Annotated in this window: 51 protein-coding genes (1 of these 51 running past the window's edge); 25 read left to right on the top strand and 26 right to left on the bottom strand. The window is 58.6% G+C overall.

Features of this window, described 5'->3' with window-relative positions; translation table 11 throughout:
- A protein-coding gene (locus QPL96_RS16640) for an efflux RND transporter permease subunit (protein WP_303288435.1) crosses the window boundary here: on the top strand, positions 1-2,351 show its 3' portion. 880 nt of this gene lie to the left of the window's left edge; only the last 2,351 of its 3,231 coding nucleotides appear in the window; its start codon lies off the left edge, out of view; the stop codon is at positions 2,349-2,351.
- Here the strand turns inward: QPL96_RS16640 and QPL96_RS16635 are convergent.
- Positions 2,348-2,797, bottom strand: a complete 450-nt coding sequence (locus QPL96_RS16635) for a potassium channel family protein (RefSeq protein WP_303288434.1) — start codon at positions 2,795-2,797, stop codon at positions 2,348-2,350. The two genes, QPL96_RS16640 and QPL96_RS16635, sit on opposite strands and share 4 nt — an antisense overlap.
- A gap of 153 nt (positions 2,798-2,950) precedes the next feature.
- On the opposite strand from QPL96_RS16635, the gene QPL96_RS16630 reads away from it, so the two are divergent.
- The 5 genes from QPL96_RS16630 (at position 2,951) to QPL96_RS16610 (ending at position 11,474) form a co-directional block, all read left to right on the top strand.
- Positions 2,951-4,189 carry an efflux RND transporter periplasmic adaptor subunit gene (locus QPL96_RS16630; protein WP_303288433.1) on the top strand — a complete coding sequence of 413 codons (1,239 nt, stop codon included), beginning with the start codon at positions 2,951-2,953 and terminating at the stop codon, positions 4,187-4,189.
- On the top strand, positions 4,186-7,353 hold the full coding sequence (locus QPL96_RS16625) for an efflux RND transporter permease subunit (RefSeq protein ID WP_303288432.1): 3,168 nt from the start codon (positions 4,186-4,188) through the stop codon (positions 7,351-7,353). The genes QPL96_RS16630 and QPL96_RS16625 overlap by 4 nt, the downstream gene beginning before the upstream one ends.
- Before the next feature lie 83 nt (positions 7,354-7,436).
- Positions 7,437-8,120, top strand: coding sequence for an ABC transporter ATP-binding protein (locus QPL96_RS16620; protein ID WP_303288431.1), 684 nt, complete (start codon positions 7,437-7,439; stop codon positions 8,118-8,120).
- Between the two features lie 7 nt (positions 8,121-8,127).
- A complete protein-coding gene (locus tag QPL96_RS16615; protein ID WP_303288430.1) occupies positions 8,128-10,398 on the top strand; it encodes an FtsX-like permease family protein in 2,271 nt (756 codons plus the stop codon).
- A complete protein-coding gene (locus QPL96_RS16610) occupies positions 10,395-11,474 on the top strand; it encodes a lipocalin-like domain-containing protein (protein ID WP_303288429.1) in 1,080 nt (359 codons plus the stop codon). The genes QPL96_RS16615 and QPL96_RS16610 overlap by 4 nt, the downstream gene beginning before the upstream one ends.
- On the opposite strand, the gene QPL96_RS16605 is transcribed toward QPL96_RS16610, so the two are convergent.
- From QPL96_RS16605 to QPL96_RS16540, 14 genes are all read right to left on the bottom strand, one after another.
- Positions 11,471-12,202, bottom strand: coding sequence for a proteasome-type protease (locus QPL96_RS16605; protein WP_303288428.1), 732 nt, complete (start codon positions 12,200-12,202; stop codon positions 11,471-11,473). The genes QPL96_RS16610 and QPL96_RS16605 overlap by 4 nt on opposite strands.
- A 95-nt stretch (positions 12,203-12,297) precedes the next feature.
- The gene (locus QPL96_RS16600) at positions 12,298-13,083 is read right to left on the bottom strand and encodes a transglutaminase family protein (RefSeq protein WP_303288427.1); all 786 of its coding nucleotides are present in this window, start codon (positions 13,081-13,083) and stop codon (positions 12,298-12,300) included.
- Positions 13,080-14,018, bottom strand: coding sequence for an alpha-E domain-containing protein (locus QPL96_RS16595; RefSeq protein WP_303288426.1), 939 nt, complete (start codon positions 14,016-14,018; stop codon positions 13,080-13,082). Before QPL96_RS16595 ends, QPL96_RS16600 begins: the two co-directional genes overlap by 4 nt.
- Positions 14,012-15,445 carry a circularly permuted type 2 ATP-grasp protein gene (locus tag QPL96_RS16590; protein WP_303288425.1) on the bottom strand — a complete coding sequence of 478 codons (1,434 nt, stop codon included), beginning with the start codon at positions 15,443-15,445 and terminating at the stop codon, positions 14,012-14,014. The genes QPL96_RS16595 and QPL96_RS16590 overlap by 7 nt, the downstream gene beginning before the upstream one ends.
- A gap of 84 nt (positions 15,446-15,529) precedes the next feature.
- On the bottom strand, positions 15,530-16,738 hold the full coding sequence (locus tag QPL96_RS16585) for an ammonium transporter (RefSeq protein ID WP_303288424.1): 1,209 nt from the start codon (positions 16,736-16,738) through the stop codon (positions 15,530-15,532).
- A gap of 235 nt (positions 16,739-16,973) precedes the next feature.
- Positions 16,974-17,891 carry a flagellar motor protein MotB gene (locus QPL96_RS16580; RefSeq protein ID WP_303288423.1) on the bottom strand — a complete coding sequence of 306 codons (918 nt, stop codon included), beginning with the start codon at positions 17,889-17,891 and terminating at the stop codon, positions 16,974-16,976.
- Between the two features lie 2 nt (positions 17,892-17,893).
- Positions 17,894-18,664 carry a flagellar motor protein PomA gene (gene pomA, locus QPL96_RS16575; protein ID WP_303288422.1) on the bottom strand — a complete coding sequence of 257 codons (771 nt, stop codon included), beginning with the start codon at positions 18,662-18,664 and terminating at the stop codon, positions 17,894-17,896.
- 70 nt (positions 18,665-18,734) lie between these two features.
- Positions 18,735-19,154, bottom strand: coding sequence for a YkvA family protein (locus QPL96_RS16570; RefSeq protein WP_303288421.1), 420 nt, complete (start codon positions 19,152-19,154; stop codon positions 18,735-18,737).
- Positions 19,155-19,227: 73 nt separating this feature from the next.
- A complete protein-coding gene (locus QPL96_RS16565; protein ID WP_303288420.1) occupies positions 19,228-20,874 on the bottom strand; it encodes an NAD(P)/FAD-dependent oxidoreductase in 1,647 nt (548 codons plus the stop codon).
- Positions 20,865-21,362 (bottom strand): DUF6231 family protein, encoded by a 498-nt coding sequence (locus tag QPL96_RS16560; RefSeq protein ID WP_303288419.1) that lies wholly within the window; start codon positions 21,360-21,362, stop codon positions 20,865-20,867. Before QPL96_RS16560 ends, QPL96_RS16565 begins: the two co-directional genes overlap by 10 nt.
- Positions 21,363-21,376: 14 nt before the next feature.
- Complete coding sequence (locus QPL96_RS16555; RefSeq protein WP_303288437.1) at positions 21,377-21,634, bottom strand: FAD-binding domain-containing protein; 258 nt, start codon at positions 21,632-21,634, stop codon at positions 21,377-21,379.
- 138 nt (positions 21,635-21,772) lie between these two features.
- On the bottom strand, positions 21,773-22,522 hold the full coding sequence (locus tag QPL96_RS16550; RefSeq protein WP_303288418.1) for an SDR family oxidoreductase: 750 nt from the start codon (positions 22,520-22,522) through the stop codon (positions 21,773-21,775).
- A 31-nt stretch (positions 22,523-22,553) separates the two neighbouring features.
- A complete protein-coding gene (locus QPL96_RS16545) occupies positions 22,554-23,675 on the bottom strand; it encodes an alkene reductase (RefSeq protein WP_303288417.1) in 1,122 nt (373 codons plus the stop codon).
- An 85-nt stretch (positions 23,676-23,760) separates the two neighbouring features.
- A complete protein-coding gene (locus QPL96_RS16540) occupies positions 23,761-24,348 on the bottom strand; it encodes a TetR/AcrR family transcriptional regulator (protein ID WP_303288416.1) in 588 nt (195 codons plus the stop codon).
- Between the two features lie 91 nt (positions 24,349-24,439).
- Between QPL96_RS16540 and QPL96_RS16535 the strand changes: the two genes are divergently transcribed.
- Positions 24,440-25,552 (top strand): S-(hydroxymethyl)glutathione dehydrogenase/class III alcohol dehydrogenase, encoded by a 1,113-nt coding sequence (locus QPL96_RS16535; RefSeq protein WP_303288415.1) that lies wholly within the window; start codon positions 24,440-24,442, stop codon positions 25,550-25,552.
- A gap of 235 nt (positions 25,553-25,787) precedes the next feature.
- Here the strand turns inward: QPL96_RS16535 and QPL96_RS16530 are convergent, their stop codons facing one another.
- From QPL96_RS16530 to QPL96_RS16505, 6 genes are all read right to left on the bottom strand, one after another.
- The gene (locus QPL96_RS16530) at positions 25,788-27,188 is read right to left on the bottom strand and encodes a methyl-accepting chemotaxis protein (protein WP_303288414.1); all 1,401 of its coding nucleotides are present in this window, start codon (positions 27,186-27,188) and stop codon (positions 25,788-25,790) included.
- A 74-nt stretch (positions 27,189-27,262) separates the two neighbouring features.
- On the bottom strand, positions 27,263-28,591 hold the full coding sequence (locus QPL96_RS16525; protein ID WP_303288413.1) for a DUF1329 domain-containing protein: 1,329 nt from the start codon (positions 28,589-28,591) through the stop codon (positions 27,263-27,265).
- Between the two features lie 15 nt (positions 28,592-28,606).
- The gene (locus QPL96_RS16520) at positions 28,607-30,520 is read right to left on the bottom strand and encodes a DUF1302 family protein (RefSeq protein ID WP_303288412.1); all 1,914 of its coding nucleotides are present in this window, start codon (positions 30,518-30,520) and stop codon (positions 28,607-28,609) included.
- A 43-nt stretch (positions 30,521-30,563) separates the two neighbouring features.
- Positions 30,564-33,029 (bottom strand): RND family transporter, encoded by a 2,466-nt coding sequence (locus tag QPL96_RS16515; protein WP_303288411.1) that lies wholly within the window; start codon positions 33,027-33,029, stop codon positions 30,564-30,566.
- A gap of 11 nt (positions 33,030-33,040) precedes the next feature.
- The gene (locus QPL96_RS16510) at positions 33,041-34,033 is read right to left on the bottom strand and encodes a glycosyl hydrolase (RefSeq protein ID WP_303288410.1); all 993 of its coding nucleotides are present in this window, start codon (positions 34,031-34,033) and stop codon (positions 33,041-33,043) included.
- A gap of 258 nt (positions 34,034-34,291) precedes the next feature.
- Complete coding sequence (locus QPL96_RS16505; protein ID WP_303288409.1) at positions 34,292-35,998, bottom strand: sigma-54-dependent Fis family transcriptional regulator; 1,707 nt, start codon at positions 35,996-35,998, stop codon at positions 34,292-34,294.
- 382 nt (positions 35,999-36,380) lie between these two features.
- Here QPL96_RS16505 and QPL96_RS16500 point away from each other — a divergent pair, with 382 nt between their 5' ends.
- The 17 genes from QPL96_RS16500 (at position 36,381) to QPL96_RS16420 (ending at position 49,669) form a co-directional block, all read left to right on the top strand.
- Positions 36,381-36,641 carry a phenol hydroxylase subunit gene (locus QPL96_RS16500; protein ID WP_303288408.1) on the top strand — a complete coding sequence of 87 codons (261 nt, stop codon included), beginning with the start codon at positions 36,381-36,383 and terminating at the stop codon, positions 36,639-36,641.
- Positions 36,642-36,691: 50 nt separating this feature from the next.
- The gene (locus tag QPL96_RS16495; protein ID WP_303288407.1) at positions 36,692-37,693 is read left to right on the top strand and encodes an aromatic/alkene monooxygenase hydroxylase subunit beta; all 1,002 of its coding nucleotides are present in this window, start codon (positions 36,692-36,694) and stop codon (positions 37,691-37,693) included.
- Entirely contained in the window at positions 37,690-37,959 is a 270-nt protein-coding gene (locus tag QPL96_RS16490; protein ID WP_014579141.1) for an MmoB/DmpM family protein, read from the top strand. The genes QPL96_RS16495 and QPL96_RS16490 overlap by 4 nt, the downstream gene beginning before the upstream one ends.
- Before the next feature lie 14 nt (positions 37,960-37,973).
- A complete protein-coding gene (locus tag QPL96_RS16485) occupies positions 37,974-39,521 on the top strand; it encodes an aromatic/alkene/methane monooxygenase hydroxylase/oxygenase subunit alpha (RefSeq protein WP_303288406.1) in 1,548 nt (515 codons plus the stop codon).
- 65 nt (positions 39,522-39,586) lie between these two features.
- Complete coding sequence (locus QPL96_RS16480) at positions 39,587-39,946, top strand: phenol hydroxylase subunit P4 (protein WP_303288405.1); 360 nt, start codon at positions 39,587-39,589, stop codon at positions 39,944-39,946.
- A 10-nt stretch (positions 39,947-39,956) separates the two neighbouring features.
- Complete coding sequence (locus tag QPL96_RS16475) at positions 39,957-41,018, top strand: NADH:ubiquinone reductase (Na(+)-transporting) subunit F (protein WP_303288404.1); 1,062 nt, start codon at positions 39,957-39,959, stop codon at positions 41,016-41,018.
- Between the two features lie 13 nt (positions 41,019-41,031).
- Positions 41,032-41,367: a 2Fe-2S iron-sulfur cluster binding domain-containing protein gene (locus tag QPL96_RS16470; RefSeq protein ID WP_303288403.1), complete on the top strand. Its 336-nt coding sequence runs from the start codon at positions 41,032-41,034 to the stop codon at positions 41,365-41,367.
- Positions 41,368-41,372: 5 nt separating this feature from the next.
- A complete protein-coding gene (locus QPL96_RS16465; protein WP_303288402.1) occupies positions 41,373-42,296 on the top strand; it encodes a catechol 2,3-dioxygenase in 924 nt (307 codons plus the stop codon).
- A gap of 30 nt (positions 42,297-42,326) precedes the next feature.
- A complete protein-coding gene (locus QPL96_RS16460; RefSeq protein ID WP_303288401.1) occupies positions 42,327-43,787 on the top strand; it encodes a 2-hydroxymuconic semialdehyde dehydrogenase in 1,461 nt (486 codons plus the stop codon).
- Positions 43,788-43,794: 7 nt separating this feature from the next.
- Positions 43,795-44,652, top strand: a complete 858-nt coding sequence (locus tag QPL96_RS16455; RefSeq protein ID WP_303288400.1) for an alpha/beta fold hydrolase — start codon at positions 43,795-43,797, stop codon at positions 44,650-44,652.
- Positions 44,652-45,437 (top strand): 2-oxopent-4-enoate hydratase, encoded by a 786-nt coding sequence (gene dmpE, locus QPL96_RS16450; protein ID WP_303288399.1) that lies wholly within the window; start codon positions 44,652-44,654, stop codon positions 45,435-45,437. The genes QPL96_RS16455 and dmpE overlap by 1 nt, the downstream gene beginning before the upstream one ends.
- A 26-nt stretch (positions 45,438-45,463) precedes the next feature.
- Positions 45,464-46,399, top strand: coding sequence for an acetaldehyde dehydrogenase (acetylating) (locus QPL96_RS16445; protein WP_303288398.1), 936 nt, complete (start codon positions 45,464-45,466; stop codon positions 46,397-46,399).
- 13 nt (positions 46,400-46,412) lie between these two features.
- Positions 46,413-47,450 carry a 4-hydroxy-2-oxovalerate aldolase gene (gene dmpG, locus QPL96_RS16440; RefSeq protein WP_303288397.1) on the top strand — a complete coding sequence of 346 codons (1,038 nt, stop codon included), beginning with the start codon at positions 46,413-46,415 and terminating at the stop codon, positions 47,448-47,450.
- Positions 47,447-48,241: a 2-oxo-3-hexenedioate decarboxylase gene (gene dmpH, locus QPL96_RS16435; protein ID WP_303288396.1), complete on the top strand. Its 795-nt coding sequence runs from the start codon at positions 47,447-47,449 to the stop codon at positions 48,239-48,241. The genes dmpG and dmpH overlap by 4 nt, the downstream gene beginning before the upstream one ends.
- A gap of 9 nt (positions 48,242-48,250) precedes the next feature.
- Positions 48,251-48,442, top strand: coding sequence for a 2-hydroxymuconate tautomerase (locus tag QPL96_RS16430; RefSeq protein ID WP_303288395.1), 192 nt, complete (start codon positions 48,251-48,253; stop codon positions 48,440-48,442).
- 56 nt (positions 48,443-48,498) lie between these two features.
- Positions 48,499-48,681 carry a hypothetical protein gene (locus tag QPL96_RS16425; protein WP_303288394.1) on the top strand — a complete coding sequence of 61 codons (183 nt, stop codon included), beginning with the start codon at positions 48,499-48,501 and terminating at the stop codon, positions 48,679-48,681.
- A gap of 28 nt (positions 48,682-48,709) precedes the next feature.
- Positions 48,710-49,669 carry a ketopantoate reductase family protein gene (locus QPL96_RS16420; RefSeq protein ID WP_303288393.1) on the top strand — a complete coding sequence of 320 codons (960 nt, stop codon included), beginning with the start codon at positions 48,710-48,712 and terminating at the stop codon, positions 49,667-49,669.
- Here the strand turns inward: QPL96_RS16420 and QPL96_RS16415 are convergent.
- Together QPL96_RS16415 and QPL96_RS16410 are read right to left on the bottom strand one after the other, a co-directional pair.
- Entirely contained in the window at positions 49,650-50,696 is a 1,047-nt protein-coding gene (locus QPL96_RS16415; protein ID WP_303288392.1) for a peptidoglycan -binding protein, read from the bottom strand. The two genes, QPL96_RS16420 and QPL96_RS16415, sit on opposite strands and share 20 nt — an antisense overlap.
- Positions 50,693-51,421, bottom strand: a complete 729-nt coding sequence (locus QPL96_RS16410) for a MotA/TolQ/ExbB proton channel family protein (RefSeq protein ID WP_303288391.1) — start codon at positions 51,419-51,421, stop codon at positions 50,693-50,695. Before QPL96_RS16410 ends, QPL96_RS16415 begins: the two co-directional genes overlap by 4 nt.
- Before the next feature lie 94 nt (positions 51,422-51,515).
- Here QPL96_RS16410 and QPL96_RS16405 point away from each other — a divergent pair, with 94 nt between their 5' ends.
- Positions 51,516-51,968 (top strand): thioesterase family protein, encoded by a 453-nt coding sequence (locus QPL96_RS16405; protein ID WP_303288390.1) that lies wholly within the window; start codon positions 51,516-51,518, stop codon positions 51,966-51,968.
- Positions 51,969-52,047: 79 nt separating this feature from the next.
- Here the strand turns inward: QPL96_RS16405 and QPL96_RS16400 are convergent, their stop codons facing one another.
- The 3 genes from QPL96_RS16400 to QPL96_RS16390 all read right to left on the bottom strand — a co-directional run.
- Positions 52,048-53,067, bottom strand: a complete 1,020-nt coding sequence (locus tag QPL96_RS16400) for a hypothetical protein (protein ID WP_303288389.1) — start codon at positions 53,065-53,067, stop codon at positions 52,048-52,050.
- 62 nt (positions 53,068-53,129) lie between these two features.
- Positions 53,130-56,507 carry a hypothetical protein gene (locus tag QPL96_RS16395; protein WP_303288388.1) on the bottom strand — a complete coding sequence of 1,126 codons (3,378 nt, stop codon included), beginning with the start codon at positions 56,505-56,507 and terminating at the stop codon, positions 53,130-53,132.
- Positions 56,504-57,671, bottom strand: a 1,168-nt coding sequence (locus QPL96_RS16390; protein ID WP_303288387.1) for a type VI secretion system Vgr family protein, incomplete at its 5' end; no start/stop codon positions are given. The genes QPL96_RS16390 and QPL96_RS16395, both read right to left, overlap by 4 nt.

The following is a 57,671-nucleotide window of genomic DNA, read 5'->3' as shown; positions in this document are numbered from 1 at the left end:
AGAACGGAATTGACAGCCGGCCCGGCGGAGTGTACCCCGCGGTAACCCTGGCGATCGCCAAGAAACCGGGTGAAAACGCCGTCAATATCACCACGGCCATTGAGCAGCGTCTGCAGCAGTTGCGAAACCGGGCATTACCCGAGGGCGTGGAAGTGCTGGTTACCCGGGATTACGGCGTGACGGCCTCCCGGAAGGCCCGCAAGCTGATCACCGATCTGATCTCCGCCACCCTGAGCGTGGTGCTGCTGGTGCTGGCGGCCATGGGCTGGCGCCAGGCCCTGATCGTTGGCGTTGCGGTCCTGATTACCCTGTTACTGACCCTGGTGTTTTCCTGGGCCTGGGGCTTTACCCTCAACCGGGTATCGCTGTTTGCGTTGATTTTCTCCATCGGCATACTGGTGGACGACGGTATCGTGATCACCGAGAATATCAACCGCCGGATCCGGAACTCCCGCCAGGCGGTGAAGGACATCATTCCCGTCGCTGTCGACGAGGTGGGAACGCCCACCATTATGGCCAGCCTGACCGTCATGGCGGCGCTGATCCCGATGGCTTTTGTCAGCGGCCTCATGGGGCCGTACATGAGCCCCATTCCGATCAATGCCTCGGCGGGTATGGTGCTGTCCCAGATCGTAGCCTTTGTTGTCGCGCCCTGGCTGGCCTTTCGGTTGCTGAAACACAAGAAAGGAGAAATGGCTGCCGAAGCGGATGAGGCTTCCAGTTCCGCTGACGGCGTCAGTCCCTTGTCCCTGCGCATCTTCCGGACGGTGCTGGGCCCGTTTCTCGGTAACCATTCCTGGCGTCGTCGCCTGCTTGGGCTGGGCGTGGTTGGGCTGACCATCGCGGCTGCGTCGTTGCCAGTCTTTATGGCGGTTATCCTGAAAATGCTGCCCTTCGACAACAAGTCCGAGCTGCAGGTGGTGGTCGATATGCCTGAATACACCCCGATGGAGCAGACCCAGCGGGTACTGATGGAAATGGGCGGGTACCTTGAATCGGTAGACGAAGTCGCCACCTGGCAGACCTACGCCGGCACGGCATCCCCTATCAACTTTAATGGCCTCGTACGCCAGTATTACCTGCGCAACGATCCCTATCAGGGCGATATCCAGATCAACCTGAGCGACAAGGAAAACCGGGATCGGCAGTCCCACGACATTGCCCAGTCCTTACGGGCGCCACTGAAGGCGGTTGCCGACAAATACGGTGCCAGCGTGAAGGTCGTGGAGGTGCCCCCGGGACCCCCGGTTCTGTCTCCGGTGGTGGCCGAAATCTACGCGATGGGTGAATCCCGTCGGGCGGAACTGGCCCGCGGCGTGGCAGAGGGGATGCCCGAAGTCGATGGGCTGGTGGATATCGACACCACCCTCGAAGCCCCGACCCGGCAGTGGAAGGTTGTGGTGGACCGGGACCGTGCGGCGCGGCTTGGCGTCTCCCAGGCCCAGGTCGTCGGTGCCCTGCAGACCGCGCTTGGTGGGACCAGCGTCAGCTTCCTGCATGACGATTACGCCAAGTACCCCGTTCCGATCCGGGTGATTCTTGGCGAAGGCGACAAGGCTCAGCCGTCGATACTGCTATCTCTGAAGGTCCGCAGCCGCAGCGGCAATCTGGTCCCGCTGGCGAGCGTTGCCGACATTCGTGAGGCGGACTGGGTGGGTGCGATCTACCACAAGGACCTGCTGCCGGTAACCTATGTGACGGCGGACATGGCTGGCGAGACTGAGTCACCGCTGTATGGCATGTTTGCCATGGTGAAGCGCCTGAACCAGCAGGAGGGCGCCCCGGAACAATACTTTGTTGACCAACCGACGCTCCCGGAAAACGGTGCTCTCAAATGGGACGGTGAATGGCAGATTACCTATGAAACCTTCCGGGATATGGGGGCCGCTTACAGCGTGGGTGTACTCCTGATCTTTGTCCTGCTGGTGGCGCAGTTCCGGTCGTATATCCTGCCACTGGTCATCATGGCCCCCATCCCACTGACGCTGATAGGGATCATGCCCGGGCATGCCCTGTTGGGTCGGGAATTCACCGCCACCAGCATGATTGGCATGATTGCCCTGGCGGGCATTATCGTGCGTAATTCGATCCTGCTGGTGGTGTTTATCCGGCAACTGATCGAAGAAGGGGTGGACCTGGATGAGGCGGTGGTCCTGGCAGGGGCGGTGCGGATCAAGCCCATCGCTCTGACGGCGATTTCAGCGATGGTGGGTGCTTACTTCATTCTGAATGATCCGATCTTCAACGGCCTGGCAATTTCGCTGATCTTTGGCCTGGCCATGTCGACACTGCTGACGGTTCTGGTGGTTCCCCTGCTGTATTACACTCTGGCTCGTTGCAAGTGGGTTTAGCGGGTAGGCCAGTAGCGCTGCATTTCCACGAACAGGAACGAGGCGCTCCAGGTGATCAGAACCAGTCCGGCGAGGGCCTCGATGCCGGTGAGAAAACGCAGGACGCCAAAGGGCTCAACATCCCCGTAGCCAACGGTGGTAAAGGTGGTAAAAGAAAAGTAGACGCAATCCAGAATGCTGCCGCTGAAATTGCCGGCAAGTTCACCCCAACCCTCGGCGTGGTGCATGAAGAAAAACGCGGCGGCAAAAATCCAGACCTGCAAGGTGTGGGCGGCAAGAATGCCAAAGACCGCGGCGATCAGGCGGAACCGATGGCTCTGGTGCATCTTCGCCAGGAGCCCGCTCAAGTGAACCAGCGCCTCGTGATGAATAAGTACAACGACGGCAACAATCAGGCCGTTGATGAGCGTTGCGCTCAGGAGATTGACATGTTGTTCTACCGCCAAAGGTAATGATCTCCGTTGCCATGAAAGGGGCGATTGCCGCGAAAAATAGACGCAGGGCTCGGGTTTGCCCAATCCGAAAACGAGCCCTGATTGTATAGTAATCTGAACCCGACAGCCCGAAGGGCTTTATTTACCATAGCTGGCCAGCACGTAATGTCCAAACGACTCATTCCTGTATTGATTCTTGCCATCGGCATCGCCGGTTTCCTGTTTCTCAAGATGACTCGCCCGGAGCCCGCCGAAGTGAACGCCACGGAGCGCAGTTGGCGTGTTCAGGTGCAGCGGATTGAACCGGGTACCCATACGCCTGTGTTGCCGCTGTATGGGGAAGTCACGGCTCCGGAGCAGTTGACGGTTATCGCGACACTCGCCGGACGTATCGGGGAGCGCCCCGTGACCGAGGGGCGGAGGGTGAAGGAGGGCGACCTTCTGGTGGCGCTCGACGATGCCGACATCGAGCCGGCGCTTGCCCAGGCCGAAGCCCAGGTGGCGGACCTGGAAGCACAGATCCGATTAGAGCAGGTGCGTTACCGGAACGATCAGGTGGCGCTGGCCAGTGAGCAGGCCATTCTCGACAACGCCCGTCGTCAGCTTGAGCGTACACGATCACTGGTTAACCGCAACCTGGCGTCCCGGGAGGGGCTGGAAGCGGCCACTGACGCCGCCGCCCGGGCAGAACTGACCGTGACTACCCGGCAGCGGGCGATTGAGGAACATCCGGCCCGCCTGCAGAGCCTTGAGGCGAAGCTGGCCCAGGCCGAAGCGAACCTGAGCAGCACCCGGCGGGATGCTGAACGGGCCAGGATGATGGCGCCCTTCGACGGTATTGTCACCGACATTCAGGTCGCCAGGGGCGACCAGGTCAGCCGCGGCGAACCCTTGCTGTCGTTGTATCCTACTGACGGCCTCGAACTCAGGGCACGAGTACCGGAAATGTTCCGTGGCGAACTGCTGGCTGCCCTGGAGCGGGGAGAAACCCTGACGGCGACCAGCGTCGACAATCAGCACCGGTTCCGGCTGGCCCGCTTCGCCGGCACGAGTGATCCGTCCGGAACCGAAGCTATCCTGGAACTGACAGAACAACCCGGAGGAATCCGCCCTGGCGAACTGATGCCGGTGACCCTGGAACGGGCCGCTCTCAGTAATACCGTTTCCATTCCGTTCAGTGCACTCTACGGCGCCGACAGCGTTTACCTGCTGTCATCGGATGGCCGTATGGAGCGCGCCAGAATAGAACGTAGTGGCGAAGCCCGGGGGAGCAACGGAGAACGTCGCCTGCTGGTGTCCGGCGAAGCGCTGGTTTCCGGCGCGCAACTCATTACCACGCACCTGCCTAATGCGGTCACCGGCCTCAAGGTGGATGTGGCGGATTCCGGAGCAGCGGAGCAATGAGGCGCAGAAAGGGCGTAATCGGTTTTTTTGTCCATCACCGGGTTGCTGCCAACCTGGTGATGTTGGTGATGCTGCTGGGCGGGGTCTTGGCCCTGACCCGGATGAACGTCCAGTTCTTCCCGACGTTTGCCCTTGATTTCGTCAGTGTTCGCGTGGTCTGGAGCGGTGCGTCCGCCGAAGACGTGGAGCAGGGCATTACCAACCCGCTGGAGCAGCGCCTGCGCAGTGTCGACGGCCTGAAAAAAATGACCTCCACATCGGCCCAGGGCGTGTCTTCCATCACCCTGGAATTCGAGGAGGGCACCGATCCGATTCTGGCCCTGGACGATGTTCGTCAACAGGTGGACGAATTCACCAACTTCCCTGCAGAGGCGGAGGAGCCCCAGGTAACCCGGATAGAACGGTATGAGCCCGTCGCCCGGCTGTTGGTCATTGGTGATGTGGACCGCAGCGAGTTGCGTCAGTTGGCTTATCGGTTTGAGGACGAATTGCTGCAGCGGGGCATTGACCGGGTGTCCATCCGGGGCTTGCCGGAGCAGCAAATCAGTATCGATGTGCCGGTGGAACGGCTGGAGACGCTGGGGCTGTCGCTGGAGCAGGTCGCCGAGCGCGTTGCCGCCGTTTCACGGGATCTGCCGGCGGGCATGATGGCGCAACAGGATGCGACCCGGGAACTTCGGGCCGTGGAGCAGCGCCGTAGCCCCCAGGAATTCGAAAATATCCCGTTGCTCAGTGGTGCGCGCATACAACTGAACCTCGGAGATGTTGCCAGCATCCGGCAGGAAGCCCGGGAAAGCCAGATAACCCTGGAGAAAGACGGCAAGCCGGCGGTTGAGCTCCAGTTGCAGCGGTCAGAAAACGGGAATTCACTGGCGGCCGCCAGGGTGCTGGAAACCTGGCTGGCGGACACCCGGCCGGCGCTGCCGCCGACGGTGGCACTGGAAGTCTACGATGAAACCTGGCAGTTGCTGGATGACCGCATTTCCCTGTTGGTGAAAAACGGCCTGGGCGGTCTGGTGCTGGTGGTCGGCCTGTTATACCTGTTCCTGCCCGGGCGTGTGGCCCTGTGGGTGGCTATTGGCATCCCGACGGCGTTCCTGGCGGCGATGGCGGTACTCTGGCTGATCGGTGGCTCCATCAACATGATTTCCCTGTTTGCCCTGATCATGGCCCTGGGGGTCATTGTGGATGATGCCATTGTGGTTGGTGAAGACGCCGATGCCCACGCCCGAATGGGGGAGGAATCCATTTATGCGTCCGAGGGGGCCGCCAAACGAATGGTCTGGCCGGTGCTGGCGTCTTCCCTGACTACCGTCGCAGCTTTCATGCCCCTGCTGGTGGTTGGCGGTGTCATCGGCAATATCCTGGGTGATATTCCGCTGGTGATGATCTGTGTGTTGGTCGCCTCTCTTGTGGAGTGCTTTATCGTTCTTCCGGCGCACCTGCGCCACGCCTTTGTGCCCCGTCGAAAGCAAACAGCAGGATCCGAGGCATCCGAATCAAGAAAGTCGGGCCTGATCGAGCGGTTTCGGCGTGGCTTTGAACAACGTTTTGACCAGTTTAGGGAGGGCCGGTTCCGCCGGTTTTCCCGCTACAGCCTGGAGCACCGGGGCGCGACCGTCGCCGGTGCGGTTGCCCTGGCCATTGTGACCGTCGGTCTGCTGGCTGGCGGCCGGCTCGGGTTCAACTTTTTCCCGACGCCGGAGCCGTCGGTGTTCTACGCCAATGCCAGTTTCGTGGCCGGAACTTCCCGGGGAACGGTGGATAGCTTCCTTGAGCGGATGCAACGAACCCTCAACGATACGGAGGAGGCCCTGGGCGGCGATTTCATCCTCCATGCGGTCACTACCCGGGGCGCGACCCAGGGCTCTGAAGGCAGCTCACGAAGTGGCGATGAGTTGGGCTCGATGATGATCGAGCTGGTGCCCTCGGACCAGCGCTCAGTCCGCAACCCCGAATTCATCACCGAGTGGCGCAGCCGGCTGGAGACGCCGGCCGGGCTGGATAGCCTGACCATATCCGAACGGCAGGCGGGTCCGCCGGGCCGGGATGTGAACGTGCGCCTGACCGGCGACAATGCCGAGCGCCTGAAACAGGCGGCGGACGAGTTGATTCAGGCGCTTTCTACCCTGCCCGGGGTACTGGACGTGGAAGAGGATATGCCCTGGGGGCGGGAACAGCTGATCTATCAGGCCAGCGCCTACGGCGAGGCCCTGGGGCTGAGCACTTCCGATCTTGGTCGGCAGCTCAGGGCGGCCTTTGATGGCCGGATTGCCCAGATCTACCAGGATGGCCGGGACGAAGTGGAGGTTCGCGTGCAGCTGCCCCGGGACCAGCGTGAGCGTCTGTCCACCCTGTCCCGGATGACGGTCCGGGTTCCGGACGGGCGTTTTGTGCCGTTGACTCAGGTGATGAACCTGGACCACCGCCAGGGATTCCAGGCTCTGCGCCATGCCGAGGGCAGGCTGGCTGTTGAGGTAACCTCTGGCCTGAATACCCGGGTCAGCACCACAGACCAGATTCTGGAAAGCCTTCAGGCCGGGGTGCTGCCAGAAATTGCCAGCCGCTATAACGTGCGTTACAGCTTTGAGGGACGGGCTGCGGATCAGCGGGAAACCATGTCCGATATGCAGACTGGGTTGGTGATCGGCCTGGCGCTGATGTATGTGGTTCTGGCCTGGGTGTTTGCCTCCTGGAGTCTGCCGCTGATCGTCATGGCTATTATTCCATTTGCCCTGGTGGGGGCGTTGCTCGGCCACTGGCTGATGGGGCTGCAACTGACCATATTGTCGCTGTTTGGTTTGTTCGGCCTGTCCGGTATTGTGGTCAATAACGCCATTATCCTCGTAGCTTTCTACAATCAGCAGCGGAAAAAAGGGCTGGATATTACCGATGCACTCAATGAGGCCGCCGTGCAGCGGGTGCGGGCGGTGATGCTGACATCATTGACAACCATCGGTGGTCTTCTGCCCCTGTTGTTCGAGACGTCCCTGCAGGCCCAGTTCCTGATTCCCATGGCCACCTCCATTGCCTTTGGCCTTGGGTTATCAACCTTGCTGGTGTTGCTGGTGATTCCGGCGTTGCTGTCCTGGCTGGAGCAGTTCCGCGAGTGGCGCGCACGCAGGCATGGCTCATTTGCCGAGCCTCTGGGAGCCCCTGACTGAGAAGAGGGTTCCGACTGTGTGAGTAAAGCGGTTGCCCCAATCCATCGGGCAGGCAATCAGACAGGCAATCAGGCAGGAAAGACATGGTGGATTCTTTGCTTTGGGCCCGAGGCCTGGACAAGCAGTTTCGCAGCGGCACGGAACCGGTACCGGTGCTCACGGATCTTTCCCTGCATCTGGAGCGGGGCGAATCACTGGCCCTGACCGGTCGTTCCGGTTCCGGCAAGAGCACCCTGCTCAACATCCTCTGTGGCCTGGAAATGCCGGATGCCGGTGTGGTCCAGGTGCTTGGCGAGACCTTCGACAGCGGGAAGCCCGACGCAATGAACAAGGCTGAAGCACGTTGGGGCAACCTGCGCCGGCATCAGATCGGCGTGGTGTTCCAGGAAGCCAACCTGATGCCTGCTCTGTCCCTGCTGGATAACGTCCGCTTGCGGGCCCGGCTTGCGGGCCACAATGAAAATGACTGTCAGGACTGGCTTGAAAGGCTGGGTATCGGCGAGCTTTCGGACCGTTACCCGGATCAGGTATCCGGCGGTCAGCGCCAGCGGGCCGCACTGGCCATGGTGTTTGCCATGAAACCCACCCTGATTCTTGCCGATGAACCTACAGGCAGTCTCGACCACCACACCGCCGAGGCGGTTATCGGGCAACTGTTTGAGTTGCAGGCCCGCCATGGCTGCGGGCTGGTCCTGGCCACCCACGACCCGGAGCTGGCCATCCGCTGCAGCCAGCACATGGATCTCGGGCATCAGCCCGGAACCTGAGCCTGTCATGACTCTCCCAGCCGCCCTGTTCAGCCACTATCGCCGCCACCCTCTGCAACTGCTGGCGCTGGGCGCCATGATTGTGCTGGCCACCATGCTCTGGACCGGCGTTCACCACCTGACCAGCCAGGCCCGGGCCAGTCTTGAGCAGAGCGAATCGGCAGTGGCCGGGCGCCAGCAGGTAAAACGCAAAGACGGCGAACGGGTTACAGTGGAAGACTTTGTCAAGCTGCGGCGCCGCGGGCTTTGCGTGATGCCCTGGCTGGAAGTGACTTCGCCGGAAACGGGTCGTGTTGTTGGTGTTGATCCCCTGGCGGCCGGCTGCTTCGGGAATCCTGACCGGGAAGAATCACCCTGGCGTGGTGAGCTGGACGGCCGGCCCTTTGTGGATATCAGTGACGCGGCCGAACTGGCCCGGCGGCAGCGAAGTGAGCTGTCGTTATTGGTGTCGGACGCCCAGGATGCCGGCGACCTCCCTTCCGGTTACCAACTGGCGCCTTTCAGGGTTGGGCCCGATACCGGGGAGCTGGGTGACAGTTTCCTGCTGAATCTGGATGCGCTGGGTGTGCTGGTTCTGCTGATCACGGCCCTGCTGGTACGCAGTGTTTACCTGCTCGGGTTGGCCCAGCGTCGCGACAGTTTTGCCCTGCTGCATAGGTTTGGCGTTCCCCGGCGGCGCATCAACCGCCTGCTGGCCATTGAGATCATGGTGCTGGCCCTGGTGTGTATTATGCCCGGAATCTGGCTTGGCCGCTGGCTGGCTACCGGTCTTGGCAGTGGTTTCGGGCGGGCGCTGGAAGGGCTGTTCGATCAGCCCTTGTACGCGGGGCGGGACGGCGGCTGGCTGATGCCTCTTGCTACCATGTTGGCGGTGGTTCTGGTGGCTTGCCTGGCGGATTTGCTCCGGCCACTGGCGCAGCGGTTGTCCGGGGATGCCCGCTGGGTTGGCGGGTTCCTGGTTCTGGTGCTGATGGCCGGTATTGCCGTGTCGATTTGGGCCTCTGCCCTGGTCTGGCTTTTCGTTGCCTTGGCCATGGTGTTCGTGTCGGCAGGTACTCTGGCGCCGATGCTGATTTCCCGGCTTGCAGACGGGTGGGCAGGGAGAGACACAGACCCGCTGTCACGCTGGCGCCACCGGGAGCTTTCGGTGCTGGCCCGGCGCCTGGCCCTGCCACTGGTGGCACTGCAGTTTGCCATGGCCATGGTGCTGGCGGTGCAGGCCCTGGTCACCACCTTCGAAAGCACCTTTGACCGGTGGCTGGCCCAAAGGCTGGAGGCGGAGTATTACATTGAAGTGCCCGAGGCCGTGGATACAGGCCTGGCTCTGGACTGGCTGTCGGAACAGCCGGAACTCGCATCCTCCGGGTTGTGGCATCGGGTGGTTCGGGGTGAGGCGACGCTCATGGGCGCCGCCGGCGAGCCGGGCCCGGTGGTGGACGTGTTTGCCCTCGGGCCCGTTGGCCCACTGGTGACCGGATGGCAGCTGTTTGAATCAACGGCCCAGCCATGGCGGGCGCTGCAACAGGGCCAGGGCTTGATGGTGAATGAACAGCTTGCCCGCCGGCAGGGTGTGACCGCCGGCCAGCTTCTGAAGGTGAAACTCGGTAGCCAGGTGCTCAATTTCCCGGTGCTTGCGATCTACCCGGATTACGGCCGCCCTGCGGGTGAAATTCTGGTGAACGCTGCTGTGTTGCCCCCGGATTTTATTCCGGGTTTCCAGAGCCTGTCGGTATCGCCCGGGACGCTCGATATTGAGGCCATTAGCCAACAGTTGAAGCAGATCTGGCGGGTTGAGGAACTCACCGTCCGGGACAATCGGGCCATTGCAGAGCTGGCTTCTGCGATCTTTGACCAGACCTTTGTGTTCACCCGGGCCATGACCGCCCTGACCCTGATCCTGGCCGCCATTGCCCTGTTGATGATGGGCTGGGTGTTTTTCTCCACCCGGGCCTGGTACTTCCGGTTGCTGGTGGTGTGGGGGCTGTCACGCCGACAGGCCTCGGCCCAACTGACCCGGCTGGCGGTGTCCCTGACCAGTGCTATCGCGTTGCTGGCCCTGCCCCTGGGCGTCTGGCTGACCTGGGCTCTGGTGCATCGCATCAACCCTCTGGCCTTTGGCTGGTCCCTGCCCATGGTGGTCTATCCGCGGTTCTGGCTGGAACTTGGCGTGCTGAGTCTGCTGGTCGGGCTCAGTATTGCCCTGCTGATGCGTCGGCAGCTCAAAACCCCGGCCCTGGCCCCGGAGAGCACCAGTGCCCTGGCAGGAGGTGAACGATGAGACGGAGTTTCTGGTTGCTGTTTCTGCTTGTCTTTGCCGGTTGTTCGGAACAGCAGCAACAGTCCGGGTTTGCCGGCCTGGCGGGCGTTGCTGAGCCGGAGTCCGAGGTGCCGTTTTTGCAGCCCGGCCTAGGCGACCGTTTGAGTTTCCCCGAAGACTTCGGCCCCCACCCGCAACACCGCATCGAGTGGTGGTACCTGACCGCCAACCTGGAAACCGCCGGCGGAGACTCCCTGGGCCTGCAATGGACCCAGTTCCGTCAGGCCATCAAGCCCAGGCCGGTGGATGCCGAACCGCCTCCCGCCAGCGAATGGCCTCTGGAAGCCGCCTGGATGGCCCATGGCGCGGTGAGTTTCAAGGGTCGACACTATTTTGCGGAGAAACTGGCCCGCGGCGATGTTGGCCATGCCGGTGCGATTGCGGAGCCACTGACGGTGTGGCTGGATAACTGGCAACTCAGCGACCCGTCTGGTGACGGCCCCTGGCAGTTGCGGGTGTCAGCGGATAGCTGGTCCTACGATCTGTTTATGAGCATCAACCGCGGACCCGTCGCCCACGGCAACCAGGGCTTCAGCACCAAATCCGCCAGTGGCGAGGGGTCTATGTACTTCAGCCTGGTGGACTTGCAGATTGAAGGCACGGTTACCCTGGGCGATGAGACACTGGACGTCTCGGGCCAGGGCTGGTTCGACCGGGAGTGGAGTAGCCAGTTTCTCAAGGCCGGGCAACAGGGCTGGGACTGGTTTGCCCTGCACCTGGATTCGGGCGACAAGCTGATGGCCTTTCAGTTGCGGGAAGACGGCGGTGCCTTCCGGTCCGGCACCTGGATTCCGGAAAAGGGAGAGCCGGTGGCCCTTACGCCGGACCAGCTCCGAATGGCACCTGTTTCCGGGCAGAGCGGCTACCCACGCCAATGGCAGTTGGAAGTGGCGGGCTACGGGGTCAGCCTCGAGGTGTCTGCGCCGGTGGGGGACTACCGAAACACCGGGCTTTACCCTTACTGGGAAAGCCCGGTTACCGTCTCCGGCAGTCATTCCGGTGTGGGCTACATGGAGCTGACCGGCTATGGCCATTAGCGGGTGGCAAGCACCGGCGGTTCAAGCTGATTGAACAGTCCCTGAATACCTTGATGCCATTGCTGTCGCAGTTCATGGAAGTAGTTGCTGTTCTCTTCGACCCGCTCGGTAAAGCAGGGTTTGAGGGCATCCCGCGGGTAGATGGCGACATCGATGGGCATGCCCACCGAGAGATTGCTCTTCATAGTGGAATCGAACGAGATCAGGGCACACTGATAGGCACGGTTCAGCGGCGTCTTGTAGCTGATGACCCGGTCCAGAATCGGCTTGCCGTACTTGGACTCGCCGATCTGGAAGAACGGCGTTTCTTCTGTGGCTTCAATGAAATTCCCTTCCGGGTAGATATTGAACAGCCTGGGTTCTTCACCCCGAATCTGGCCCCCGAGGATCAGCGAGCAACTGAAATCCACATGGCCGAGTCTGCCGTCGGGGTTGTCGCGGCGGATCACCTCCCGCATGGTCTGGCCAACGGTTTCCGCCGTCTCGAACATCGAGCCGGTATTCAGGACGTTGTGCACGTCGGTTCCGGCCCGTCGCTCCAGGAGGCTGATCACGCTCTGGCTGGTGGCCAGGTTGCCTGCGGACAGCAGGATCAGCTCGCGTTCGCCCGGTTTTTCAAAAACGTGCATCTTGCGAAAGGTGGAGATCTGGTCAAAGCCGGCATTGGTCCGGGAGTCCGATGCGAACACCAGGCCATCGGCCAGCCGCATCGCTACGCAATAGGTCATGAAGCCCTCCTGAAAGGCTTGCTCTGTTGCGCGTAGTCTAATCAACTCCTCCGGTCAGGTGTGAGCGCTTTATTGCGGCGTTTGCCGGCTTTTTGTTACTGACTGTCTGCCGGGTTGGTCACCCAGGCCCGGGTCTCCATGTGCTCCATCCCCCCGCCAGCCCGAACGCCGCGCACCGGTGCCGCATCGCGATAATCCAGACCGACTGCCAGCTTGATGTGGCTTTCGGCCACATTCAGGGTGTTTACCACATCGAAGGTTTGCCAGTTCCGGCCAATCCAGGCTTCGGCCCAGGCGTGGGTGGCAACGTGGGCGTCGTTCAATGAGTGTATGTAGCCACTGACATATCGGGCGGGAACGCCGATATGCCGACAGCAGGCCAGGAACATGTGGGTGTGGTCCTGGCAGACACCGGCCTTCTGTTTGAAGGCTTCGCTGGCCGTGTGGGTCACGGTGGTGGCGCCCGGCATGAACGTCACGTGCTCCCGCAGGTGTTTCATCAGCCTTACCAGGCCCCGTTTATTGGGGGGATGCTGAACAGCCAGGGTTTTCAGCGCTTCGTCCGCTTCGGTGAGCGGGGTCTGGCGCAGGAAGACCTCCGGCGGGAAGGGGGAATCATCCCGGGTCAGTGGTTTTCCCGTCAGGTCGACAATACCTTCGGCGGTCAGCACGATCTCGTTCACCGCTTTATCGAGGGTCATTACCGTCACCAGGTTGCCGAAACCATCCACCATCTGACTGGTTTCACCGGGTGCCTCCAGGTGCCAGTCGTGGATGCGTTGCTGCGGGGTATTGCGGGGCGTCAGCCGGATGTACTGGATGCTGTCACTCACCGGTGCTTCGTAGGTGTAGCGCGTTTCGTGCCGGATATGAAGTCTCATCCCTGCCACCCCATGTAGTCTCTCTGGATCTGAGCGGCGATGCCCTGAATCCGGTCGAGGAAATCCACCAGGTATTCGTGCAGGCCCCGTTCGGCTATGTAATCCCGGTCACCGTAGCGGATATTGGCGTAAAGGCTGGATGCCAGGCGCCGGGAGCCTCTGGCATCCCCGCTTTCCACCTGCTCGAGAAGACTGGCGATTTCCTGCAGGCAACCATGCAGTGAACGAGGCACGTCCGGCTCCAGGATCAGGAGCTCGGCAACGCTCGTGGCATCAAGGTTATGGCCGTAGGTATTCTGGTAGGCCTCGAAGGCTGCCAGGGAATGCAGCACGGCTGTCCACTCGAAAAAGGCCTGGGTGGTGTGGTCTTCCATGGCTTTCATGGCCATGACGTGGCGAATATCGAGCACCCGGGCGGTGGTGTCGGCCCGTTCAACGAAAGTGCCCAGCCTCAGGAAATGGAAGGCATCATTTCTCAGCAGGGTGCCATAGGCTGCGCCCCGGAACATGTGGGAGCGTTCCCGGACCCAGTCGAACACAGTGCTGGCGTTGGATTCGGTAACGCCCTTGCGTTGTAATCCCTGCATCTCCAGCCAGGCCTGGTTAATGCTTTCCCAGACATCCGAGGACAGGTTGCCCCGCACATGAAGGGCGTTATCCCGGGCACTTCGTATAATGCTGAACACGCTGGCGGGGTGCCGGTTGTCGAGCAACAGAAAATCGATCAGATTCTGGGGCGTGATTTCCTCATGGTAGTCGAGGAAAACCTCGCGGGTTCCTGACACCAGCAAGGGCACGGATAACTGTTCGGTGCGGTCTTCCGGCACATCAATCAGGGCCATGGTCAGGCTGACATTGAGAAGCCGGGCCTGGCTTTCGGCCCGCTCCAGGTAACGGGCCATCCAGAACAGGCTTGAGGCGGCGCGGCTCAGCATGGGTCGCCCTCCAGTACCCAGGTGTCTTTGGTGCCACCACCCTGGGAAGAGTTAACGACCAGTGACCCTGCTTTCAGGGCCACCCGTGTCAGCCCGCCCGGTACCATCTGGATCTTCTTTCCGGATAATACGAAGGGGCGCAGATCAAGGTGTCTCGGAGCGACACCCTCATCGACAAAGGTCGGACAGGTGGAGAGGCTCAGCGTTGGCTGGGCGATGTAGTCCTGGGGTCTGGCCCTGAGCAGGCTGCGGAAGGTGGCCAGTTCTTTGCTGCTCGCTTTCGGGCCGATCAGCATGCCATAGCCCCCGGCACCCTGGGCTTCCTTGACCACCAGCTCCGGCAGGTGGTCCAGCACATACTGAAGGTCTGTCGGTTTGCGGCACTGCCAGGTTGGGACGTTTTTCAGGATGGGTTCCTCGTCCAGATAGAAGCGGACCATGTCCGGTACATAGGGGTAGATGGATTTGTCATCGGCAACCCCGGTCCCCATGGCGTTGGTGATAACCACGTTGCCGGTGCGGTAGGCGGCGTAGAGACCCGCCACGCCGAGCATGGAATCCGGATTCCCGGCCAGAGGGTCCAGGAAGTCGTCGTCGATGCGCCGGTAGATGACGTCTACCTGCTGCGGGCCGATGGTGGTCTTCATGTACACCTTGTTGTGGGCCACGAACAGGTCTGCGCCCTCCACCAGTTCGATACCCATCTGCCTGGCCAGGAAAGCATGTTCGAAATAGGCACTGTTGAACCGGCCCGGGGTGAGCACGACCACTGTCGGGTCGGCCTTGAGGGATGCCGCCCGCAGGGTCTCGCCCAACAGGTTGGGGTAATGTTCCACCGGTGCCACCGCGGAGTGAGTGAATAGTTCCGGGAACAGCCGCATCATCATCCGCCGGTTTTCCAGCATATAGGACACCCCACTGGGGCAGCGGAGGTTGTCTTCCAGCACGTAGAAATCGCCGTCGTTATGACGAATCAGGTCGATGCCGGCGATGTGGGAATACAGGTTGCGGGGCAGCTTCAGGTTCTGCATCCCCGGCTGGTACTGGGAGTTTGAAAACACTTGCTCGGCACTGATCACGCCGGCCTTGACGATGTCGTAGTCGTGGTAGATGTCGTAGAGAAACCGGTTCAGGGCCTGGACCCGCTGCCGCAGTCCGCTTTGCAGTTTCTGCCAGTCACTGGCGGAAATTACGCGGGGGATCAGGTCGAAGGGGATAAGCCGGTCCGCTCCCTGGTCCTCACCATAGACATTGAAAGTGATGCCGAGTCGCTGGAACAGTACATCGGCTTCCCGGCGCTTTTCGGCGATCAACTCCTCGTTGGAGTTGATCAGCCAATGCTCCAGCATCCGGCACTGGGGGCGTACCCGGTTGTTTTCATCGAACAGTTCGTCGTACAGGCCTTCGGCCGGCGTCTGGATCAGCATGGTTCGGTCCGCCTCTGTCAATCGTGCCGTACATAACGGCGCGGAATGGAAAAACCGGCTGCAAAAGACGGGCCACCGACAAGATTATTCGATAGCCGTTGCGCCAATGTGGTGAATGCTCACGTCTGCACCGTTGAACTCTTCCTCTTCCGTCAGCCGCAGGCCGGAGATCGCATTAATAACGCTATAGACGATCAGACCGCCGACAAAGCCGACACTGACACCGGCCACCGAGCCGATGATCTGGGACATCAGGCTGATGCCACCGAGGCCACCCAGAGCCTCCTGGCCGAAGATGCCGCAGGCGATGGCGCCCCAGACACCGCAGACACCGTGCAGGGGCCAGACGCCCAGCACATCGTCCAGGCGTACAATCCTGGCCTGGGCCCATTCAAACAGGTACACAAAGATGGCGCCGGCCACACCCCCGGTAATCAGTGCCCCGACAGGGTGCATCAGGTCTGAACCGGCACACACGGCCACCAGTCCGGCCAGCGGGCCGTTGTGAATAAAGCCCGGGTCTTTGCGGCCCAGCAGCATCGACGTCAGGATACCGCCGACCATGGCCATCAGGCTGTTTACCGCCACCAGGCCGCTGATGCCATCCAGGGTCTGGGCGGACATGACGTTAAAGCCAAACCAGCCGATCGTGAGTATCCAGGCGCCGAGGGCCAGGAATGGAATATTGGAAGGCGCAAACGCCACTACCTTGCCGTGGCGATACCGGCCTTTACGGGCGCCCAGTACCAGCACCGCCGCCAGCGCAATCCAGCCGCCGACCGCATGCACTACAACAGAGCCGGCGAAATCGTGGAAGGATGCACCAAACTGGTTCTCAAGCCAGCTCTGGAAGCCGTAGTTGCCGTTCCAGACCAACCCTTCGAAGAAGGGGTAGACAAAAGCCACGATCAGACCCGAAGCAATCAGCAAGGGGTAGAATTTTGCCCGCTCGGCAATGCCGCCGGATACGATGGCGGGAATCGCCGCGGCGAAGGTCATCAGGAAGAAAAACTTCACCAGCTCATAGCCGTTGGCGGCGGTGAGCTCGGCGGCGCCGTTCATGAAGTGAGTGCCGTAGGCGATGTAATAGCCGATAAAGAAGTAGGCCACGGCGGAGATGCCGAAGTCGGTCATGATCTTGACCAGCGCGTTTACCTGGTTCTTGTGGCGGACAGTACCGACTTCCAGAAAGGCAAAGCCGGCGTGCATGGCCAGCACCATAACGGCACCGATCAGGATGAACAGTGTGTTGGCGCTTTCGGTCAGGGTGTTTACTGCACTCGTGATGTCCACGGGTTTTGGCTCCTGATGTTGGGTATCCGGCCTCTTTCGGGCCATTGTGCATGGGAAGGGTATTGGGTTGTGCATTGATGAGGGGCAGCTTTAGCAAGAGCTGTTCCAAAACAATGCATTTCCAGGGTGGAGTGAGGGTTGCGGCAATATTGAACGCGGCTGGCGGGGTATGGCTGGCGTTTATCGCACTATCATTGTGCGTTTTAAGGGTCGACGCACCAATATGGCCTGTTTTTTACCAGCTGATTTCGCCGGAGGAGGGGGTGCCAGACTCAACCCCAATGATCGCTTCCTGACCCACGGATTCGGACTCAATGAGTTCCCGCAGGCGAATTTCCTGTTCCTGCATGGGCTCGGAAAGATCAATGATGATCTCCACCCGGCGGTTTTTTGCGCGGTTCCCGGGGGACGTGTTCGACACTCTCGGCTCGGTATCCGCCCGCCCGGTTACCGCCAGCCTGGTGGGCTGCACGTAATCCCGGGCCAGCAATACATTGGCCACGGCCGCCGCCCGGGCCGCGGACAGGTCCCAGTTGCTGTAGAAGCGTTCTGTGCGGATGGGCACGTTGTCAGTGTGGCCTTCAATGGTCAGATTGCCGGGAATCGTGGCCAGAACTTTCGCCATTTCCAGCAGAAGGCCTTCGAATTCCCAGGTCAGTTGTGCGGAGCCTGATGGAAACGAGCCTTTTTCCTCGACGCGGATCACGATGCGCCGCTGGTCCTGGCTGACGTTGATGCGCCCGTCGGCGATGGCCGGCTCCAGTACCTGCGCAAGATCGTTCATGGTTTCCTTTATCTGCTCCTGAATTGCGGCCTCCACGGCCATGTCGGTGGGGCTTTTCAGGGTCTGCAGCTCCGGCTGTTCATCCGTGGTGGTTTGCCTTACTTCATTTACCACCGTGGGCTCAGGCGGGGCGGGCGAGAAGGTGTCAAAAATGGGGCTGGTGCCCTTGGGTATTTCCAGTACCGGTACGTCGCGCTGGACCCCGAAGGCCTTGGAAAGTTCGCCGGCAATCTGCTTGAACTTCTGGGCGTCGATTTCCGAGAATGAAAGCAGCAGAACAAAGAAACACATCAGCAGGGACATCAGGTCTGCAAAGGTGACTACCCAGGCGGGGATGCCCGGTTTTTCCTCTTCCGGCAGCTCATCCATGCCTATGTGCCCTCGGCTTCGACCAGTTTCCCGCGCTCCTTCGGTGGCAGGTAGCTTGAGAGCATCTGTTCGATAATCCGCGGATTGGTGCCTTCCTGAATGGCCACAAGAGCATCGGTGTAAAGAGACTGCATCCGGGCTTCTTCTGTCATTCGGAGAGACAGCTTGTCTGCGATGGGCGTAGCGATCATGGTGGCGATCATGGCGCCATAGAGCGTGGTCAGAAGCGCAACGGCCATGGCAGGGCCGATGGATTTCGGGTCTTCCATATTGGAAAGCATCTGAACCAGACCGATGAGGGTGCCGATCATGCCCATGGCCGGAGCGACGTCCGCCATGGCCGTAAAAACCTTGGCGCCGCAGCGATTGTGCTCCAGTGTCATCAGGCGTTCCTTGTTCAGAAGCTGCTTGATGGTATTGCCGTCCTGTCCGTCAACCAGCATCTGGATGCCCTGCCCGAGAAAGGGGCTGCTTACTTCCCGGTCCTCGAGGCCGAGCACGCCCTCTTTTCTGGCGACATTGGCGATATCCACCAGTTCTTCAATGCTGGCCTGGGTTTCCGGTAACTTGAACTTGAACGCCCTGGCAGCGGCCTTGAAGGCGCCGAAAAACTGGGCAATGCTGAACTTGGCGAGTACCACCAGCAAGGTGCCGCCAACAACGATCAAGAGTGACGCAGGATTGAGGAAAACCACCGGCGAGGTGCCGAGAATTACTGCGGAGCCGATAAGTAATATGGCGCCAGCAAGACCGATAAGAGTGGCGAAATCCACGGGAACTCCAGATTTGATTGACGTACCGACAGAGCAAGGGGTGTGAGGGTACCTTCGGTTCAGAATTTAATCAATTCGTTTGAGGTGCACTTTTCACCTCTTCCTGCTGTTCTTTCCAGGCTGCGTAACGGTGCAGGTCGGATTCCACCAGCTTCAGGCACAGGGCGACCACGCCGGCATCGTCGAGAAAACCGAAACCCAGGATCAGGTCCGGGATAACATCCAGCGGGTTCATCACATACAGAAGCGCGCCCGCCACTGCTGCGATGGTTTTCCAGGGGACGCTGCGGTAATTGCCGTACCAGTAGTCCCGGATCATCGAGAACATCAGTTGGATATCCGCACTGAAACGCTTCAGTTTGCCGCTGCCTTTCACTTTTTCCTCGATGGCGTGTTGCCGGTCCAGCAGTGTTTCAAGGTCTTCCCGATGGACCTTGCTGGCTTCCGCGTTTAACTGTTTCTCGGCGTTTTTCTGGCTGAACAGGGCCATGAACAGGTTCCCTTTATTACCTGAGATGTTGGGCAGCCATGATCGCGCAACCCCGGCGGCATTTCCAATGGCATTAACCCACGAAGATTCGCTTCGCCAGTCCGGCGCCTCGCCAGCCCTGAATGGCCAGGGTGGTGACCAGGCCACCGATCATGGCGCCCACCACCCCGCAGGTGAGGATGTCCTGGCCGGTAAGGTAAAGGCCCGGAATGTCGGTCTTGGGTTTCAGCCAGGCCTGTTCAAACCGTTCCGGGTTGTGATCCAGGCCATAGAGTTCGCCCCGGCCATACCGGCAGAACCAGGCGGTGGAAAGCGGAGTGGAGGTTTCCACGTAATCCACTTTGCCCCGCAGTTGTGGCAGCTTTTCGTACAACACCTCCAGTAACTGGTCGGTGATCTTCTGCTTCAGGGCCTCATAGTCCTCGCCACGTTTGCCCCAGAGGGTGCCCTGCCAGGGCTCGAACAGCTCCCAGGTGGTGGGTGCGACTATCTCGATGGTGGAGGTGCCCGGCCAGCGGTTCTGGTAATCCGGGTCCTTGGCAGCCGGGAAGGAGATGTACACCACCGGGAAATCCGCCTGCTCCGGGTCATCAAGGAACCGCTGCACGTTGCCATCGTGATCGGCACCTGGGTAAATCCAGAAATTGGTGCGGGGCAGCCCGAGTTGTTCCGGCGTGCCTTTCAGGCCAATGTACAGGCCAATGTGGGGCATTGATGGGGTGATGCGCTGGCGTTTGCCCTGATACCCGGTTTTCTCGGCTGCATCCTCAGGCAGCAGCTTCTCGAAGGTGTTGATAACGCCGGCATTACTGATCACCAGAGGTGCGCGGATCTCCTCGCCATCGGCCATACGTACACCCGTCGCCTTGCCTTTTTCGATGAGGATGTTGGTGACATCGGCATAGGTGAACACCTCTCCGCCGGGCTTCTGTATGACCGGAATAATCGTCTTGGCGATTTCCGACGCCCCGCCGACGGGGTAGAAACCGCCATGCAGGTAGTGTTTGGCGATCAGCGCGTGGACCATGAAGCTGGACTGTTTCGGCGTGACCCCGCAATCGCCCCACTGGCCGGCAATGGCGCCGATCAGTTCCTGGTTGTCGGTCAGCCCGCCCAGTACGTCCCAGGTGGTTTTGTTAAAGCACGCCGGAAGGGCCACATCCAGGCCCTTGTGGACCAGTGGCCTGAGAATGCCGGGGGTCAGCTTGGAGAGAGTGTACCACTGCATGCCGTCGGCGACCTTGCCCAGCAGCTTCAGGTACTGGTCGATGGCGTTCTGTTCATCGGGGAAAGCGCTGAGCAGCGAGTGCCGCAAGCCTTCCTTGCCGGCGCGCAGGTTGACCACCTTGTCGCCCAGAAAGAACCGGTCGTAGTTTTCGTCCATGGGGGCCCATTCCAGCTTGCCGTTGGTGATGTAGTCGAACAGCCGGCGGCCGAGGGTATGGGGCGAGCCCATGTCACCGATATAGTGCACACCCACATCCCACTCGTAACCGTGGCGGGCATAGCTGTGGGTATAGCCACCGGCGGTGTAATGCTGTTCCAGCACCAGAACCTTCTTGCCGGCCTTCGCCAGACAGGCTGCTGTGGTCAGGCCGCCAATGCCGGAGCCGATCACGATGGCATCGTAGGGGCCTTTCAGACGGTTGGCCCGGTACCGGGTGCCGATTCGGATGGTGCTGGGTTTGAGTTTTCCTGAAGACAGGCTGTTCACCACCATGCTTTTCCCCACATTTCCGGATTGGCCCAGTGCTCTGGATTGTTCCAGGCCCGTTTATGGTTGTAAGTGTCCAGATTGTAGGTGTACAGCGTGAGTGCACCGTTCTCACTTTCCAGCTCGGCATGGCGCCGGAAGCCCAGGCCAATGAAATCGGTAAAGGCCCAGTCTGGCGCTTCGCCCACCAGCACGGCTATCTGATGGGTGCCGTAGTTCCTGAGCTGGCCCAGCAGCAGTGCCCCTTCGCCGTGGGGCAGATGTTCCAGGGTGTCGCTGATCAGGGCGAGATCGGCAACGCGGTCCATTGGCAGGCTGGCGTTTGGGTCGCTGGTGTCCAGGGTGTGCAGGTGAGTGTCATTCCGATGCTGTTGCCAGAACCGGGATACCTCTGTGGCCAGAGCTCCGCAGCTTAGCAGTGTGCCCGGCGCAGTGGTGTCGATAATGCGGGCCAGGGTGTCCCGCGCTGTGCTGGTCTTTCCGGAATTTGTCATATCTGCCACGCTTGTCACAACAGAAGCCAGTCTGCTGCATCCACTGTGTGTAATCCCACGGGCAGTTCCGCATGTCCGCCCCAGCGATCCGCAAAGGTGACCGTGGGACCGTGCTGTCGCGTCTGCCTCTTGAGGTTGAACTGTCTCAGGCCTCTGGGGTTGGCTCCTACGTTGGCGAGGTATAGCCCGTTGCCGTAGTTGCTTCCAACATCATAGTCGATCAACTGCTCCTTAAGCCATGCCGCGCCAACGCCAGGCCGGGCCCGGTTCACCACCGGGACTCGGTGTCGCGGCGACTGCCCGGGTTTTAATGGCACGTTGGGTGGCGGAGGGGAACTTTGAAGATGGGTCGCAACGCCGCCAGACGGAATGCGGCGGCGCTGCTAAGGATTTGAAGGACCGGGTTGGGGTTACAACTCCTGGGCGGTGGGCCGCAGTATGATTTCGTTGATATCGACGTCTGCGGGCTGTTCGATGGCATAAACAATGGCCCGGGCCACGGCGTCGGAATCAATCGCCACCTTGTAGAGCTCGTCCGCCGCCTGTTTGGCGTCCGGATCGGTGATGGTGCTGGTGAGCTCGGTCGCCACGGCCCCCGGCGAGATGTTGGTGCTGCGGATCTCGTCACCCGCCTCCATGCGCAGCCCTTCAGACAGGGCCCGGACAGCGTATTTGGTGGCGCAGTAGACAGCGGCCCCCGGAAACAGTTTGTGACCGGCGACGGACGACAGGTTGATGACGTGCCCGCTGTGTTGCTCTCTCATGGTTGGCAATACCGCCGCGATTCCATACATCACGCCTTTGATGTTGACGTCCACCATCTGTTCCCATTCGTCTACCTTCAGGGCGTCCAGCGGCGCCAGAGGCATCAGGCCGGCGTTATTGACCAGTACATCGATCCGGCCGAAGGCCTCTTTAGCCGCCGCGGCCAGCGATTCCACCTGGGTGCGGTCGGTCACGTCGGTAACCTGCCAGATTGCCTCGGCGCCCCTGGATTTCAGGTCCTCCGCCAGGGCTTTCAGGCGATCTTCACGGCGGGCGGCGAGCACCAGCCTGGCGCCCCTGTCAGCCAGGCGGCGGGCGGTGGCTTCACCGAGACCACTGCTGGCACCGGTGATAATGACGACTTTGCGGTTGATTGGGTCGTTGGTATTGCTCATGGTGTGTCTCCTTTGGGAATGAAAGCTCTATTCAGGCGCTCTTTTCGAGTTCCTGTAGCGTTGGGTAATCGGTGTATCCGCGCTCGTCGCCGCCGTAAAAGGTACGGTCGTCCCACTCGTTCAGCGGCGCATTCTGGCGGAAGCGTTCCGGCAGATCCGGGTTGGCGATAAACGGGCGACCGAAGCTGACCAGGTCGCAGCGACCTTCGTTGATACGCTTGCGGGCCTCATCAGCAGTGTAGGCACCGTTGGCGATGTAGGTGCCTTTGAAGCTGGCACGGATGGCATTGATCACCTCTTCCGGGCGTCCGTTGGTATGATTGCCCTGGAAGGAGTCCTCCACCACTTCGATGTAGGCGATGCCCAGGTCGTTCAGGTGCCGGGCGAAGGTGCCGAAGGTCTCAACCGGGCTGTCGTCGTGCATGGCGTTGAAGCTGCCGGTGGGACTGACACGAACCCCGACCTTGTCCTTGCCCCAGACGTCGATAACGGCCTCGACCACCATCAGCGGCAGGCGCAGGCGGTTTTCCACCGGGCCACCATACTCGTCGGTGCGCTGGTTGCTGCCGCTCCTGATGAACTGGTCCAGCAGATAGCCGTTGGCGGCATGGACTTCAATACCATCAAAGCCAGCTTCCCTTGCGTTCAGTGCGCCCTGGCGGTATTGCTCGACGATACCGGCCATTTCCCCGGTTTCCAGGGCCCGTGGCTCCGGAATATCCACCATGCCGGAGTCGGCGCTGATGAAGGTCTTGGCGCCTTCGGGTCTGATCGCGGAAGGCGCAACGGGCTTTTCACCATTCGGTTGCAAGTCCGGGTGGGAGATCCGGCCCACGTGCCACAGTTGCATGTGGATCCGGCCACCGGCCATGTGCACCGCGCCGGTTACCTTCTTCCAGCCTTCAACCTGCTCCGGCGAATGAATGCCGGGGGTAAAGGCATAGCCCTTGCCCTGTGGTGACACCTGGGTGGCTTCACTGATGATCAGGCCGGCGCCGGCCCGTTGCTGGTAGTAGCGGGCGTTCATGGCATTGGGAACGTCCCCGGGCTGGCTTGAGCGGGAGCGTGTCAGTGGCGACATCAGAACCCGGTTGGGCAGGGCCAATTGGCCCAGATGGCAGGGTTGAAACAGTGGATCGTTCTGGGTGCTCATCGGGCATCCTCCTTCAGGATGACATACGCTTAAGATTAAATTCTGGTAATTAGACCAGTCTACTAGTTAGTGATCGAAAAAAAGTTCAGCCGATGTTCAGGCATTGTTTGAAAAAGACCCGCACGAACCGCTCCATGGGTTCCGTGGACTTGAGAACCTTTGAGCGCAGGATGGCGCCCTCCCAGCCGGATAGCAGGAAGCTGGCGGCGTCGGCCGGGTCTATGCCGGCGCTGATGTCCCCGGCCCGTTGGGCCTCGGCAAGGCACTGTTCGAACCGTTTTTCCCAACTGGCAAAGACCGTGTCCAGCCGTTGCCGGAAGGCCTCGTTCTGCCCCGCCAGCTCCTGGCCCAGATTGCCGATCAGGCAGCCCCGGGTGTACTCGCAACCGGTCATGGTCTCAAAGCCGGTGTCGAAGTAGGCGCGCAGGCGGTCCACGCAGGTGCGGCTGGTGTCGTTGAGAATCCGATCCAGTTTGGCGTCGTATTCCTCCGCGAAGGTATCAATAACCGCCAGACCGAAATCGTGCTTACTGCTAAAGTAGTGATAGAACGATCCCTTGGGCACGCCGGCGGCCGTCAGCACGGCATTAATGCCGGTTGCGCCAAAGCCTTTCTGGCCGATCAGGTCGGCGCCGGTGTGAATAATGTGGGTGCGGGTGTCGTTCGTTGTCATGATTGGTATATTAGACCGGTCGTCTAGATTCCGTCAAACAACCGGAATCCGTAATAGCCGAGATTCCCAATCGATCCAGAGGAGCCTGCCAGTGATTAAATCCCGTGCCGCGGTGGCGTTTGAAGCCAACAAGCCGCTGGAAATCGTTGAAGTTGATGTTGCCCCGCCGCAGAAGGGCGAGGTCCTGGTGCGTATCGTTGCCACCGGTGTATGCCATACCGACGCTTACACCCTGTCTGGCGCTGACCCAGAGGGCCTGTTTCCCACTATCCTTGGCCATGAAGGTGGCGGTATTGTTGAAGCGGTCGGCCCCGGCGTAACCGGACTGGAAGTCGGTGACCACGTCATTCCCCTCTATACCGCTGAATGTGGCGAGTGCAAGTTCTGCACCTCTGGCAAAACCAACCTGTGTGGCGCCGTTCGTGCAACCCAGGGCAAGGGCGTTATGCCGGATGGTACCTCCCGCTTCTCCTATAAAGGCCAGCCGCTTTACCACTACATGGGTTGCTCCACCTTCTCTGAATACACTGTGCTGCCGGAAATCTCCCTGGCCAAGATCCCCAAGGAAGCGCCGCTGGACAAGGTTTGCCTGCTCGGTTGTGGTGTGACTACCGGCATCGGTGCAGTTCTGAACACCGCCAGGGTTGAAGAAGGCGCAACCGTTGCTATCTTTGGCCTCGGCGGCATCGGCCTGGCTGCCATCATCGGTGCCAAGATGGCCAAAGCCGGGCGAATCATCGGCGTGGACATCAATCCCGGCAAGTTCGATATCGCCAGACAGCTGGGCGCTACCGATGTGGTCAATCCCAACGATTACGACAAGCCGGTTCAGGAGGTGATCGTCGAGATGACCGACGGCGGCGCGGACTACACCTTTGAATGTGTGGGTAACGTGAAACTGATGCGTGCGGCACTCGAGGCCTGTCACAAGGGCTGGGGTGAATCCACCATCATCGGTGTTGCCGGCGCCGGTGAGGAAATCAGCACCCGTCCGTTCCAGTTGGTGACCGGCCGGGTCTGGCGTGGTTCAGCCTTTGGTGGCGTAAAGGGCCGTACCGAGCTGCCGGGCTATGTGGCAAAGGCCGAGAAGGGCGAGATTCCGCTGGATGTGTTTATTACTCATGAAATGCCTTTGGAGGACATCAACAAGGCCTTTGATCTGATGCATGAGGGTAAGAGCATCCGGACGGTTATTCATTTCTGATGGATTCAGGGCTCCCCCGCAGCCCCTTTTTATCGGGGGAGCCAGCTTGTGATCCACGGTTTCTATTTCTGGTTTCGGCTGGCATCAGGTGTTTGATCAGCAGTTGCTGCCGGCCTGCGTGGTAGCCGACCGCCTGGCCGACTTTGACAGAATCGAGAAGCTGCTCGCTGGTTGTGACGGCTATCTGATGAATATCGTGAATGTCCTGATTCAGTTGCGATACCGTCTGGCTTTGCTACTCACTGGCTGCCGCAACCTGTTGGTTAAGGCCATCGCTTTCGACAATGCCCGCCGCGATAGCCTGAAGTGCTTCGGCACAGGCGGACACCTGCTCGACGCTGCTGACAGACTGGCGCTTGCCCTTTTCAATGGATTCGACCACCCGTCGGGTGCCCTCCTGTAAGTCGGTGATCATCGCCTGAATCTCGTCTGTGGATTCCTGGGTACGCTGTGCGAGAGAGTGGACTTCATCCGCTACCACAGCAAATCCGCGCCCGCTGTCACCGGCACGAGCGGCCTCAATGGCCGCGTTCAGTGCCAGCAGGTTGGTCTGTTCCGCAATAGCGACGATCACGTCCAGTATCCGGCCAATGGCCTGGCTGTTCTGGTCCAGTTCTTTCACAGTCTGGCTGGACGCTTCCAGCTCCCGGGCCAGCGCGTGGATGCTCTCCTTGGCGGCTGCCGCTGAGCGAGCGCTATCTTCTCCTGCTTCCCGGTTGCGTGTACTGAGGCTGGCCGCTTGCTGGGTCGTCTCTGAGACTTCTCGGATGGTTGCTGTGAATTCCTCAATGGACGTGGCTGCAATGGACAGGGCCGCTTGCTGCTTTTCCGAGGCGTCTGTGCTTTCCTGAAGCAGAGTGTTGGCCTGCAGGACATTGCCTTCTATCTGGCCGCCGCTGTCGCGAATCCGGGCTGCCATGACCTCCAGTCGCACCTCCACCATCCGCATGGCCAGCTCAATCTGACCCGCCACACCGGCGTTTCCGGTATAGACCAGTTGCTTGATTGGGTGAATGACGAGCCTGCGGCAACGATGAAATAGCCGGGTGAGGGGGCGATTGAGCTTATAAAGGAGGCCAAGGGAGGTAATGCCGCCGAGGGTAAACAACGTGGCAGACAGTCCGGGCTGACCGACCATTCCCGCGACCAGGGAAGGGGTAAGGCAAAGGGTACCGGTCAGCCATTGCAGGGTGGTTGGGGTAAGCCTGGGAATTCGCAGGGCAAGAGGCTGTTTTCCCTTGCTGCGGGCGCGGTATACCTGCTCAGTACGTTGAACTGTGACGGCATCGGGTCTCCGGTAAATAGCCTGGTACTCAAGAACGTTACCCTCATTGTCGCTAATAGGGCTGACAAAGGCATCAAGCCACCAGTCAGACCCATCGGCCTTGCGGTTGAGGATCATGCCCATCCAGGACTCGCCCCTGCCAACGGTTTCCCACAGATCCTTGAGCGGGCCCTTGGGCATTTTGGGATGCCTCAGCCTGTTGAAGGAGACGGCTTTCAGCGTTTCTTGAGAGAAACCGCAGAGCCTGCAGAATGCTGCACTTGCGTAGGTGATTCCGCCTTCGCTGTCGGTCAGAACCAGTAGCTGGTCGTGTTCGTGGGGGAAGTCCGGCAAAGGTTCAAATCGGGACATCTTGTTCAACCTCCGAAATGGGAAAAGGAGCCCGCAAAGGCGGGCCAAAAAGAGGAGCAACAATGAACGCCAGATCAGCTTCCGGTTGCGCGGAGGTGCTGAACGTTGAACATCTGGGGCGGAGACAGCTCTGGATCAACCTGCCCCTTGAACTGACCGGTAGTGCAGTGGCTGGCCTGAACATCGATCATGCTGAAGCTGTCATCGATGGAGACACCGCTGCCCTTGTTTTTCGGTAGGTGATGATCTGGATGGGCTTGGCCGATGGTAAAGGTTTTCCACAGGCTGCTTTTGCGGTCATAGGACACGGTACGGGGGATGGTGAAGGTCTGGGCGTCGATGTAGTGAACCCGCTTTGACAGCGGATGGCTCTCATCCACCGGTGCCGCTTCAACCTCGTACACCTTGCGCAGCTGCCAGGTAATATCCGGGAAGCAGCCGCCCTGGCCACCGAACGCTACAACCTGATAACCGTCGCTGTCGCTGTGGGTTTCTGAGTCCAGCTGCAGATCGTTGTGGTTGTAGAATGGCATCAGCATGTAGCGGGTGCCTTTGTAGGTCCAGTTCATGTCCGAGATGCGGCCGTTGTAACCCTCAAAATCCTCAATCATCAAGTCGGAGCCGAGGAAGGCATCGGTCACCTGACCGGTGGCAAGGCGGCGGACCCGGCGTTGGAAGCCCAGGTACAGCCAGGAGTTGTCCCGTTTCAGATCGTCGGCGGCCCGATGAATCAGCAGTTGGGTATTGCGCACATCTGCGGGGTCGAGAACCTGAACGTAGATAGCACGGAACAGGTCTGACGGGTTCGGGGTGATTTCCGGCGTCGGCTCCTGAATCACCCGCCCCTTGTAGTTCAGGAAGTGAAAGTTGAATTTGATGGTACGCTCCACTTTGCCGGAGTCCATGTCCCGGTACTTCCAGTAGAACGGGTAGATGGCCGCGCTGTCGCCCCAGTTGTAGCCGTACTTGTAGTTCCAGGCGAGCTTTTCGCCCGCTCTCGGGTCGTTGGCATCCGGTTCTTCGGGGAAGGGGCGGCCAGCGCTCCAGCCGCTGATTTCACCGACCTCATCACCAAGCGCCACCTGGCCGAGTGCGACTCGGGTCGCTTCAACATAGTTGGGGTGCAGGTCGAATGAGGTGGTTTCCCCCACAGTAATGGTGGTCCAGCCCTGTTCTATAAAGCCATAGAATGCCGGGTCGATGGCGTCCTTGAACTGGGCCACATTGCTTTGATTAATCACCATGCCAGGCTCGAGGCCTTCAAAACTCGGCGTTTCAGTTTTGTAGGGGTAGAACGAGTTGGTGATCACCGTCTCATTTGCCAAACACGCTGTCGACATCAGGCTGGCGGTGCAGCCTGCGATCAGGAAGCGAAAAACGGATCTTGTCTTTGTCGTAGTCATTTTGTTTCCTCGTTATCAGAAGCTGTAACGTGCAGTCAGTTGGATTTCGTCTTCTTTCTGGGCCATACCGATTGGACCGGACTGGAAACGGCCGAGGGGCTCATAGCCGGAAAGGCCGGCGGATTCCCCAGCGGGCTGGCCGGGATAGAGGGCGGTGAACGGATCCCAGGGGTTACAGCTGCGGCAGTCATCAAACTTGCGAGCCCCGTCGCCGACCTTGAAGTTGGCGCCGGCCGTGAACTTGAAGTTGTCGCTAACCAGCCATTCAACCGAAGGGGCGATTGCGGTTGCCTGCGCCCGGACGTCGTGTGCTGTGATGATCTGCGGGCTCAACCGACCGTTCATGTAGAAACCCTTGATCAACAGCGTGGCGATCCAGTTCTGTTCCCAGTCCGGTATGCCCGCTTCACCGAACAGTCGCTGTTCCCGTTCATGATCAAGTATGTGCTGCCCAAAGATTTGTCCAGAGAACAGGAACGCCTGATACTCGTTCAGGAAGGGAATGAAGATATTCTTGTCGGCACCAACCACATATCGAACGACATCCGATTCGGAGTACAGCTTCTCGCGAAGGGTGTTGGCGAATTCCTCACCAGAGGTATAGGCGGTTTCAACCCGGAATACGGTATCGATACCCTGGGAGTAATAGTCCAGTGATCCACCCACCAGATTGACCCGGGGGAAGTGGATATCGAATGCAATCAAGCCTGGCCATACCGCCGTTTCGCCAGTGAAGGCATTTTCAGCGGGAATACCGCCGCGCAAAGAGGGCAGCTGTGAACGATAGGTAAGGGCATTCAGGGAGAAGCCCAGGTCGCCATACACGCCTTCGAGTTTGAGACCGAGCTGGGTGTTGGACAGGCTCCAACTTGGCATGTGGGCTTCACGGATGCCGATCTGACCCGGGCCGAAGTCGGTCGCAATGCTGCCGTTGGCGAAGTTGGCAACGGTGCCCCCGTTTTCCCACAGGTTGTTCATGCCACGGAAGAAGCAGCCTGCGTCCAGAATGACGTTAGGCTGGCCGCATTGGCCAATGTCGTGGGGACGGAACTGATCGAAGTTCCAGACCACCTGGAAGTTCAGATCGTCGAACGCAAGGCCATCGAACACTTCGGTCGGGCCCATGCGATAGTCGGAACGGAGAATCCACATGGGAATGCGGATATCTTCCAGCTCGTCGTAAATGTTGTTGCGGGAGAAGTCCACCGGGTTGATAACATCCAGCACCCGGAACAGGTCTGTCCTGCCCCAGATCACCTGCTGCTTACCAAGCCGGGTACTCAGTACGTTGCCGCTGTCGAAGTTCAGATCGAAATCGACGTAGAGCTCACGGATGAAGTCCGCTCTGTCATTGAATTCCTGGAAGCGAAGCTCATTCAGATCCTTGTCCAGATAATCATCAATACAGCCCCGGCTATCGACATCGCAGGGCCGAACAGGCACTCCGAATCCGACACCACCATCCTGGGGATGCAGGTTTTCACCCAGGACGATCATGCCGTCGTTGGGGTTCTGATTGATATCGAAACCGAAGTTGGGTGTCGGAGCGATACCGCCACCATGGGGTACGAATGGGTCCGGGTTGGGCGCCGGTGCGGTGTCTTCAAGCAGGATGGCGCCGCCGGCGGTGCGGCCGTATTCGTCCTTGTTCAGATCGTAGACGCCGTCGTAGGTGCCGCGCAGGGTGCCATTGATGGAAACATTGCTGAAAATGCCCACATCACCAAATCGTTTCTCGCCTTCCAACTGCAATGTGTTTCGGAATTTGGAAAGGCCGACGCCCTCCCGCCCATAGGTTGCATTCTCGTAAAAGCCGTTGACCAGGGTATCTTCCGCGGCAACTGTCATGGTTATTGGAAACAGCGCGAGGCTGGCACTGCCCGCAAGGGTGCAGCACCAGAATCTCAGGCCTTTTATTGTTGTTTGCATGGCATGTCCTCGTTACAGGTTTTAGTGGGGCGGTATGCCGGGTTCAGGCCCGGTACGGCGCTCCCGTCACAAACCCATCGTCCTGTCTTGAGGCCAACACAGGGGATGGAGCGGATTTTGTTTCCTTGTGATCGGAATGCAGGATTCCGTCTTCATCGGCGTACACGTCGGTAATGAACCGGGGTTTGAAGGCGAGAACCCAGGAGGGCACGAGCAACATGGCGGCCATGCCGTTGATGACGATCATCACGCACAGCAGCAGCGCGGCATCAGACTGGAAGCGAAGATTGGAGAAGATGACCCACATGATGATGCCGGCCATCAGGGTCAGAGCGGTGAAACTGATCGCCATGCCGGTGGTGGAAATGGCTCGCCGAACGGATTCTCTCAGGTCTCCGCACTTGGCCATTTCTTCCCGGATCCGGTCCATCATGTAGATGGAGTAATCGATACCAACCCCTATCCCGACCGCAATGACCGGCACGGTGTTAATGTCGATACTCAGGCTATTCAGGCCCATATAGGCATAGGTCAGCGTAGTCGCAAACAGCATGGCCATAAGCATCATTAGCCCGGCATGCCAGGAGGTGTAGAACAGCATGACGAAAGCAAAGATAAGCAGAAACACGAGAGGCAGAACAATGACGTTGGTCTCGAACGCCGATTCGTTCATGGCGGCGGCTACACCGAGCGTTCCGCCGGCCAGCCGGATGGTCAGGCCTTCTACGCTGTCACCGTTTTCGGCAATCCACTGTTTGGCCATGTGGATGGCTCGTCGGATGGTTTCGCCCTGACGGTCCTTGTAGTAGAACACCAGGTTGGCGACGCGATCGTCGGTGTCGTTGAACTCGTCCAGGGCGCCGGGTACCGGGCTGGACGCCATGTACGTGAACATCAACCCACCCACGTAGCCGGCTTCGTGAGGAATCTGGTACCAGCGTGGGTCATCGTTATGCATCAGACGATTCACCTGCTTTACCAGGTCCGGTAACCCTTTGCTGCCGCCCACTTCGGGGTCCAGGAGCATGTGGGCCTGAAGATCAGACAGGGCCTCAAGCACCTCGGGACGCTTCAGTCCGCCTTTTTCACTCGTTTCCGCGACAATGTAGAGCTCCTCGGATCCCGGGAAACGGTCATTCACAACGCGGGAAGAGATGTTGTAATCGTGGTCAGGGTAGAGAATCGGCGAGCCTGGTTCAGAGTCACCAATTTGCACATTGGAAGCGGCCAGCAAACCACCCAGCATGGCGATCGCTGCCACGGCGAGAATGACTCGGGCTGCTCCGGGCCGAGTAACCGTTCTTGAGCAACTGGCGCCAATGTGGCGCAAGGCAGTTTCGCGAATTTCCGGATTCTTGGGCGTAGGCAGAATAGACAGCAGTAGCGGAACGCCGATCAGGACGGTAAAGACAACGGTGATCGCCCAGAGTGACGCGTAGATGCCAAGATGGGTGTTCAAGGGGATGGAGCCGATGGCGATCAGCGAGAGGCCAATAGCATCGGAGACCACACCCAGGGAACCGGGCCGGAAAAGACTGTCGAAGGTGGCCTTCGCAGCTTTCGGGCCGCTACCCAGCACCAGGGTTTCTGCGTAATAGCGCTCGACCAGTTGCACACCATGGCTCATGGCCCGCGCCGCAATCAAAAAGGGGATTACCAGACCCAAGGGGTCCAGGTTGTAGCCGAGTACACTGATAATCCCAAGCCCCCAGACGGTGGAGATGAGAACGCCTCCAAGGGGGATAAGCACACCGTACGCTTTACGGAAGTGGAAGATGAGCAGGGCCAGCATGGTGAGCACTGTGAAGATAAAGATCTGCAGGATCTGGTCCATGTAGGTGTAGGCCCAGCCCACCAGCACCGGCTGACCGGTGGCGTATATGGTCACGCCCTCGGCGGCTTCATTGGTGCGAAGCTCCTGGAGCTGGGTGAATGTCGCTTCATAGTCCAGCTTGCCTTCAATGAGCTGGGCCTTGACCAGCGCCATCTTCAGATCAGGGGAGACCAAAGGGCCGTAGACCCTAGGATTTGCCGCCACATCGGCCCGCATGGCATCCAGTGCTTGTTGGGAGTATTCACCGCTGGTGGAGTCGTAATAGGGTTCGGAGTTGATGCTACCGACTTCCGTTAACCAGATTTTCCGGGAGTTGCGGTGAGTGACGCTGGACACGAGGTTGTGATTAACCCCTGGCAGACTGTCTACCGCCTGCGTGATTCGATCAATCCGGGCGAGGTTCTCATTGGTGAAAATGTCACCATCGGAAAACTCGACACCGACCACCAGAACGTTGGCGCCGCCGAAGCTGTCTTTAATGCTGTTGTGCAGTTGAATGTATGGATGCTGTTGGGGCAGAAGGTCCGCAAAATCCGTGTAGATTTTCAGGCCGGGAATACGCAGGGCAAACATCAGTGTCAGTATCGCGATCACCGACAGCACCTTGCGCGGGTTGTTGAATATCCACACTTCCAGCAGATGCAGCAGATGTGTGAAACGATGCAATCCGGGCATGGTTGATATCCTCAGTCTATGCTGGCCGCAAGGGCCATCGGAATTTCAAGCTTGAAAAGCAGGCCTCGGCCACCGGCCACCAGTAGTTTCTGGTCGGGGAGTAACAGGCCGGTGCGCAGGTAAAGGGGCTGATCGGACTCGGAAATCTTCTCCCAGGCGGAGCCCTGCAGCGCAAGGACGGTGGCGTTGTCGGCGACGGCGTAGAGCGCGGAATTTCCGGGAATGAAGCCGAATACCGGTGCATTGGTGTCGGCTGGCATCTGTACCCAATTCTGGCCACCATCGGTGGTGTGGTAGATGAAGCCGTTCAGACCGCCGACCCAGCCCTCATTCGTGGAGCGGAAATAGCTGGTATGGGCGTAGAACTCGTCGGGCAGGTAACCGGCATAATCCCAGTTGAGCCCCCCATCGTCGCTGCGGAGCACCATGCCGTATTCGCCAGTGGCAATGGCCTGATCCTGGGTCAGGAACTGGAGATTGTTGATGATGGCGTCTTCGAAGAGAGACGTCTCGTCCCAACTCTGGCCCTGATCCGAGCTGTACTGGATGGTGGTAAAGCTGCCGGCGGTCCACCAACTGCCATCGGGGGCACAGGTGGCGGTCATCATCTGTTCCTGGCTTGGTAAGGCGTGCGAGGTCCAGCGGCTTGCCTGGGCGTTGCCATGCCAGATCTGGTTATCGAATGTCAGCGCGAGAAAGGAGCTGTCGGGACAGACATCCAGTGCCAGAAAGCTTGCGGTGGAATTTAGGGATTGTCGTCTCCAGGTGGCGCCATTATCCGAGCTGGTGAGCAGTACACCACTGTTGCCGGAAACAACGATGAGCTCGTCGTTCCGGGCCATGGCCTGGTAAAAGTCTGTGCGTTTGGATGATTGTTCGGAAACCTGGCGCACGGCCTCAAGATTGAGGGGAGCTTCGCAACCGGTCAGTAGGAACGATGAGCTGCTAACTATGGCAATGGCGATACCGACAGTGCGCCACGAGCGCAGAGGGGGATTTTGCATTTTCTGTCACCGTCTTTGTTTTTGTGAATAAAGCGACTGACGGTGAGTGAGCAACCGGTATGCCATGTCCTGTCTGGCGTTTTCAACTTACTGAAAAATATTCCAAAAAATGAGTTCTTGGTGGTAGGCGAATGAGCTGGGCGCGGCGCTCACATCTGTTGATTTTTATCAAATGATCAAACCTGGAATCAGATTGTTCATTTCGTGAGGTGGGATGTGGAAGGGGCAACATCCATGTTGCACGATATCTGCCGTGTTTCAGTTTTCGGCAAGGATGCCGGACTTTTTCAGTCTGTAGGCCAGGGCCGGGCGGGTAAGGCCGAGTATTCGGGCGGCTCCTGAAACATTCTGATTTGCCTGCTCCATGGCTCTGCGCATAAGGGTTTCTTCCACTTCGTCGAGACTAATGGAGTCCCCAAGAATCTGGTCGGCCCAGCCACCGCTGGTGGGCGACGAGCCCTCGTGCACCACATGCCCTTCGTCATCAATAAATTCATGAGGTTTTTCCGAGTGATTGTCCGGGAAGACAGCAAACAGAGAGTCCTGGCTGATGGATTCGTTGTTGTCAGTGAGTATGACACCGCGCTCAATGACGTTTTCAAGTTCCCGAATATTGCCCGGCCACTGGTAGTTCATACACAGGGCCAGAGCCTTGTCGGAAAGCCCCAGGGTCCGTTTGTTGTATTCTGAGTGGAACTTCTTGAGAAAATGCTCAACAAGCAGGGGCAAATCTTCCAGTCGCTCCCGCAGGGGCGGGACTTTTACCGGGAAAACATTCAGTCGGTAATACAGATCCGCACGGAATTTCCCGGCTTCAACGGCCTCGACAAGGCTTTCATTGGTGGCCGCAATCACCCGAACGTTGACCGAGCGTGTCCGGTTGTCGCCGACCCGCTCCAGTTCGCCTTCCTGCAAGACTCTCAACAGCGTTGCCTGGGCCCGGGCTGTCAGTTCCACCACTTCGTCAAGGAATATGGTTCCACCGCTGGCGCGTTCGAAGCGGCCGGGCCTGGACTGGTTTGCGCCGGTATAGGCGCCTTTCTCCACACCAAACAGTTCCGCTTCAATCAGATCCGGAGGAATGGCCGCACAGTTCACAGCCACGAAGGGCTGCTCCGCCCGTTCACTGCGGAGATGGACACTTCGGGCGATAACCTCTTTGCCCACGCCGGTCTCGCCGAGAAGAAGGACTGAGACCTTGCCCATGGCGGCCTTGTCAATCATTTTGCAGACTTTGTTGTACGAGGCGGACTGACCAATCCCGTAGTACTGCCCCTGCTGTTTCTCAAGGCTGCTGCGCAGCGAACTCACCTGCGACTGGAGGTCGTAGAGCTCTTCGATCATGGGGTCAGCTTTGAAGTACTGGATGAACTCGTCAGCGTCTTCCCATTCTTCGGCTGGCTTGCCCACGATATGGCATTTCTCATCGCCGCAGCCCCGGCAGGTCACTTCCTTGAAGATGATCTGACGTCCCATGAAGGACGACGTATACGCGCAGGCATACCCCAGCAAGGACCAGCAGGCCGGTTCATCCATCTGACCAAGCTCGGTCTGGCAGATCTCCACCTCGAAGGAATCAATCCAGTCCAGTTCGCCGTAGAAGCCCCCCGTTTCCTGATCGATATCAATCTCGATCGGGATCACTTTCACCATGCCCTTCAGGGAATGAAGCTGGGGCCCAGCCAGGAATATGTCCAGTTCGCTGCAATGCGGGCGCAGCTTGCGGGCAAGTTCCGCATCCCGAAGCCCGGACTGGTAGCCGAGACGCAGGAAAAACCCCTTTGCCCGCTCAATGCCGATGGTGTTGACCATTTCGCGGCGAAATGCAGCCATTGCGGAAACCTGCATCAATAGCATGCGCTGTTCGCCGAACCAGATTTTTCCTTCCGTGCTTTGGAACCGGATTTGTTCCGTAAGATCCTGAAAATCTGCGTATTGCAGCTGTGGCTTATAGCTGATGGCCATGTCAGGAGCCCCGTTTGTTGTTGTATGGGGTGGGGTAAGCCTGGAATAAAATCTCAGGGTGCATGCAACAAAGTTGCTGTTCTATATAACACCTGATGAAAGTCAAAAATCAATCAAATGATAAAAAACTGGCCAATGGTCTGATGATTTTTCAGGCATCTGAGCATTTGCTGAGATGCCCCCTTCAAGTTGATCAAATAGTAAAAAGTGGCTGATCCTCAGGCCTGCTTTCGTTTCAGACTGGTCCCTCTCTGTCTCCCCGGTTATCGAAATAAAACTATAAAAAACAATGTCATGTAACTTTTGGGTATCCCCGAGTTCTGGCTTGGCACACCCGTTGCTCTCCTCCACTCAGCCAACAACAAACACAACGGGGCAAACAATGACGACCCAGACCGACATCAAATCTTTCGATGAGCTGACGCGATACATCCGGGTGCGGAGTGAGCCAGGCGACAAGTTCGTTGAGTTTGACTTCGCCATTGGTTACCCCGAGCTGTTCGTTGAACTCGTTCTGCCGCGTGAGGCCTTCGAAATCTTCTGTAAGCACAACAAGGTGGTCCACATGGACTCCGACATGATCCGCGAGATCGACGAAGACATGGTCAAGTGGCGGTTCGGAGAGCGTGGACAACGTTACTGAGCAAAGCGCATCAACATCCAGTTTCACAACAACAAAACGGTAAGGTTGATATGAGTATCGAAATCAAAACCAACTCGGCGGAACCCATCCGTCATACCTATGGCCACATTGCCCGTCGCTTCGGCGATAAACCGGCCACCCGTTACCAGGAGGCCAGTTACGACATTGAGGCCAAGACCAACTTTCATTACCGGCCGCAGTGGGATTCCGAGCACACCCTGAACGATCCGACGCGCACCGCGATCCGCATGGAGGACTGGTACGCCGTATCCGATCCCCGTCAGTTTTACTACGGCGCCTATGTTGGCAATCGGGCCAAGATGCAGGAAGCGTCCGAGACCAGCTTTGGCTTTTGTGAGAAGCGCAACCTGCTGACCCGCCTTCCTGAAGAAACCCAGAAACAGATACTCCGCCTTTTGGTGCCCCTGCGTCATGTCGAGCTTGGCGCCAACATGAACAACAGCAAGATTGCGGGTGATGCCACTGCCACCACCGTCTCGCAGTTGCACATCTACACCGGTATGGATCGCCTGGGTATCGGCCAGTACCTCTCCCGGATAGCGCTGATGATTGACGGCAGCACCGGAGCTGGCCTCGATGAATCCAAAGGCTACTGGATGGATGATGAGCTCTGGCAGCCCATGCGCAAGCTGGTTGAAGACTCCCTGGTGGTTGATGACTGGTTCGAGCTGACCCTGGTCCAGAACATCCTCATGGACGGCCTGATGTACCCGCTGGTCTACGACAAGATGGACAAATGGTTTGAAAGCCAGGGGGCCGAAGATGTCTCCATGCTCACCGAGTTCATGCGCGACTGGTACAAGGAGTCGCTGCGCTGGACTAACGCCATGCTGAAGGCTGTGGCCGGCGAGAGCGACGCCAACCGAGAACTGCTTCAGAAATGGATTGATTATTGGGAGCCCCAAGCCTACGACGCACTGAAACCCCTGGCACAAGCTTCGGCCGGTATTGAAGCACTGGACGAAGCCCGTGCAGAGCTTGCAACCCGTCTCAAGAAATGTGGGCTGCAAAGCCAGGGAGTATCCGCATGAGCCAGCTCGTATTCATTGCCTTTCAGGACAACGACAACGCCCGGTATCTGGCGGAAGCCATTATGGAAGACAACCCGGAAGCGGAACTGCAGCACCAGCCGGCGATGATCCGGATCCAGGCGGAGAAGCGTCTGGTGATCAACCGGGAAACGATGGAAGAGAAGCTTGGCCGGGACTGGGACGTTCAGGAAATGCTCATCGATGTGATCAGTATCGGCGGCAATGTCGACGAAGACGATGACCACTTCATTCTTCAGTGGAACTAATCGGGAGACCAATCATGGCTGTTAAGAACAAGAAATTGAATCTTAAAGACAAGTACCAGTACCTGACCCGGGACATGTCCTGGGAGCCAACCTACCAGAAAAAAGAAGACATCTACCCGGACGAGCGGTTCGAGGGCATCAAGATTACCGACTGGTCCCAGTGGGAAGACCCGTTCCGACTGACCATGGACGCCTACTGGAAGTACCAGGCCGAGAAAGAGAAAAAGCTGTACGCCATTTTCGATGCGTTCGCCCAGAACAACGGCCACCAGAACATCTCAGATGCCCGTTATGTCAACGCTCTGAAGTTGTTCCTGAGTGGTGTATCGCCACTGGAGCATGCGGCGTTCCAGGGTTATGCCAAGGTGGGGCGCCAGTTCAGCGGTGCCGGAGCCCGGGTCGCCTGCCAGATGCAGGCCATTGACGAGCTGCGTCATTCCCAGACCCAGCAGCACGCCATGAGCCACTACAACAAACACTTCAACGGATTGCATGATGCTGCGCATATGCACGACCGGGTGTGGTTCCTGTCAGTACCCAAATCCTTCTTTGACGACGCTCGCTCTGCTGGCCCGTTCGAATTCCTGACCGCCATCTCGTTTTCCTTTGAGTATGTGCTGACCAACCTGCTGTTTGTGCCATTTATGTCCGGCGCCGCCTACAACGGCGATATGGCCACCGTTACCTTTGGTTTCTCGGCCCAGTCCGACGAAGCACGGCATATGACCCTGGGTCTCGAAGTTATCAAGTTCATCCTCGAACAGCACGAAGACAACGTGCCCATCGTTCAGCGCTGGATAGACAAGTGGTTCTGGCGCGGTTTCCGCCTGCTGAGCCTGGTGGGCATGATGATGGACTACATGCTGCCGAACAAGGTCATGTCCTGGGCGGAAGCCTGGGAGGTGTATTACGAGCAGAACGGAGGCGCGCTGTTCAAGGATCTGGAGCGTTATGGCATTCGTCCGCCCAAGTACCAGGACATCGCCAATGACGCCAAGAACCATGTAAGCCATCAGGCCTGGTCCACCTTCTACCAGTACGGTCACGCCACCAACTTCCATACCTGGATGCCTGAAAAGGAAGAGCTGGATTGGCTGTCCCAGAAGTACCCGGACACCTTCGACAAGTACTACCGTCCGCGCTTCGAGCACTGGGCGAAAGAGCACGCGGAAGGACGTCGATTCTACAACAACACGCTGCCACAGCTGTGTCAGGTGTGTCAGATACCCACCATTTTCACCGAGAAAGATGACCCAACCATGCTCAGCCATCGCCAGATAGAGCATGAGGGCGAGCGCTACCACTTCTGTTCCGACGGCTGCTGCGACATCTTCAAGAATGAGCCCGAGAAATACGTACAGGCCTGGTTGCCGGTGCATCAGATCTATCAGGGCAACTGTGAAGGCGGTGATGTGGAGACGGTGGTGCAGAAGTACTACCACATCAACATCGGTGAGGACAATTTCGAGTACATCGGGTCTCCCGACCACAAACGCTGGCTCGCCATCAAGGGCAAGTCATCCGAGGAAAAGACGGAAAGCGCCAAGAAAAACGCGGCCTGATCCGGGACTCGCCCGGTGTCATCGGCACCGGGCGTTTCACCCACAAAAACAACAAGGTGATCAACATGAGTGTGAACGCTTTATACGATTACAAGTTTGAACCCCGTGACAAGGTGGAGAACTTCCATGGCATGCAGCTGCTGTATCTCTACTGGCCTCATCACCTGATGTACTGCTCGCCATTCGCGTTTCTGGTGCAGCCAGACATGACCTTCGGAGCCTTTATCGAGGAGGTTCTGAAGCCTGCGGTGGCGTCTCATCCCGATGCGGGCAATGTCCGTTTCATGGATGCCAGTTGGCAATTGAATGGTGAGCCGTTCATCCCGGATGCGTCGGCCACGCTCATGAACAGCGGTATCGATCATAAGAGCATGCTGACCATGACCACACCTGAGCTGAACGGCATCGCCGGCTCCGCGTCTTGAGGTGAATGCCATGAGCCACACCGTAACTATCGAGCCCATAGGCGAACAGATCGAAGTGGAGGATGGCCAGACCATTCTCCAGGCGGCGCTTCGTCAGGGTGTCTGGCTGCCGTTTGCGTGCGGACATGGCACCTGCGCGACCTGCAAGGTCCAGGTGCTGGAGGGTGACGTGGAAGTTGGTGATGCTTCGCCCTTTGCCCTGATGGATATCGAGCGTGACGAAGGCAAGGTTCTGGCCTGCTGCGCCACGGTTGAGAGCGATGTCACCATCGAGGCGGACATTGATGTCGACCCGGATTTTGAAGGTTACCCGGTCGAAGATTATGCCGCCATGGTGACCGATATCGTGGATCTCTCGCCGACCATCAAAGGCGTGCATCTGAAACTGGACCGACCGATGACCTTTCAGGCGGGTCAATACATCAACATTGAACTGCCCGGTGTCGAAGGCCCCAGGGCATTCTCGTTGGCCAACCCGCCGGGCAAGGCCGATGAAGTGGAGTTGCACGTCCGTCTTGTTGAGGGCGGTGCAGCAACAACCTATATCCACAAACAGCTGTGCGCGGGCGACGAACTCAAACTGTCCGGTCCTTACGGTCAATTCTTCGTGCGCAGCTCACAGCCGGGGGATCTGATTTTCATCGCCGGCGGGTCCGGATTGTCCAGTCCCCAGTCAATGATCCTGGATCTGCTTGAGCAGAACGACGAGTGCAAGATTGTCCTGTTTCAGGGCGCCCGCAACCTGGCTGAACTCTACAACCGGGAGCTGTTCGAGGCACTGGATCGAGACCACGACAACTTCACTTACGTGCCGGCGCTTAGTCAGGTTGAGGATGACTCTGACTGGCAGGGCTTCCGCGGTTATGTCCATGAGGCTGCCAAAGCCCATTTCGATGGCCGGTTTGCCGGCAACAAGGCCTACCTGTGCGGCCCCCCTCCGATGATCGATGCGGCTATCACGGCGTTGATGCAGGGGCGGCTGTTCGAGCGTGACATCTTCATGGAGAAATTCCTGACCGCGGCGGACGGCGCGGAAGACACCCAGCGTTCGGCCCTGTTCAAAAAGATATGACCGGAGCTGAGCCATGGGTATCGGATGCCAGGTAACCAACCGGACAACCGGGGACAGCTTTACTTGCGGTGAAGGGCAAAGCGTTCTCAAAGCGATGGAGCAATGGGGTGTGAAGTGCGTGCCCGTGGGCTGCCGGGGCGGTGGCTGCGGCTTCTGCAAGGTCCGGGTGATTGAGGGCGAATACGAGTGCGGAAAGATGAGCCGCGCACACGCCCCGCCCGAAGCCATTGAACAGGGGGAGGTCCTGGCCTGCCGGATCTATCCGGTCACCGATCTGACTATTGAGTGCCTGGAGCCATCCGCGCCGGGCGAAACGAGCGAGCAAACAACAACAAGAGCAATGAGGTAACTGTCATGAAAAAAGGTGTAATGCGTCCCGGCCACGTCCAGATCCGTGTTCTCGATATGGATGAGGCCCTCAAACACTACACGGATCTGCTGGGCCTGATTGAAATGGATCGGGACGAGCAGGGCCGCGTGTACCTGAAAGGCTGGACCGAAGTCGACAAGTTCTCGGTGGTTCTGCGTGAAGCGGATGAGCCCGGCATGGACTTTATGGGTTTCAAGTGCCTCAGCGAAGACGTGGTGGACCAGTTGCGCGGTGAACTCGCCGAGTTTGGCTGCGAGGTTGAGGATCTGCCCAAGGGCGAACTGAAGGACTGCGGCCGCCGGGTGCGTTTTGTGGCACCGACCGGCCATGCTTTTGAGCTCTATGCCACCAAGAAACAGACCGGTAAATGGGGGGTGGGCAACCACAACCCGGAAGCCTGGCCGCGCGGTCTTGAGGGTATGAAAGCCACCCGCTTTGACCACTGCCTGCTGTATGGCCCGAACCTGGACAAGACCCTCGACCTGTTCCGTGACGTACTCGGGTTCGATCTGGCTGAGCAGGTGATTGCCCCCGACGGCAAGCGGGTGGCCCAGTTCCTGACCGTCAGCACCAAGGCTCACGATATCGCGTTCATCGATCACGAAGAGCCGGGCAAGTTCCACCACGCCTCGTTTTTCCTGGAGACCTGGCAGGACGTGCTTAAGGCCGCCGACCTGATCTCCATGACCGATACCTCCATCGACATCGGGCCGACCCGCCACGGCCTGACCCACGGCCAGACCATTTATTTCTTCGATCCCTCGGGCAACCGAAACGAGGTGTTCGCCGGCGGTGATTACCACTACCCGGATCACGAACCGGTGACCTGGGATGCCGGTGAGCTGGGTAAAGCCATTTTCTACCACGACCGACAGCTGAACGAACGCTTCCTGACGGTTTTGACCTGACTCCCTGATGCGCCACAGGATGTTTTAACCATGAAAGAAATCAAGCATTACATCAATGGACAGTACGTTGGCTCGGCCAGTGGCAAGCTGTTCGACAATGTGAACCCGGCCAACGGCAAGGTAATTAGCAAGGTTCACGAAGCCGGCCGGGAAGAGGTTGATGCCGCCGTGCAGGCCGCCCGGGCGGCGCTTCGCGGCCCCTGGGGCAAGATGACGCTGGAGCAGCGCACCGGCATTCTTCACAAAGTGGCGGATGGCATTAACGCCCGCTTTGATGAGTTCCTGGAGGCGGAGTGCCTGGATACCGGCAAACCAAAATCTCTGGCCAGCCATATCGACATACCCCGGGGCGCTGCCAACTTCAAAGTGTTCGCGGACATGATCAAGAACGTGCCGACCGAATCCTTTGAAATGCCAACCCCCGATGGCACCGGGGCGCTGAATTACGCGGTTCGTCGCCCCAAGGGCGTGATTGGTGTCATCAGTCCCTGGAATCTTCCGTTGCTGCTGATGACCTGGAAAGTCGGGCCGGCGCTGGCCTGTGGTAACACGGTGGTGGTCAAACCCTCGGAAGAAACGCCGACCACCACGGCCCTGCTGGGCGAAGTGATGAAAGAGGCTGGCGTGCCCGACGGGGTCTACAACGTGGTTCATGGCTTTGGTGGTGACTCCGCCGGCGCTTACCTGACCGAGCATCCGCAGGTTGACGGTTTCACCTTTACCGGCGAGACCGGCACCGGCGAAATCATCATGAAATCGGCCGCCAAAGGCATCCGGGATATTTCCCTGGAGCTGGGCGGCAAGAACGCCGGCCTGGTATTCGCCGACTGCGATATGGATAAAGCCATTGAAGGCACTATGCGTTCCGCGTTCGCCAACTGTGGCCAGGTCTGCCTCGGCACTGAGCGGGTTTATGTTGAGCGTTCGATCTTTGACGAGTTTGTCAGCCGGCTGAAAGAAGCGGCGGAGGGCCTGAAAATCGGCCCACCGGATGATGCGGAAGCCAGCATAGGGCCGCTGGTCAGCCTCAAACATCGTGAAAAAGTCCTTTCCTACTATCAGAAAGCCGTTGATGACGGGGCATCTGTCGTGACCGGTGGTGGGGTTCCGGACATGCCGGCAGAGCTGGCCGGTGGTGCTTGGGTTCAGCCCACCATCTGGACGGGTCTGGCAGATAACTCGGTCGTGGTTACCAACGAGATCTTTGGTCCCTGTTGTCATATCCGCCCCTTCGATACCGAAAAGGAAGCCATTGAGCTGGCTAACAGTCTTCCCTACGGGCTGGCCTCCGTCATCTGGAGTGAAAACATCACTCGTGCGCACCGGGTCGCAGGCCAGATCGAGGCAGGCATCATCTGGGTGAACAGCTGGTTCCTGCGGGATCTGCGTACCCCCTTCGGCGGCAGCAAGCAGTCCGGTGTCGGCCGTGAGGGTGGCGTTCACTCCCTGGAGTTCTACACCGAAATGAAGAACATCTGCATCAAATTGTGAGATAGCCATGAATGCACCTGTAGACAGCCCGGAAATAGGGCGGGAGATCACGGCCGCCGGCTACCGAACCAACCTGCATGACCAGGGGGAGGGCTTCCCGGTCATGATGATTCACGGCTCAGGCCCCGGCGTTACCGCCTGGACCAACTGGCGGTTGGTGATTCCGGAGCTGGCAAAAAACCGGCGTGTGATCGCCCCGGACATGTTGGGCTTCGGGTATAGCGAACGGCCGGAAGATCAGATCTATAACCGCGAGCGCTGGGTGAAGCACGCCATCGGTGTTCTGGATGAGTTGGGTCTCGATCAGGTGGACCTGGTCGGGAACTCTTTCGGAGGTGGCCTGGCGCTGGCTCTGGCCATCGAGCATCCGCAACGGATCCGTCGGCTGGTACTGATGGGATCGGTTGGCGTGAGCTTTCCGATCACCAAAGGCCTGGACGAGGTTTGGGGTTACGAAGCGTCACTGGACAATATGCGGCGGTTAATGGGTGTGTTCGCCTACGACAAGAGTCTGCTCACCGATGAGTTGGCAGAGATGCGCTACCAGGCCAGCGTTCGCCCGGGCTTCCAGGAGTCCTTCTCGGCCATGTTCCCGGCCCCGAGACAGCGTTGGGTCGACAACTTGGCCAGCAACGAGGAAGACATCCGCGCGCTGCCCCACGAAAGCCTGATTTTGCATGGCCGCGAAGACGAAGTGATTCCGCTGGCAGCCTCGCTAAAACTGGCGGAATTGATCGACCGTGCCCAGCTCCACGTCTTTGGTCGTTGTGGCCACTGGACCCAGATTGAACATGCCGCCCGGTTTGCCCGGTTGGTAAACGATTTTCTCAATGAGGCCGATCAAGCGGCTGCAGGAGACTCCTGATGGAACAAACACGAATCCAGGCGCTCGGTGACGAGCTCTACCACGCCATGATCAAGCGGGAGGCCGTGTTGCCCCTGACCAGTCGGGGCGAGGACATCACCATTGATGACGCCTACCACATTTCCCTGCGCATGTTGGAGCGTCGTCTTGCGGACGGGGCTTCGGTCATCGGTAAAAAGATCGGTGTCACCAGCAAGGCGGTGCAGAACATGCTGAACGTACACCAGCCGGATTTCGGTTACCTGACCGACGACATGGTGTTCAACAGTGGTGAAGTGATGCCGATCAGCGACCGGCTGATCGCGCCCCGAGCCGAGGGTGAGATTGCCTTCATTCTGAAGAAGGATCTGAACGGGCCGGGCATCACCAACGCCGATGTGTTGGCCGCCACCGAATGTGTGATGCCCTGTTTCGAGATTGTCGATTCCCGCATCCAGGACTGGAAGATCGCCATCCAGGACACCATTGCCGACAACGCCTCCTGCGGTCTGTTTGTTTTGGGTGATCAGGCGGTGTCTCCGCGCAAGGTGGACCTGGTGACCTGCGGCATGGTGGTTGAAAAGAACGGCAGCGTTCTCAGCGCCGGCGCCGGGGCGGCAGCACTGGGATCCCCGGTGAACTGCGTGACCTGGCTGGCCAATACCCTGGGCGAGTTCGGCATCTCCCTGAAGGTGGGGGAGGTAATTCTGTCCGGTTCCCTGGTCCCACTGGAACCGGTCAAGGCCGGTGATTACATGCGGGTCGACATCGGTGGCATCGGTAGCGCTTCGGTGCGTTTTGCCTGATCGAAAAGAACAACGAGGAAAAGGCTATGAGCAAGAAAATCAAGGCAGCGATCATTGGTTCGGGGAACATCGGCACCGATCTGATGATCAAGATCCTGCGCAATGGCAAAAACATTGAAATGGGAGCCATGGTCGGTATCGATCCGGAATCGGACGGTCTTGCCCGTGCTGCCCGGATGGGCGTGGCCATCACCCACGAAGGCGTGGATGGACTGGTGAAAATGCCGGAATTCGCCGACATTGACATTGTATTCGATGCCACCTCCGCCAAGGCCCATATGCACAATGAAGTCTTCCTGCGCGGGCACAAGGAAAACATCAAGATCATCGATATGACGCCGGCGGCGATTGGCCCCTACTGTGTGCCGGTGGTGAATCTGGAGCAACAGCTTCAGGAAGGCAACGTCAACATGGTCACCTGCGGCGGCCAGGCCACCATCCCCATGGTGGCGGCCGTCTCCCGGGTGGCCAAGGCTCACTACGCCGAGATTGTCGCGTCGATTTCCAGCAAGTCGGCCGGCCCCGGCACCCGCGCCAACATCGATGAGTTTACCGAAACCACCTCCCGGGCCATCGAGGTGGTGGGCGGCGCCCAGAAAGGTAAAGCCATCATTATTCTGAACCCGGCCGAGCCGCCACTATTGATGCGGGACACCGTCTATGTGCTTTCGGATGCGGCCGATAAAGCCGAAGTGGAAGCGTCCGTGGAGGAGATGGTGCAGGCCGTGAACAGTTATGTGCCGGGTTACCGCCTGAAGCAGAAGGTGCAGTTCGACGACATTCCCGAAGACCAGCCCATGAACGTCCCGGGCCTGGGCCGCTTCAGCGGTCTTAAAACCTCCATCTTCCTGGAAGTAGAGGGCGCTGCCCATTACCTGCCGGCCTACGCTGGCAACCTGGACATTATGACCTCTGCCGCGCTGGGCACCGCCGAGCGCATCGCCGAATTGCTGGTCAACTGAGGAGGAACGAACAATGACTTTTAATCCCGGCAAGAAACTCTATATCTCCGACGTGACCCTGCGTGACGGCAGCCACGCGATCCGCCACCAGTACTCCATCAAGAACGTCCAGGACATCGCCCGTGCCCTGGACAAGGCCAAGGTGGACTCCATCGAAGTGGCTCACGGTGACGGCCTGCAGGGCTCCAGCTTCAACTACGGCTTTGGCGCCCATACCGATCTGGAGTGGATTGAAGCCGTCGCCGAAGTGGTGGAGCACGCCCAGATTGCCACCTTGCTGTTGCCTGGTATCGGAACGGTGCATGACCTGGACAATGCTTATAACGCCGGTGCCCGCATCGTTCGTGTCGCCACCCACTGCACCGAAGCGGATGTCTCCCGACAGCACATTGAACATGCCCGTAAGCTCGGCATGGACACTGTCGGTTTCCTCATGATGAGCCATATGCAGACCCCGCAGGGCCTGGCGCAGCAGGCCAAACTGATGGAAGACTACGGTGCCACCTGCCTCTATGTCGTCGACTCCGGCGGTGCCATGAACATGAACGACATCCGTGATCGCTTCCGTGCCCTCAAGGATGTGCTCAAGCCGGAAACCGAAACCGGCATCCACGCCCACCACAACCTGGCACTGGGTGTGGCCAATTCCATCGTGGCCGTGGAAGAAGGTTGCGACCGGGTTGATGCCTCCCTGGCCGGCATGGGCGCCGGTGCCGGAAACGCGCCGCTGGAAGTGTGCATTGCCGCCTTCGACAAGATGGGCTGGGAACACGGCACCGACGTGTATGCCCTGATGGATGCGGCCGATGACATCGTCCGTCCTCTACAGGACCGTCCGGTACGGGTGGACCGCGAAACCCTGGCCCTGGGTTATGCCGGCGTCTATTCCAGCTTCCTGCGCCACTCCGAAGTGGCGGCGCAGAAGTACGGCCTGAAGACCGTGGACATTCTGGTGGAGCTGGGCAAGCGCCGCATGGTGGGTGGCCAGGAAGACATGATTGTGGACGTGGCGCTGGATCTGCTGGCGGCACAAAAGGAGCAAAACGCATGAGCAAGACATTAAGCCAAGAGCAGGTTCTGGCCCTGGCCGAACACGTGGAAAATGCCGAATTGCAGGCCCACGACATCACCAAGGTCACCAACGACTTCCCGGACATGACCTTCGAAGATGCCTACGACGTGCAGTGGGAAATCCGCCGCCGCAAGGAAGCTCGCGGAAACAAGATCGTGGGCATGAAGATGGGGCTCACCTCATGGGCCAAGATGGCCCAGATGGGCGTTGAAACGCCAATCTACGGCTTCCTTGCCGACTATTTCAGCGTGCCGGATGGTGGCGTGGTCAATACCAGGGAACTGATTCACCCGAAAATCGAGGCCGAGATTGCCTTCGTTACCAAGGCCCCCCTGAAAGGCCCCGGCTGTCACATTGGCCAGGTCCTGGCGGCGACCGACTTCGTCATCCCGGCCGTGGAAGTCATCGACTCGCGCTATGAGAACTTCAAATTTGATCTGGTGAGTGTGGTGGCGGACAACGCCTCGTCTACCCGTTTCATCACCGGTGGCCAGATGGCCGACGTTGCCGATGTCGACCTGAAAACCCTTGGCGTGGTGGTTGAGAAAAATGGTGAGGTTGTGGATGTGGGCGCCGGTGCGGCGGTACTAGGACATCCGGCTTCCAGTGTCGCCATGCTGGCAAACCTGCTTGCCGAGCGTGGCGAACACATTCCTGCCGGAACCTTCATCATGACCGGCGGCATCACTGCCGCGATTGCCGTTGAGCCCGGCGACAATATTACCGTTCGCTACCAGGGGCTTGGCACGGTTTCTGCGCGGTTCGAATGAGGAGGTTCTATGCCTGTTGCGCAAATCAATATTCTTGAAGGTCGGTCGGATGAACAGAAGGAAACGCTGATCCGAGAGGTAACCGATGCGATTTCACGCTCACTGGGAGCACCTGTGGAAAGCGTCCGGATTATCATTACAGAAATGCCCAGGCAGCATTTCGGCATTGGTGGGCAGTCGGTCAAAAAGCTGGGGCGTTGATGCACCGGTCATCTGGTCGACTATTTCCCTTGTGGTCCGACGGGAGGCTTCAGGCCATGGCCGGATCCAGTCTGGTTGGCCAGAGAGGAGCCGTTCAGGGTACCCCCGTTGCAGCCCAAACATTATGCGTGCTGAACACCGCCTTCAGTCTGGGCGGTTTCAAAGCGCCCCAGCGGGTGTTTGGTTTTGCACTGAATGAAGACAGCCAGTCACTCGCCGGCTACAGCTGGATGCAATAAACTGAGGAAAACATAAAGGGTTATGTGAATGTTCAGGTTACTGATAGTGGGGGCCGGTGGTATAGGAGGTTATTACGCCGCCCGCCTGCTGCATGCCGGACATGATGTGGTACTCACTGCCCGAGGCGCACACCTGGCGGCTCTGCAGCAACAGGGGCTGACGGTTCGGTATGGGGATGAGGTATGGTCGTTCCCGGTAAAGGCCATGGATCATTCCACGGTGGTTGCCCGCTACCGCCCGGACGATTTTGATGTCGTCGTGGTCACTCTCAAATCTACCGCCACTGAAGCGATGCTGGAAGAGCTGGGGCCCTGGCTTTACCACGGCAAGGTGCCGGTCTTGTCGCTTCAGAACGGCGTGGACAACGAACCGGAGCTGGCAGCCCTGCTGGGAGAGCGTCGGGTACTGGGTGGGCTGGCGGTCAGGGTCGGTGGGCATATTGTGCAGCCAGGGGTCGTTGAGGCTGAAGGCCCTGCGCAGATTGTTATGGGGGAATGGCCGGTTGCAGTCGACTCGAATTTTCGTAGTCTCCTGCTGGGACAACTGCGGGACGATTTCGAGGCCGCCGGTATTCCAACGACCGTTTCCGACAATATCCGTTACGAGCTCTGGCGCAAGCTGGTGATCAATAATGGGGTTAACCCGATCTCGGCGTTGACCGGTCTGGACACCCGAAGCCTCACGCATCATCCGGAATTCCGGAAAATCGTGCACGGAATGATGGCGGAAACTGTTGAGGCCTCGAAAGCCGATGGTGTTAATCTCGAACCCCGGGATCTGGAGGAGATGTTCCAGTTGATCCGCAACTTCAACGCCATCAAGACGTCCATGCTGGTGGATAGGGAAAAGGGCCGGCCACTAGAGCTCGACAGCATTGCCGGGGCTGTGCTGCGCCGCTGCGCGCAGTTGGGCATCGACGCACCCTACACCACGACCGTCAACGCCTTGTTAATGCACTCGCAGACTCCTAGCGATCCGTCAGCTTGAGCTCAATCCGCCGGTTCTTCTGCAGCGCTTCCGGCGAGGTGCCTTCTGCCACCGGGAAGAATTCGCCGAAGCCGGCGGCCACCATGCGTCGCTCGGGCACCCCCTGTGCTGCCAGATAGCGGACCACGGCCACGGCGCGGGCGGTGGAAAGCTCCCAGTTGGAGGGGAATTTGGGGGTGTTGATGGGCACAACGTCGGTATGGCCATCAATTCGAAGAATCCAGTCGACATCCTCCGGAATCTTGTCGGCGACAGCGAGCAACACCTTTGCCAGCTTGTCCAGTTCGCGCATGCCATCCTCACCAAGTTCTGCCGAACCCGAGGCAAACAGCAACTCCGAGGGCAGCAGGAAACGGTCGCCCACCACCCGGATGTTCTCGTTGCTGGCGAGGATGTCCCGTAGTCGGGCAAAGAATTCCGACTGGTACTGTTCGAGCTGGTTTACCCGCTCGGCCAGCAAGGTATTCAGCCGCCGGCTGACCTGTTCCAGTTCATGCTCTTTTTCCGCCGTCATCTGCTCCTGCAACTTCAGCGCGGAGGCGATCTGCCTCAGTTGCTCCCGCAGCGACGCAATCTGATTGGACAGCCGCAGGATCATCGCCTGCTGGCTGGCGGACATCTTCTCTTTCTCATCAATGGATTGCTCCATGCTTGCCAGCCGCTCGGCCCGGGCTTCGGCCATGGCGGTCTGCTGCATCAGTTGCTCGCGGGTGGACTCGAGCTGGTTCACCAGGTTGTCGTTTCGGGTCAGGCTGGCGCTGTAATCGTCCTGAAAGCTGGCCATCTGGTCTTCCAGGGCATCGGTCTTGTTCTGCTCCAGGCCCAGAAGCTCCGACAATTCGTTCAACTGGGCATTGAGGCGGGCCAACTGGGTGTCGCGGTCAGACAGGGTCTGGGAAAGATAAAGCTGGCTCACCACATAGACCAGCAGCATGAAGATCACGAGCATCAGCAGCGCCGAGAGGGCATCGACGTAACCCGGCCAGACGTTGGTGGTGCTTCGGCTGCGGCGCCTGGATCCGATCATGACAGGTCTTTCCTGTCATCCACCCGGTCCACCAGGTTGGTCACGCCGGTCAGCCACTCCTCAAGCCCGTCATAGAACCGGTTCTGGGCATGGCCGGCCTGGATGTCGAGGAAGCCGAGAATCAGCGATCCGCCCAGACCCAGCAGGGATGAACTGAAGGCCGTGCCCATGCCTTCAAGAGGTGTCAAAAGGCCCTCCTGAAGCTCGGCAAACACCTTGCCGAAGTCTTTCTGGCTCATGTCCAGGCCGGTGATCACCTGACCAACCGAATTGATGGTGCCAAGCAGCCCCCAGAAGGTGCCAAGCAGGCCTAGGAATACCAGCAGGCTGATGAAATATCGGGTAATTTCCCGCTGTTCGTCCATACGCGAATGAATGCCATCGAGCACCGTGCGCAGGGACATGGTAGACAGGGTAAAACGATCACGCTTGGCGTCCTCCCCCAGCTGCCGGGCCAGTGGCTTCAGCAGGCGCGGTTCCTGGACCACCGAGAGCCCGGCGTGGCCGGTGCGGAACTGAGCGATCCACTTCAGCTCCGGGAATAACACAAACACCTGCCGGTAGGTCAGGGAAATGCCGACAATCAGTACGCCCAGAATCAGGAGGTTGAAGACCCAGTTGGCCATAAAGGCGGAGATCAGGGGTTTGTGGATCAGGGCGCCGACAACCACGACCACGCCGAGGAAAATCGTCATCCAGAAAAGGGTGTGTTTGGGATTGCTCATGGAGAGGGCCAGCCTTTTGAGATATTCCTCAACACGTTAGCACAGATATGAGATGCTGTTGGGATCGGTAACTGAACTTTAATCGGGGAGCTTCATGGCTGGTGATCTGCCTTTCCGCTTTCGCTTCCGCGTCCGCTACGGCGAATGTGATGCCCAGGGTGTGGTGTTTAATGCCCGTTATGCGGACTTTGTTGATATTTCGGTCAACGAATACATCCGCACGCTGTTCGGGAATTACCAGAATCTGCTGGACCAGGATCTGGACATCCAGGTAGTGAGTCTCACGATGAACTGGAAAGCTCCGGCAAAATTCGATGAGGTTCTTGAGGCCCGGATTCGCACTGGGCGAATCGGCAACACGTCCTTCACGTTGCATTTGGAGTTTTTACGGTACGGAGATGAGGCCTTTATAGCCGGCGCCGACATCACCTATGTAGTGATTCAGCCTTCGGTTATGGGGAAGGTGACAATACCGGACCACATACGGCAGTTGCTGGAGGCGGGTGCGCCCGGCGGATTGATCAGCCACGCCGGAGAGGGGAGCTGAAGTTGGGGTCAGAGCTTGTTACAGGTTACCACGGGTGTTGCGAGTTGCAGCATCTGAGACTTGCTTCTTCGATCAGGCCTTAAATTGGTGATGCGCCAGCCGGGCGTTGTTTCCGATATTCCTCCATCGATATCTTGCCCAGTTGCGGAGTAAGCTTGCAGAATCGGGTTCCCCAGGGGTATTCATTCTGATGTCTATAAACTTCTGCCCAGCCCTCACCGTCCTTCCAGGATTCCAGGTCAAGGTCTCGCCAGTACCGGGGATTGCGTCCTGTCCTCCTGTCGTGTTCTGCCGTTACCGGGTCCAGGTGACGGAAAGGTTCGAGGCGAGGGGTATCAGGTAGCGGCTGACTCACATCCATGTAACGCTGCAGCATATCCCAGGTAGCCAGTACTTCATTCTTGTTTGACTCAATGGTGCTAAAGGCCGTTTTGTTGAAGGTTTTCTGGGTATAGCGGTGCACCAACATTAACCGGTAAAAGACGCCACTTTCCTGGATAACCCGGTCCACATAGGCATCGAATTCCACAAAGGGAACTTCGAAAAAGCGTTTTCGTCCCAAAGCAATCCGGACCTGGCCGGTGACTCGGTTGAATTCACTGCAGCCGTCCTCCATTGTCTCGTTTAACCGTTTGTTGAGTGTCTTTTCGAATGGTTTGAGAAGGAAGCCTAGGCCGGTGCTCATGATCCAGTTGGTGGTGACGGGGGTCACCCAGATCGCAAATGCAAACCAACTTAATGTCAGAAGAAAGGCTGTTGCAATCACGATGATAGCAATGGCATCAGACAGGTTAGGTTGTTCGAGGAACTCTACAACCCCCCAGCAAACCATTCCCACTCCGCTCAGCCACAGAAAAATTATCCAAGTAAGAGGTATAATTAAGATCAAGAACTTAAGCCCCAGCTTCCCGTTCAAAAACCGTATCCGCTGATGATCCCACCACCAATCCTCATCCCGGAATTCCGGATCGCTCTTTTCGCAGTCCTGAAGTACCTCAACATCCTGAATCGTGCCGAGGTAAGGAACGGCCCCCGCATAGCTGCCAAAAGGCTGCAACTCTTCGCCAATGCGGGTGCGTTTAGTCGGGGCCTCGGGCAAGGGGCCAATGGCCGATGCCCGGAAGGCTGTGTCCATGAACACGGATTGTTCGTGTTCGCTGTTCATGTGCTGACCTCGGTGAAGTACCAGTAAGGGGATTGAGGCTGGGAATAGGGGTTCAGGACCGACCGAACTTTGGAAGGTGGTTGACTATGCTGTGTAACATCGAACGGCTCGTAGTCTTCGAGCACCGGGGCGGGGAACACCAGCGGTCCCAGTTCGGTATCCAGGGTGGCCTGAAGCCCAACTCGGACCTGAGTCGTTACAGTCTCCTCGTAAAACAAACCCTGATAACCGCTGTCCTGGATTTCACGCCGCACAAGGAATCGAACCGCTGACTGGTTGGGCAGGGACTGCCGGGCGGTGACCTTGGTCAGCGGTGTGACCTTAAGCATCTGGGTATCACTTACCGAATCTGTCGAGCCGGGAGCGACAGCTGTAGCTGTCGAGGACTGGTAGGCTACCTCCTGGACTACCAAACGGAATGGGCTGTCAGTTAGGCCGGCACCACCCTTTCGGTATATCTTCAAGCGACTAACGAGCGGGAATTGGAGCGTAATCACGTAATCATCCGCTTTCGGCGGATAGTCAGGGTGGGCGAGCGCAGGGTCTGGCTCCACCTCCTCATACCGTTGGGCCGTCACCTGAACAGGCGACAAAAGGGCCAGCAACTGGCTGTAGTAGGCTTGATCATCCTGCCCCGGCAACGCTCCATCAGGGTGAGTGCCCCAAGGGCCACGTTTGAGCAGTTTTTCAAAGGCATCATCGGTGGCAGCCCCCGCATACAGCCCGCCACCAACCGTCATCACTAAACCAAAAATAGCCCAGCCCCAACCTGGTATTGCCAGCAAGCCATGCATAAGGGGAGACGACAAAACAACCAAGCTTCCGGTCATGGCGATTGCATGCCCTGTCGCGGTATCGAAGTCCTTATTGGTCATGCTGATTCGCATGTCCCAATAGCTCAGGCCAGCTCCGACCCCGCCAGCGACGAATGTTGCCAGGCCGGCGACACGGACCAGCGTAGAGGCTCCACTACGTTTCAGCAAGCTCCCAATAAATGTCCAGTTTTTCATATCAAACAGAGGTCGGACCGCGATCTGATGTACTCTTGCCGTAGCCCCAGTCGCAGCGGAGGATCTGCCCAACACTTCGCTGAGTTTGAGTGATGCAGCAAGTAGCTCACTCCCCGCACCAGCCAAGAGCTTCGTAACTGCTAGAGGTACATTTCCCTGATCAGATTTTACTGCTTTTCGAAGTGACTGAGCTTCCAAAAAAACATTAAAAGCAGCCAATACCACCAACCCATGAGACACCGCCGGACCATCCACTACCTGCCCAACCTGCTTGGCATAATCTACCTTAAGCAAACTCAGTTTATGGGCTTCAGGGTGCCCCGCTGGAGCAGAAAAAACAAAGGCCGAGCCGGCGACCTTTTTAATGGCCTCATCCAATGCTTCTGCGGCACGCCCGGGACTAGTCGAAGCCATCCGGTTGCCTGTCTCATCCAACAGATCCGCGTACAGGTAATCCTTGCTCCGTGTAAGCAAGCCCTCCGTTCGGTCGAAATCCGTGAGGCCACGCTTGAGACCATGACCAGATACTCCCACGATAATTCGTTGCTCCATAGCCCCGGTCCGCCCCATCACATCGATGCCCCTGAGCGTCGGGTCAGCCAGCACAAGATTCGAACTGACTCTCTGCATAATCCGCTGTATTTCGAGGGACTGAATCACGTCTTCTTCGACAAGGCGTTTGCATACTGTCAGTATCGAAGTGCTCCATTCGTTAAGGGCACCAGAAATCATGCCTCCTACCTTGCCTGCGTTAGCAACCCCCTTGATCGCACTGCTATTGCCTGCATCGTTTTCTCTGACCTGCTTCTCAAGGTGCACCAAAGACTGAACATTCAGTCGACTTAACAACGCTTCATCAATCTCAGCCTGCTGCTGGGCAAGTTGTCGCAAGCGCTCAAATGGGGATATTGCAGAAGAATCGCTCTCATGCTCGTTCGTTGATTCGTCTTCTGCCGGAGCCCACTTTTCCAGGAAATCGCCAGCAACTATCCATTGCCGTAAACCGGTGAACACGTGATTGCGGCTTGCCACACCCTGTGCTTTAAGGACCCCCGGAATCTGCTGCAGGATGTTCAGCTTGTCAGCAATCAGCAAGTAAGCTTCACAGATCGCAACATCCCTGCATTCACGGTAGTCGTCGAAGACCGGGTCGAGCTTTCTTCCTTTTATCATGTCCAGAAGCCCGTCAACGTGTCTTTCAATTATGCGGATAGCATGATTTTTTTCCGCAGTGTGCAACACATTATCCAACTTCTCCCGGTCTATAGCTTTTGCGTAATTGGCCAGGGCACTGGGACTTCCATTTGGCAAAGGATCAAACACGGCTTGCCGAATCAGCATGGCTGAGTGAGCCATAGGGTTTTTCTGAATCGACACATCCACCGCATCCAGATAATGCAATGCCAACTGCAACTGGGCGAGGCTGTGACGCAATCTGAACAGTGGATCCGGCAGCGCCACACAGGCCAGGCCTCTCTGGCCTCGCAAGTCGGCCAGCATGTCGTTCCCAGGATCGCATTGGATACCCAGTCCAACTGACTCGTCACCCTCTTCCTGGTTGTCTTTCAGCCGTTTAGCGAGTTTTGAACAGAGCTCTGAATCTGAGGGTTGTTCAAAGGTTGGCAAGAAATCCCGGGGGTTCTCCAGCATCAGCTCAACGCCAAGATCCCGAGCTCGCAATTCGGGCACATCCTCAATTCGAGAAGCCGGGAATCCGGTCCTAAAGCTCAGCGAGTCCACCGTGGTAACGGCCCATGCGTGCCCTACACCAGTTGTACGGGCAGTCCGTGTGCGCTCATCTTCTTCCAACGCCTGGATGTAACTCCAATCCCACTGAACTTCGCTGTAAGCCATTCGGAAATCGTGCAAAACCGCCTGACTCTCCAGAAATACCGGTAGTAGTACATCATCCAACCACTCGCCCTCTGCGGGGCGCTCTATCCTTAAACTGCTGTTTAGATCGTTGATCGATTCCCGAGCATTGGCCAGGTCAACATCACTTAGTCTGGAATCCGGACCGATCTGCAGCTCACGCCATAACCTATCGCGACAAAAAACATAAAGGAAACCGGGCCGAAGCATCGCAACTGCCTTTCCCTGATTGACGGGCGCACCATAACCGACAGTAACGGGTAGCGTGCTCTCGACCTCTGCAAGAGGCTTCACACGTAGCAGAGTGTTCTCCTGATGATCTTCCCGCTCGACATTCGACCGCGCGTTCTTGATGAGCGGAATGGCGATTTGGCCTCCCTTACGCTTTGGAATCGTGAGGACGAGATCGTGCGGGTTGGTTTCATCGTATTCGGCTTTGCGACACACGGAGCGCTCTTTACACTCATCTGAAAACGCCACAGTATCAGTCATTCGTTGTCCTCCTTTGACACCCCTTTCCAGGCCTCCACGGTGTCCCTGTCGAGTTTGCCGCCGATAACATCGACAATCAGCTTTCGCTCGCTGCCAGGCAACTCCTGTAGAGGGGCGTCGGCTGAAGAACCATTTTGGCGAGTGCTGACATTCGCAAGCCTCACTTCAGACGCCGCTACTGGTTTGCCTTTTTCCAGAATCTGCGGAAACTGAGTATTCTGAGGAAAAGTGCCAGTACCACCCCCCGGACTCCCCCCAGAATTGATCCCCACCCCCACCCCCGGCCCCGCCAGCGTCACGCCACTCGGATCCAGCTTGAGCAAACTGCCGCCCGCCGAAATAGTGAGCTCTGCTCCGGCGTCCAGCACCACTTTGGCGCCGGCCTTGTGGTGTACTTCAGTACCGGCTTCGCTGAGGGTGCCCTTGCCGGATTTCTGGTGGAAGGTGCCGCCGATGTTCTGACTGCAATCGCCGCCCACGGATTCGCGCTTTTCTCCGTCGACAGTGCAGTGTTCATTGGCTTTTGTGTGGCTGAAGCGGTTGTTCTCGACGGTGAGGTGGCTATCGTTCCGGATCACCTCGGTCCGGTTGTTCTCGGTAAGCAAGTCCAGGTCTTTCTGGGCGTGGAGGTAGATCTGCTCCTGGTCGGCTTCGTCTTCAAACCTCAGTTCGTTGCTGCCCTCGCCCTTGTGGGTTTTGGTTTTCAGGGTGGTGCGGGTTTTGTGTTCCGGCAGCGCATAGGGCGGTGTGTTGGTGACGTGGTGGGTGCGACCGGTGATGATGGGCTGGTCCGGATCGCCGTCCAGGAAGGAGATAATCACTTCGTGGCCGATTCTCGGCAGCGCCATGAAGCCGTACTGGCCGCCGGCCCAGCCCTGGCTGACCCGGAGCCAGGCGCTGCTGTGTTCGTTGTTGCGGCTGTATCTATCCCACGGAAAGCGGACTTTTACCCGGCCGTGCTTATCACAGTGAATCTCTTCACCCTCGGGCCCGGTGACCATGGCAATCTGCGGGCCGTCCATCCGGGGGCGGTGTTGGGTTTGTGGCCGCCAGGGGATGTCGGCGGGCACCGCGCGGAATTGGTTATGGTAGGTGGTCGGCTCGCTGCCGCCCTCTTCTTCCAGGGCCTGGGGCTGGGTGCCGGTGTGGGTGATGGCCGTCAGC

Origin of the sequence: Marinobacter sp. SS8-8 (genome assembly GCF_030540945.1) — a bacterium.
Taxonomy (GTDB): Bacteria; Pseudomonadota; Gammaproteobacteria; order Pseudomonadales; family Oleiphilaceae; genus Marinobacter.
Note: the sequence above shows the minus strand (reverse complement) of the source record. Positions and strands in the feature narration are given on the sequence as shown.

What these genes read in the sequence shown, in the direction of transcription:
- QPL96_RS16630 (WP_303288433.1), top strand. Translation starts at nt 2,951, where the DNA reads ATGTCCAAACGACTCATTCCTGTATTGATTCTTGCCATCGGCATCGCC.
- QPL96_RS16625 (WP_303288432.1), top strand. Translation starts at nt 4,186, where the DNA reads ATGAGGCGCAGAAAGGGCGTAATCGGTTTTTTTGTCCATCACCGGGTT.
- QPL96_RS16620 (WP_303288431.1), top strand. Translation starts at nt 7,437, where the DNA reads ATGGTGGATTCTTTGCTTTGGGCCCGAGGCCTGGACAAGCAGTTTCGC.
- QPL96_RS16615 (WP_303288430.1), top strand. Translation starts at nt 8,128, where the DNA reads ATGACTCTCCCAGCCGCCCTGTTCAGCCACTATCGCCGCCACCCTCTG.
- QPL96_RS16610 (WP_303288429.1), top strand. Translation starts at nt 10,395, where the DNA reads ATGAGACGGAGTTTCTGGTTGCTGTTTCTGCTTGTCTTTGCCGGTTGT.
- QPL96_RS16605 (WP_303288428.1), bottom strand. Translation starts at nt 12,202, where the DNA reads ATGACCTATTGCGTAGCGATGCGGCTGGCCGATGGCCTGGTGTTCGCA.
- QPL96_RS16600 (WP_303288427.1), bottom strand. Translation starts at nt 13,083, where the DNA reads ATGAGACTTCATATCCGGCACGAAACGCGCTACACCTACGAAGCACCG.
- QPL96_RS16595 (WP_303288426.1), bottom strand. Translation starts at nt 14,018, where the DNA reads ATGCTGAGCCGCGCCGCCTCAAGCCTGTTCTGGATGGCCCGTTACCTG.
- QPL96_RS16590 (WP_303288425.1), bottom strand. Translation starts at nt 15,445, where the DNA reads ATGCTGATCCAGACGCCGGCCGAAGGCCTGTACGACGAACTGTTCGAT.
- QPL96_RS16580 (WP_303288423.1), bottom strand. Translation starts at nt 17,891, where the DNA reads ATGGATGAGCTGCCGGAAGAGGAAAAACCGGGCATCCCCGCCTGGGTA.
- QPL96_RS16570 (WP_303288421.1), bottom strand. Translation starts at nt 19,154, where the DNA reads ATGGCCCTGTTCAGCCAGAAAAACGCCGAGAAACAGTTAAACGCGGAA.
- QPL96_RS16565 (WP_303288420.1), bottom strand. Translation starts at nt 20,874, where the DNA reads ATGGTGGTGAACAGCCTGTCTTCAGGAAAACTCAAACCCAGCACCATC.
- QPL96_RS16560 (WP_303288419.1), bottom strand. Translation starts at nt 21,362, where the DNA reads ATGACAAATTCCGGAAAGACCAGCACAGCGCGGGACACCCTGGCCCGC.
- QPL96_RS16550 (WP_303288418.1), bottom strand. Translation starts at nt 22,522, where the DNA reads ATGAGCAATACCAACGACCCAATCAACCGCAAAGTCGTCATTATCACC.
- QPL96_RS16545 (WP_303288417.1), bottom strand. Translation starts at nt 23,675, where the DNA reads ATGAGCACCCAGAACGATCCACTGTTTCAACCCTGCCATCTGGGCCAA.
- QPL96_RS16540 (WP_303288416.1), bottom strand. Translation starts at nt 24,348, where the DNA reads ATGACAACGAACGACACCCGCACCCACATTATTCACACCGGCGCCGAC.
- QPL96_RS16530 (WP_303288414.1), bottom strand. Translation starts at nt 27,188, where the DNA reads ATGTCCCGATTTGAACCTTTGCCGGACTTCCCCCACGAACACGACCAG.
- QPL96_RS16525 (WP_303288413.1), bottom strand. Translation starts at nt 28,591, where the DNA reads ATGACTACGACAAAGACAAGATCCGTTTTTCGCTTCCTGATCGCAGGC.
- QPL96_RS16520 (WP_303288412.1), bottom strand. Translation starts at nt 30,520, where the DNA reads ATGCAAACAACAATAAAAGGCCTGAGATTCTGGTGCTGCACCCTTGCG.
- QPL96_RS16515 (WP_303288411.1), bottom strand. Translation starts at nt 33,029, where the DNA reads ATGCCCGGATTGCATCGTTTCACACATCTGCTGCATCTGCTGGAAGTG.
- QPL96_RS16510 (WP_303288410.1), bottom strand. Translation starts at nt 34,033, where the DNA reads ATGCAAAATCCCCCTCTGCGCTCGTGGCGCACTGTCGGTATCGCCATT.
- QPL96_RS16505 (WP_303288409.1), bottom strand. Translation starts at nt 35,998, where the DNA reads ATGGCCATCAGCTATAAGCCACAGCTGCAATACGCAGATTTTCAGGAT.
- QPL96_RS16500 (WP_303288408.1), top strand. Translation starts at nt 36,381, where the DNA reads ATGACGACCCAGACCGACATCAAATCTTTCGATGAGCTGACGCGATAC.
- QPL96_RS16495 (WP_303288407.1), top strand. Translation starts at nt 36,692, where the DNA reads ATGAGTATCGAAATCAAAACCAACTCGGCGGAACCCATCCGTCATACC.
- QPL96_RS16490 (WP_014579141.1), top strand. Translation starts at nt 37,690, where the DNA reads ATGAGCCAGCTCGTATTCATTGCCTTTCAGGACAACGACAACGCCCGG.
- QPL96_RS16485 (WP_303288406.1), top strand. Translation starts at nt 37,974, where the DNA reads ATGGCTGTTAAGAACAAGAAATTGAATCTTAAAGACAAGTACCAGTAC.
- QPL96_RS16480 (WP_303288405.1), top strand. Translation starts at nt 39,587, where the DNA reads ATGAGTGTGAACGCTTTATACGATTACAAGTTTGAACCCCGTGACAAG.
- QPL96_RS16475 (WP_303288404.1), top strand. Translation starts at nt 39,957, where the DNA reads ATGAGCCACACCGTAACTATCGAGCCCATAGGCGAACAGATCGAAGTG.
- QPL96_RS16470 (WP_303288403.1), top strand. Translation starts at nt 41,032, where the DNA reads ATGGGTATCGGATGCCAGGTAACCAACCGGACAACCGGGGACAGCTTT.
- QPL96_RS16465 (WP_303288402.1), top strand. Translation starts at nt 41,373, where the DNA reads ATGAAAAAAGGTGTAATGCGTCCCGGCCACGTCCAGATCCGTGTTCTC.
- QPL96_RS16460 (WP_303288401.1), top strand. Translation starts at nt 42,327, where the DNA reads ATGAAAGAAATCAAGCATTACATCAATGGACAGTACGTTGGCTCGGCC.
- QPL96_RS16455 (WP_303288400.1), top strand. Translation starts at nt 43,795, where the DNA reads ATGAATGCACCTGTAGACAGCCCGGAAATAGGGCGGGAGATCACGGCC.
- dmpE (WP_303288399.1), top strand. Translation starts at nt 44,652, where the DNA reads ATGGAACAAACACGAATCCAGGCGCTCGGTGACGAGCTCTACCACGCC.
- QPL96_RS16445 (WP_303288398.1), top strand. Translation starts at nt 45,464, where the DNA reads ATGAGCAAGAAAATCAAGGCAGCGATCATTGGTTCGGGGAACATCGGC.
- dmpG (WP_303288397.1), top strand. Translation starts at nt 46,413, where the DNA reads ATGACTTTTAATCCCGGCAAGAAACTCTATATCTCCGACGTGACCCTG.
- dmpH (WP_303288396.1), top strand. Translation starts at nt 47,447, where the DNA reads ATGAGCAAGACATTAAGCCAAGAGCAGGTTCTGGCCCTGGCCGAACAC.
- QPL96_RS16430 (WP_303288395.1), top strand. Translation starts at nt 48,251, where the DNA reads ATGCCTGTTGCGCAAATCAATATTCTTGAAGGTCGGTCGGATGAACAG.
- QPL96_RS16425 (WP_303288394.1), top strand. Translation starts at nt 48,499, where the DNA reads ATGGCCGGATCCAGTCTGGTTGGCCAGAGAGGAGCCGTTCAGGGTACC.
- QPL96_RS16420 (WP_303288393.1), top strand. Translation starts at nt 48,710, where the DNA reads ATGTTCAGGTTACTGATAGTGGGGGCCGGTGGTATAGGAGGTTATTAC.
- QPL96_RS16415 (WP_303288392.1), bottom strand. Translation starts at nt 50,696, where the DNA reads ATGATCGGATCCAGGCGCCGCAGCCGAAGCACCACCAACGTCTGGCCG.
- QPL96_RS16410 (WP_303288391.1), bottom strand. Translation starts at nt 51,421, where the DNA reads ATGAGCAATCCCAAACACACCCTTTTCTGGATGACGATTTTCCTCGGC.
- QPL96_RS16405 (WP_303288390.1), top strand. Translation starts at nt 51,516, where the DNA reads ATGGCTGGTGATCTGCCTTTCCGCTTTCGCTTCCGCGTCCGCTACGGC.
- QPL96_RS16395 (WP_303288388.1), bottom strand. Translation starts at nt 56,507, where the DNA reads ATGACTGATACTGTGGCGTTTTCAGATGAGTGTAAAGAGCGCTCCGTG.